Genomic DNA, 44,543 nt, shown 5'->3' with positions numbered 1-44,543 from the left:
GTCGGAGCCGCCGGCCGGCCGCGATCGCCAGGGTGCGCGGCGTCCGCCGGACGTCGGCCCCCCGCCGCCGCTGCCGTCCTCGCCCGGCGTGCGCGGCTTCCGCGACATCACGGCCGATGCCAACGATCTCGGCGGTGCCGCCGCGCAGGCCAGCCGCGCCGCGCGCCGCACCTACGCCAACGTGCCGTCGCCCTCGCCGGAATTCGACCGGCTGGAGCCGAGCCTGGAAAACCGCGCCGGCGAGTCGGAGGCGCCCTATTCCTACGACGAGTCGATCGAGGAGGCCGAGCGCTACACGCCGCAGCCGCCGTCCCCGCGTCCGCGCATCGCCCCCGATCGCGACGTCAAGAAGCGCGCCCGCACCGGCTCCGCCTTTCCGTTCAAGAGCGCGATTGCCGTCGGCATCGTGCTCATCCTGGTCGGCGCCGGCATCCTCTGGGGCAAGCAGCTGCTCCAGATCGTCAACGGCTTCCTCAAGCCGTCCGCAACGCAAGTTGCGGATACGCCGACCCCGGCGCAGCCGCAGAGCAAGCCCAAGATTCCCGATCGCGTCGGCCAGCCCTCGGCGGACCAGCCGGTCGCGCCGGTGGCGCAGAAGGTCGTGCTCTACGACGAGGATCCGTCCGATCCGAAGGGCAAGCAATATGTCGGCTCGGTGGTGTGGCGGCTCGAGCCGATCAAGGCCTCGGGCAACCAGAAGGCCGACGTCGCCGTGCGCGCCGACATCGAGATTCCCGACCGCAAGTTCAAGATGACGATGTCGTTCCGACGCAATACCGATTCCTCGCTGCCGGCGAGCCACACCGCGGAGCTGACCTTCATCCTGCCGCAGGATTTCCCCGGCGGCAGCGTCTCCAACGTGCCGGGCATCCTGATGAAGTCGAACGAGCAGGCCCGCGGCACGCCGCTCGCCGGCCTCGCGGTCAAGGTCACCGACGGCTTCTTCCTGGTCGGCCTCTCCAATGTCGATGCCGACCGCGCCCGCAACGTCCAGCTCCTGAAGGAGCGCTCCTGGTTCGACGTGCCGCTGGTCTACGCCAACCAGCGTCGCGCCATCATCGCCATCGAGAAGGGCGCCCCCGGCGAGCGCGCCTTCAACGACGCCTTCGCGCAGTGGGGCGATTAGGCACTTCTATCATTCCGGGGCGCGCATAGCGCGAACCCGGAATCTCGAGATTCCGGGTTCGGTGCTGCGCACCGCCCCGGAATGACGTCCTGATAGCTACTGCGCCGCCGCTTCCCGCTTCCGCGATGCGGCGGCGGCGTGCTCGCGGTCCATCACGGCGCGGCAGCCGGGGCTGACCTGCGCCTTGTTCCGCACCATGCAGGCGGTGATGCGCGGGATGTCGGGAATTTCGCTTGAGCACAGCCGCATCGCGTCGCCCGAGCACATCTGCTGGGCTTCTTGCGAGAAGGCGAGACTGGGTGATGTCTGGAGAGCGAAGGTGGTGGCGAGAGCGAACAGCGAAGCGATGGTCTGAAGGCGTGTCATGTGGAATGGGTCCCCGAGTTCCCTAGGGCTTGAGCCGCTTGGTTTTGGGGCGCCGCACGTGGCTTGATCTGCCGCATGTCACAGCCTTCACGTCGGGAGCTTCGGTCCCGAGTGTGGTCGCTCGATCTCTTGATGCTCGAATCGAAAGTGCTGCGCCGCCCGAGCGAAGTATGCGCCATTGTCACGCGCCCGCAATGGCCGGCGGAAAGGAATTCGCAATTGTTGCACGACAGTCACGTCGCGGATCGGATCAGCCGATCGGAGACGCTTGTTCCGCATCGCTCGCGCCGAGAGCGGCGGCGTGCTCCTCGACGGCAGTGACGCCCTTGGGCGTCAGCTCGAACAGGTCGCCGTCCTTCATCACGTAGCCGTCGGCGATCAATTGCCCCATCTTGCCCTGCCGGTCGTCGGCGAAGGCAACGGACTGGCTGATGTCCCGCAGGATCGAGAGCTCTTCGTCGTGCAACATGGCTTCACTCTCCGTTCGCGGGGATGGGTCCGTCCTCACATGCCGTGGCTCTGAAACACCTTGCTGCAGGACTTCGACAGCTTGGCCCGGTTGGCTTGCAGGCAGCCTTGCACCGCCATGTCGTTGCCGAGGTCCTTGCGGCAGAAACGCTGAGCGTCTCGCGTGCAGGCCTTTTGCTCCTGCGGCGTGCCCATGTGGCCTTGCGCGAGAGCAGGCACCTCCGACAGGCAGGTCAGGGCTGCCAGCGTAGTCGTCGCCAGGAGAAATTTGCGGGCCATCGGCGCTCCAATCAAACAGAGGTGAATTCAGGTCCAGCATGAACTCATCGCCTTGCCTCTTGTTCCCCTCGGGCTGAGCCCGGCGCCCGCTGTTCAAGGTTCCCGCTACGCTGCTATAACGCCTGCAGAGTGTGAGGTGCTTGATGAAACGCTATCTGGTGTTTGCGCTGGTCGGTCCATTCGTCGGCGGGTTCCTGCTGCTGCTGACGACGACCTACCAGTCCGGCTATTGGACCCAGACCAATCTCGGCGAGGTCGGCAAGCTGTTCGCGGTGTTCTTCAAGACCCTGCAATACAGCTACCTGTTCGGCTTCCTGCCCGCGCTGATGATCGGCGCGGTCGACGACATCCTGTGCCACATCCGCCGGATCGGTCCGCGCTTGCGGATGCTTCTGGTCGGCCTGTTCGCCTTCGCCCTGGCCTCGCTCACCTACAGCTCGCGCGGGCCGGATTCCGGTGCGGTGCAGTTCATCCTGTACGGGCTCGTCGGTTTCGTGCCGGCGGTGATTTCATCCTGGCTCGTGCATCGCTACGTCGATGAGCCGCAAGCCGCGCCGGCGCCGACCTGACGCGCGGCGTTCGAGCGCGGGCAGCAACCTCCGCCGCGCTGGCGCGTTCACTGAAGGCCATGGCCATGCAAGACGACGACATCCTCGCTCCGCGCAAATCCCGTTCCGGGAGCGGCTCGCATGCGCGCTTTTCGCGCGACGAGGCGCGCGGCCCGATCATCGACCAGGACGGTCACGAGATCAGGCCGGAAAGCCTGGAACAGGGATTTCGCGAGTTTCGTTTCGAGTTCGGGCAAGGCAGCCCGTTCGGCAATCTGACGCGCGAGCAGCGGATTGCGCGGCTCGAGGCGATCGCCAAGCTGCTCGACGTCGCCTTCATCCTGCCCGGCACCAACATCCGCTACGGCATCGACGGGCTGATCGGATTGATCCCCGTCGTCGGCGACATCATCACCACCGCGATCTCGCTGTGGCTGGTGCGCGAAGCCCGCGCGCTGGGCGCGCCCTGGCACATCACGGCGCGCATGCTCGGCAATGTCGCGGTCGACGGCGTGGTTGGCCTCGTCCCGTTCGCGGGCGACGCCTTCGACGTCATGTTCCGCGCCAACACGCGCAACGTCCGCCTGCTCCAGCGCTGGCTGGAAAAGCAGCCGCGGATGTAGGACCGTTCCTCTCGGCAATGGATGAAAATGATCGAGGTCGTCATGCCCGGGCTTGTCCCGGGCATCCACGTTCTTGCTGCCGCTCGGCAAGGCGTGGATGGCCGGGACAAGCCCGGCCATGACGTTGTGGAAGCATGAAAGCCCCAAAACACAAAAGGCGCGACGACCTTTCGGCCATCGCGCCTTCTGCGCACATCGAACCTTGTTGCGAAAGCTACGCCGCGTCGGCGTCGGTCTCCGCGGCCGGGGCCGGCTTGGGCCGGCGGGGCAGCGGGAAGGCATCGCTCTCGTACAGCGAGCGGATGCCGTTCTGGTCGAAGCGCGCTTCCTCGACCTGGAGATAGGCGCCGTTCAGCGAGTCCGTCGGCAACTGCTCCATCGCGAACTGCACGGCCTCGGCCGCAGTGCCGAACCGCCGATAGGTGAAGCCCGCGCGCTTCTTCTTGCGGATGGCGGCGGGGAAGAGCTCGGCGGAGGTGTTGAAGTTGAACGGACGCAGTGGACGCATGGTCAAAGACCTCGTGATCTTCTCTGGGGCTTTAAGCGCGTGGGGTTGGGGAGGGCAGGGGCCGCAATCGAGCGGGCCCGCCGCATGTCATTGTCGCCCTCTAATATAGGCCGATTTGACAAAAATGCGACCCCCGCGATGCGAGATGATGAATCCATGCATGGCAGCCCCGCGGAGACGATATTAATCAATATTTCAAGGACTTATATGGCTTAAACTTTGCCAAGAAGTAGTAGCACGATCAGGATCACCAGCACGACCCCGCCGATCCCGATGCCGGAATGACCAAGGCCATAGCCGTAGCCGCCGAACCGGCCGGACAGGCCGCCGACGAGATAGATGATCACCAGGATGATCAGGATGGTCCCAAGCGCCATGGCATCCTCCCTGGCGGCCGCCGAAATGCGGTGATCGGCCGCACCGCCAGAGCAGAAAAGCACATCATGCCGCCGGGTTCCACGGGGGAACCGGGCGACATGCCTGGTTATTTGGGCTGGAGCTTCAGCGCTGCGGAATTGATGCAGTAGCGCAGGCCGGTCGGCCCGGGGCCGTCGGGGAAGACGTGGCCGAGATGGCCGCTGCATTTGGAGCAGAGCACCTCGGTGCGGATCATGCCGTGGCTGGTGTCCCGCTCCTCGTCGATGTGGCTGTCGACCGCGGGCTGGGTGAAGCTCGGCCAGCCGCAGCCGGAATCGAACTTGGCGTCGGACTCGAACAGCACATTGCCGCAGCCGGCGCAGACGTACGTGCCGGCCCGGTGCTCGTGCTCATATTCGCCCGAGAAGGGACGCTCGGTCGCCTTCTCGCGGAGGATGGCATATTGCATCGGCGTCAGCTCGCGCCGCCACTGCTCTTCGCTCTTGATGACCTTGTCGTCGGTCGCTTTGGTCTTGGTGTCGGGCATGGGTCTCCCGTTGCTTTGGTGATCTCAAGCTCAGTTGGTGGCCTTGCCGGCATTCACCAGCGTCGGCTTCTCGATGTAGTTATCCGCGAACAGCTTTTTCAGGTTCTCGACCTTCGGGATGTCGTTATAGACGATGTAGGGCTGGTTCGGATGCAACGTCAGATAGTCCTGGTGATAGGCCTCCGCCGGATAGAACGCCTCCAGCGCGCCGACCTTGGTCACGATCGGCTTGTTGAACACTTTGGCGCCGTTGAGCTGGGCGATATAGGCTTCCGCGACCTTCTTCTGCTCGTCCGAGGTAGTGAAGATAGCGGAGCGATATTGCGGGCCGACGTCGGGACCCTGGCGGTTGAGCTGGGTCGGGTCGTGCACCACCGAGAAGTAGATCTGGAGGATCTTGCCGTAGGAGATCTTCTTCGGGTCGTACTTGATCTCGACCACCTCGGCATGGCCGGAGCGGCCGCTCGACACGGTCTTGTAATCAGCGGTCGCCTTGGTGCCGCCGGCATAGCCGGAGACCGCGTTGACCACGCCGGCCGTGTGCTGGAAGACGCCTTGCACGCCCCAGAAGCAGCCGCCGGCGAGCACGGCGGTCTGGACGCCGCTTGCGGGCGCCGTGTCCAATGTGGGAGCGGGGATCACAACCGCCTCCTCCGCGGCACGGGACGGCATCAAGAAAGCCAGCGTCAGGGCGGTGGTTGCGGCGAGCAGGGTGGCGAGGGCGGTTCGGCGCATGGCAATCCTCTTTCGGCAATCCCTCTTTCGCGAGGGCTGACAGTCTAGGGCGGTCGGGACCGGGCGAACAGCCTGCCCGGCGTTTTCGCATCATCCGAGATACGGGCCGAACCGCGGATTGTTACGGCGGGGCGGACACGAGACCGTGAGGACGCGGTGGGCGCGGCGACCGGCCGGCTTGGCGGGATGCGGAACTCCGCGCTAGATGAACCGGCGCGATCGATGATCGACCAAATGGTGGCTGGAGCTGGCCTGACAACATGCTGCGCGTCGTACTCCTGATCCTTGCCGTCCTCGCCGCCGGCACTTGCATTGCCGCGGCCGATCCCCGAGCCGGCGACGATCTCGCTTTGTGCCGCGACCGCCAGGCCGAGCTGCAGGCCCGCGCCACCGCCTGCGAGAACCTGCTGAGCGCCGATCGTCTCACCGCCAAGGACAAGGCGATCGCCCTGTCCGCGCGCGGCAATATCCAGCTCAACAAGCGCGACTATGTCCACGCGATCGAGACGCTGTCCATGGCCGTCGACCTCGATCCCGACAACGTCGTCGCCCTCAACCTGCGCGGCCTCGCCCATGAGCGCAGCGGACAGGACGATCTCGCGATGGCCGACTACAACCTCGCGCTCCGGAAGCGCCCGGCCTATGGCGTTCCCTACAACAACCGCGGCGTCATCCACGCGCGCCGCGGCGCGCTGCAGAGCGCGATCGACGATTTCAGCCTGTCGATCAAGTACACGCCGAAATTCCTGCTCGCCTGGACCAATCGCGCCCGCGCGCGCACGCTGATGAAGGATTTCGACGGCGCCATCGCCGATTTCGCCGAGGCCGAGAAGCTCGATGCGGCGGCGCCGCAGATCGCCGGCAACCGCTGCGTCACCTACGGCATGATGGGCAAGTTCGATCGCGCCCTGGCCGATTGCAACGGCCTGATCGAGAAGCAGCCGAGGAACGTGTTCGCGATCAACAACCGCGCCGACGTCAACATGATGAAGGGCGATTTCGACGCCGCGCTGAAGGATTACAACACGGCTCTCCAGATCAACCCGAACAATGTCCGCGCCCATTCCGGCCGCGGCCAGATCTACGAGCGCAGGAAGGATCTCGCCCAGGCCCGCGCCGATTATCGCGCCGCGGCCTATTCGCTGACGAGGTTCGACGAGACCGAGGTTGCGCGCGCCCGCGCCATCGCGCAGGAGCGGCTCGCCGCCCTGACGCCGAAGGAGGCGGCCACGACCGGCCGTCGCATCGCGCTGGTGATCGGCAACGGCGCCTACAAGCATGTCCATGTGCTGCCGAATCCGCCCCGCGATTCAAAGCTGATCGCGGGCGTGCTGCGCGGCCTCGGCTTCCAGACCGTGATGGACACCAGGGACCTCACCCGCGATGCGTTCTTCCAGACCCTGGCGGCCTTCGCCGAGGAAGCGGAAACGGCCGATTGGGCCATGGTCTATTACGCCGGCCATGGTTTCGAGATCGGCGGGGTCAACTATCTCGTTCCGGTCGACGCCAGGCTCACCGCCGACAAGGACGCCGAGACCGAGGCCGTCGCGCTCGAGCAGGTGATCGCCGCGGTCGGCGCCGCGCGGAAAGTACGCCTCGTTGTCCTCGATGCCTGCCGCGACAATCCATTCGCGCCGGCCATGCAGCGCACGCTGTCGCTGAAGCTGGTCGAGAAGGGCTTTTCCAACATCGAGCCCGGTGCGGGCTTCATGGTGGTCTACGCCGCCAAGCACGGCGAGACCGCGATGGATGGCGATGGTAGCCCCAACAGCCCGTTCGCCACCGCGCTCGCCCGCGAGATCAAGCAGCCGAAGGTCGAGATCCGAAAATTGTTCGACATCGTCCGCGACGACGTCTGGGCCGCGACCAGGCACGCGCAGCAGCCGTTCACCTACGGCTCGCCGCCGGGGCGGGAGGATTTCTACTTCGTCGCTGGGAAGTAGCCGCGCTCACGCCAGCGAATTGAACCAGTCGAACGCCGTCGACTGTCCGTTCAGAACGGCCGCTTCGCCATAAAGGCTCGACAGGAACGTGCCGCGATGGCTTGCGCCATTGACCGCGACCCCCGCGGCGAAATGCCCGCCGGCGGCGATCGCGGGCCGCACCAGTTTGGGATGCAGGGCCTCATCGGCCAGCCCGTAGTAAAATCTGATCGGGGAATCGTACTGCCAGAACGTTGCAGCATTGCCGCCAAGGCGGCGCAGCAGCGCGCTGTTGGTCTCGTTGGTGAAGCGATCGAAGAAGCCTTCGACCAGGAAATCGCCCGCCGCAGGAATGCTCTTGGCGATCTCGCCCTCGAGGCTGTAGTCTGACCAGTATTTCTCCGCGAACGCCTGATACTGGGGCTTGACCGCCGCCTTGAACAGATCGTTCAGCCCGTAATAGCGCCGGTAGCTGCCGAGCAGGACGATCAGGCACGGCGTGATCCAGGCCGGCGGCATCGGGTAGGAGGTTTCCGAGGCCGGAATATAGGCGGTGGGGTTCGCCCAATAGTGAAAGCTCTCGGCGAGATCATTGAACGGACTCTGCGTGGCGATCGCCCGCACCTTGATGCCGCGGCGCTGCACTTCCTGCTTGAGCCATTGCGTGTTCAGCGCACCTTGCGACCATCCGTTCAGGAATAGCGATGATTGGCGCAGACCCAGTGTCCGCAATTCGTGCAACCCCGCCATCAGGATGTCGAGGCAGCATTGCACCGTCGCGCCCTTCACGGCATAGGCTTCGCTCCGGCCATTGCGATAGGGGCCCTTGCCGACATAATCGGCCGCGACGACCGCATAGCCGTTGCCGGCGAAGCGCTGGACATTGAACAGGGTCTCGATCGAATCGACATTGTCGCGCAGCTCGTAAGTTTCGTCCTTCAGCCGCAGCAGGTTCGAGGGGACCTGGTCGAACGAGAGGATCGTGCCGTGCTGCCATGACAACAGCGGCAAGGCGCCGCGCGCGCCGGCCGGCACCGCAAGCAGGCCGCTGACCTTGACGCGTTCACCGGTCTCCGGGATGCGCGTGAAGGTGACGATGCGCCTCAGCTCCACGTCGTTGCGTGCCGCATATTTTTCGGGGAAGGCGGCTGGCAGGATATTGCCCTCGTTGAAGACGGCATAGAACTTTGCGGCCAGCGCATTGAGCCGTTCCTTGGAGACGCGCAGAGGCTCGCCCGCCGACGCAGCAAGAGTTGTTTCCGGAATTGTGGCCGACAGCGCGAGGCCCGCTGCCGCGCTCGCGGATTTGAGGAGGCTCCGGCGGCTCAGGGTACCACTATCGAGGTCATCAGGCTTCGTCGCGCGCGAGGTCATGCGTTCCACTCCGATGCAGATCGCAAGCTGATACAGCACAAAGCCTAGCGGGCGGTGAACGCACCTCGTTGCGGCCGCTCATGTGTGCGGGTGTGGTCCGGATGAGCGCAGCTACATGCGGCTGTTTTTGTACTGAGTATCGGTCGAGCTACGGCAGCTTCATACCACCACGCTCAGCCGTTTCGCCGCCCGCGTGATGCCGGTATAGAGCCACCGCGCCCGCGAATCCTGAAACGCAAAGCTCTCGTCGAACAGCACGACGTCGTCCCATTGCGAGCCCTGCGACTTGTGCACCGTCAGGACATAACCGTAGTCGAACTCGTCATAGGGCTTGCGCTGCTCCCAGGCGATCTGCTCGACGCCGCCATCGAAGCAATCGGCGCGCACCGAGACCTTGGTCACCTTGTGACCGAAATCCTCGTCCGGCGACAGCCGCATCGAGAGGATGCGCGATTTCGAGCGCGAGGTGTTGCGCGACTTGACGCGCCACAGGCCGCCGTTGAACAGGCCCTTCTTGCGGTTGTTGCGCAGGCACACCAGCTTGTCGCCGGCGACCGGGAATTGGTCCTCGATGTTCTGACGCTGGCGCACCCGCATGTTGTAGGCGCGTCTGGTGTTGTTGCGGCCGACCAGGATCTGGTCGGCCCCCATGACGCGATCGGGGTCGAGCTCCTTGCGCGAGACCACCTCGCTCTCGCCGTAGCGGCCGATGTCGAGCTCGCGTCCCTCGCGCACGTCCATCGACATCCGCACGATCGGATCGTCCTGGGCCTGGCGATGCACCTCGGTCAGCATCGCGTCCGGCTCCGAATTGGTGAAGAAGCCGCCGCCCTGGATCGGCGGCAGCTGCGCGGGATCGCCCAACACCAGCAGCGGACAGTCGAACGACATCAGGTCGCGGCCGAGCTCGGCATCGACCATCGAGCATTCGTCGATCACGATCAGCTTCGCCTTCGACGCCGGCGCATCGTCCCACAGCTCAAAACTCGGCTGCTCCTCGCCGGATTCGCGGGCGCGGTAGATCAGCGAATGGATGGTGGATGCGCCGTCGCAGCCCTTGTTGCGCATGACGAGGGCGGCCTTGCCGGTGAAGGCGGCGAACTTCACCTCGCCGTCGACGCCTTCGGCGATGTGCCGCGCCAGCGTGGTCTTGCCGGTGCCGGCAAAGCCGAACAGGCGGAACACCGGCGGCGTGCCGCCCCGTCCCGGCTTGGCCTTGAGCCAATCGCCGACGGCCTTGAGCGCAGCATCCTGATGCGGGGTGAAAGTGGCCATGTCTGTCTTGAGGGAGCGGCGAAAAGAGGCGATTCGCCATGCCCCAAAACTAACCATTCATCCAGCCTGTTCAAGCGCAGAAGGCCGTTCCTTGCGGCCCATCCTTCGAGACGCCCGCCTTTGGCGGGCCCTCAGGATGAGGGCGGAGTTCGTGGGGCAACTTTCGGCAGGCGATGATGCCGATCAGCCTCATCCTGAGGAGGCTGCGAAGCAGCCGTCTCGAAGGACGAGGCGCTTGCTCAGGCCTTCCCTACTGCCACCCCGGCACGCCGCGCATGTCGGGCAGCTGGTGGGCGATGCCCTTGTGGCAGTCGATGCAGGTCTTTTCCTTGGTGAACAGGAAACGCTGGTGCGCCACCGAGGCCCGCGGCGATTGCTTGGTGATGTCCATGGAATCGGCGCTGTGGCAGTTGCGGCATTCCAGGGAATCATTGGCCTTGAAGCGCGCCCATTCGTGCGCGGCGAGCTCGAGCCGGTGGTCCTGGAACTTCTCTCTCGTGTCGATCGTTCCGAAGATCTTGCCCCAGACTTCCTTGGAGGCCTGCATCTTGCGCGCGATCTTGTCGGTCCAGTTGTGCGGCACGTGGCAGTCCGGACAGGTCGCGCGCACGCCGGAGCGGTTGGAGAAATGGACGGTCGACTTCAGCTCGGCGTAGACGTTGTCCTTCATCTCATGGCAGCCGGTGCAGAACTTCTCGGTGTTGGTGATTTCCAGCGCGGTGTTGAAGCCGCCCCAGAAGATCACGCCGGCGACGAAACCGGCCAGCACCAGGGTGCCGAGCGCGAACACCGAGCTCGGCCGGGTCAGCACCTGCCATAGCTCGAGCAGAAACGCCCAGCTGCGCGCGATGACGCCCCGCTTGGCATTCAGCTCCGCGTTGGGATCGTCGGCCGTCGTCGTCATCTGCGGCCACCCGGGCTTGCGCGCGACAGCAGCGTGTCGATGTCGGTGAAGTCGTTGCTGACCGGCGGATTGGCGGTGTTCTGCGGCACGTGGCATTCGGTGCAGAAGAAGCGGCGCGGCGAGACCGAGGCCAGGAACTGGCCGTCGCGGTCCATGAAGTGCGTGATCGAGACCATCGGTGCCTGCGACTCGGCGGTGCGCGCCCGCGCATGGCAGGACAGGCATTTGTTGCCGTTGAGGTCGACCTGATAGCCGTCGATATTGTGCGGAATGACGGGCGGCTGCTCCGGATAGTTGCGCACCTCCTTCTCGGAGGTGTTGCGGTTCGGCAGCATCGGCGGCGCCGGGCCCTCGTCGTTGAGCGGGGTCGGGCCGCGCAGGCCGGAAGTTACGGTCTGCGCCGTCAGCGAGCTCGTGCCGGCTGCGATCGCGAAGGCGAGCAGGATGATTGCGGATCGCTTCTTCATGACATGTTCACCCGCTCGATGCGCACGGCGCATTTCTTGAAATCGGTCTGCAACGAGATCGGATCGGTGGCGTCGAGCGTCACCTTGTTGATCAGCTTGGATTCGTCGAACCACGGCACGAAGACGAGGCCGCGCGGCGGCCGGTCGCGGCCGCGCGTCTCGACGCGGGCGCGGATGAAGCCGCGGCGGGAGACCACCTTCACCTCATCGCCGCGGCGGAGCTTCATGTCCTGTGCATCGTCCGGATGCATGAAGCAGACCGCTTCGGGAAAGGCCTTGAACAGCTCGGGCACGCGGCGCGTCATGGTGCCGGAATGCCAGTGCTCGAGCACGCGGCCGGTCGAGAGCCAGTAGGGATAGTCGTTGTCGGGCGATTCCGCCGGCGGCTCGTAGGGCAGCGCGAAGATGCGGGCCTTGCCGTCGGCATGGCCGTAGAACTGCACGTTGGTGCCCTGCTTGACATAGGGGTCGCTGCCTTCGCGGAAGCGCCACTTGGTCTCCTGGCCGTTGACGACGGGCCAGCGCAGGCCGCGCTCGCGGTGATAGGTGTCGAACGGCGCGAGGTCGTGGCCGTGGCCGCGGCCGAACTGGGCATATTCCTCGAACAGGCCCTTGTGGACGTAGAAGCCGAACGCCTTGGATTCGTCGTTGGCATAGCCCGGCTCGATATCGGTAACCGGGAATTTGTCGACCTGGCCATTCTTGTAGAGCACGTCGAACAGCGTCTTGCCGCGATATTCCGGCTTCTTGGCGATCAGCTCCGCGGGCCAGACCTCCTCGATTTTGAAGCGCTTGGAGAACTCCATGAGTTGCCAGAGATCCGACTTCGACTCGCCCGGCGCGGGGACGAGCTGGTGCCAGAACTGGGTGCGCCGTTCGGCATTGCCGTAAGCGCCTTCCTTCTCCACCCACATTGCGGTCGGCAGGATCAGGTCCGCCGCCAGCGCGGTCACCGACGGATAGGCGTCCGAGACCACGATGAAATTGTCGGGGTTGCGGAAGCCCGGATAGGTCTCCTCGTTGACGTTGGGACCGGCCTGCAGGTTGTTGTTGACCTGCACCCAATAGGCGTTGATCAGGCCGTCCTTCAGCATCCGACTTTGCAGCACGGCGTGCGCGCCGTTCTTGTCGGGGATGGTGCCCTCGGGCAGCTGCCAGATCTGCTCGGCGTGGTCGCGATGCTTCTTGTTGGTCACGACCATGTCGGCGGGCAGGCGGTGCGAGAAGGTACCGACCTCGCGCGCGGTGCCGCAGGCCGAGGGCTGGCCCGTCAGCGAGAACGGGCTGTTGCCGGGTTCGGAAATCTTCCCGGTCAGGAGGTGGATGTTGTAGACGAGGTTGTTGCACCAGACGCCGCGGGTGTGCTGGTTGAAGCCCATGGTCCAGAACGAGACGACCTTCGTCTTGGGATCGGCGTAGAGCTCGGCGAGCGCCTCGAGACGGTTGAGCGGCACGCCCGACATTTCGGCGGCTTTCTCCAGCGTGTACTCGGACACGAACTTGGCGAACTCGTCATAGCTCATGTCGGTGGCGTCGTTGGGCTTGCCCGCGCCTGTCGCCTTCTTCTGCAGCGGATGCTCGGGCCGCAATCCGTAGCCGATGTCGGTCTGGCCGCGCTTGAACACGGTATGCTTGGCGACGAAGTCCTTGTTGACGCGGCCGGTCTTGATGATGTGGCCCGCGATGGCGTTGAGGATGTAGAGGTCGGTATGCGGCTTGAACACCATGCCGATGTCGGCGAGGTCGAACGAGCGGTGCTCGAAGGTGGAGAGCACGGCGACGCGGACATGCGGTGCGGACAGCCGGCGGTCGGCGATGCGCGTCCACAGGATGGGATGCATCTCCGCCATGTTGGAGCCCCACAGCACGAAGGCATCGGTGGCCTCGATGTCGTCGTAGCAGCCGGCCGGCTCGTCGATGCCGAAGGTGCGCATCATGCCGGCCACGGCCGACGCCATGCAGTGCCGTGCATTGGGGTCGATGTTGTTGGTGCGGAAGCCGGCCTTGAACAGCTTCGATGCCGCATAGCCTTCCCAGATCGTCCACTGGCCGGAGCCGAACATGGCGACGCCGTTCGGGCCGCGCTTCCTGATCGCCTCCTTCCACTTCAGCTCCATGATGTCGAAGGCTTCGGTCCAGCTCACCGGCGTGAACTCGCCGTTCTTGTCGTACTTGCCGCCGGTCTTGCGCAGCATCGGCTGGGTCAGGCGGTCGTGGCCGTACATGATCTTGGAGAGGAAGTAGCCTTTCACGCAGTTGAGGCCGCGATTGACCTCGGCCTTGATGTCGCCGTGGGTAGCGACGACGCGGTTGTCCTTGGTCGCGACCATCACCGAGCAGCCGGTGCCGCAGAAGCGGCAGGCGGCCTTGTCCCATTTCAGTTCGCTCTCCTTCCGCTCGGCGGCGAGGTTGGCGGCGAGCACCGGTACCGGGAGGCCGGCGGCGGCCGCGGCGATCGCGGCGGCCTCGAGCTTGAGCATCTGGCGGCGGTCGAGCTTCGGCGATGTCATGATGGCTCTTCCTGACTCAGGCTGTTTCGATGGCGTGGAACACCAGCGCCGCGGAATAGACGTGTTGCAGCGATTGGATGGCGTTGAGCATGGTGCCGAGGCTGCCGGCATCCGGCGCTTCGGCGACGACGACGAGCTTTCCGCGCGCGTCGCGGGCATGGATCTCGCAGCCGGGAAGCGCTGCGATCTCGGCTTCCAGTTCGGCAAGGCGCTCGGGCCGCGCCTGCACGATGATGCTGGCGATCTCGGCGCCGGGCGGCGGCACGATGCGCTCGGCGGTGAGCACGCGGCCGGTGATCAGGGCGCGGCGGTTGAGCTTGGCACTGCTGAATGCGGCTTGAGCCATGATGCCTGTCTTTCGCTTCGAGCGGATCAATGCGGGGAGGGTGGCGGACCGGGAGGACCGGCGAACATCTGGTAGATCCAGACGCCGAGCCCGTAAGTGCCGACCGTTCCGACCGCGAGCGCCGGCATCACGATCGCGGTCAGGAACAGGAACGCAAAGATCTCCATGCGCTTACGGCGCACGCGCGACGTCGTGTCGTCAGGGGCCGACATGTCCGGTCTCTTGAAATGCTGTGGGGAATCGAGACGGCATCCGGGCCGTCGCCTTGCTGCACTTTAGATACGTTCAACCCGACGGCGCGTTGATTTGGATCAAGTCGGTTGGCTGCTTCCTGCCGCGCCGGAGGATGGATCGTCTCCCATGCGGCGGAATTGCGCGTCCGTAGACAGCGCCGCCTCGCGCATTAAGATGCCGTTAACAACAATAAGCGGGAGAGCGACGCCATGAAGTTCGGCATCTTCTACGAGCTGCAGCTGCCGCGGCCTTGGGCGGCCGGCGACGAGCTCGCCCTCTATCAGAACGCGCTCTCGCAGATGGAGCTCGCCGACAGTCTCGGCTACGACCATGCCTGGGTGGTCGAGCATCACTTCCTCGAGGAATATTCGCACTCGCCCTCGCCGGAATCCTTCCTGGCTGCCGCAAGCCAGCGCACCAGGAACATCCGGCTTGGCCACGGCATCCTCCAGCTCACCACCAACCATCCAGCGCGCGTCGCCGAGCGGGTCGCGGTGCTGGATCTGCTCTCCAACGGCCGCTGTGAGTTCGGCATGGGCGAGAGCGCCTCGATCACCGAGCTGGAGCCGTTCGGCCGCGACATGGAAACCAAGAAGGAGGTGTTCGAGGAGGCGGTCGCGGCGATCTTCCCCATGTTCAAGGACGCAGGCTCAGAGCATCACGGCAAGTATTTCGACATCCCCTTGCGCAATGTCGTGCCGAAGCCGGTGCAGAAGCCGCATCCGCCGCTGTGGATGGCCTGCTCGCAGCTGCCGACCATCGAGCGCGCCGGCCGCCACGGTTTCGGCGCGCTCGGCTTCCAGTTCGTCAGCGCCGACGCCGCCCATGCCTGGGTGCACGCCTATTACAACGCCATCACCAAGCGCCTGCACAAGCTGGCCGACTACGAGATCAATCCGAACATGGCGCTGGTCTCGTTCTTCATGTGCGCCAGGACGGACGAGGAGGCGCGGGCCCGCGCCGACGGCGCCACCTTCTTCCAGTTCGCGCTGCGCTTCTACGGCGCTTCGCAGAGCCGCCAGCGCCCCGCGCCATACACGGTCAACATGTGGGACGAGTACAACAAGTGGAAGCGAGACAATCCGCAAGCCCAGGAAGCGGCGCTGCGCGGCGGCCTGATCGGCTCACCGGAGACGATCCGGAAGAAGCTGAAGCGCTTCCAGTCCTCGCACATCGACCAGGTCATCCTGCTCAACCAGGCCGGCAAGAACAGCCACGAGCATATCTGCGAATCGCTCGAGCTGTTCAGCCGCGAGGTGATGCCGGAGTTCCAGAACGATCCGGCACAGGCCGAATGGAAACAAGGCGTGATGAGCGGCGAGATCGAGCTGGAGGAGATCGACACGGAAGCGTTCACGGACCGCTACGGCAAGCTCGCGATCAATGTCGCCCCGAAGGTGGCGGCAAGCGGATAGTCCCGTCCAGGACTGGATCGGCGTCTCATGCGACTTGCACGGCGCCGGGGTCCAGCAGAATTGCTGCTATCGCTTTGCGGAGTTCGAGGATGCCGTAAGGCTTGCGCAGAAGGACGAACCCCTCGTCGGATGCGGACTGAGCCTGCTCGCTGTAACCCGTCGCAAGAATGATCGGAAGGCTTCTGTTGGTCGAGCCGCGCACTCTGCGCGCGAGCTCCAGTCCATTGATGGGTCCGGGCATGACGATATCGGAGAGAAGGAATCTGTAAGCCTGATCCGAGGTCTCCAGGTGCTTCAGCGCACTCTCCGCGTTCGTCATCAAGTCGACGCTGAAGCCGAGGTCCTCGAGCAGGCCACGGGTGACTTCCGAAACGTCGCGATTGTCCTCCACCAGCAAAACCTTGCCGGTAAACCGTAGCTCGTGCATCACTTCGGTGGGGATTGCCGAAGCGCTGTCGTCCCGTGTCCTTGGCAGATACATCGTTACGCACGTGCCGCGGCCCTGCTCACTCTCGACGGTTGCCGTCCCGCCGGATTGCCGGGCGAATCCATAGACTTGGGAAAGGCCAAGTCCGGTTCCCTTTCCAACCTCCTTCGTCGTGAAGAACGGTTCGAACACGCGATCGAGAATTGCTTGCGGAATGCCGCAACCTGTGTCCTGAACTGAGATTGCGACGTACTCCCCCGACAATTGCGGCGGAGCCTGGAGCGCATCGACATTTCGCGCAGACACGATCAGTTGGCCGCCCCCGGACATGGCGTCGCGCGCATTGACCGCGAGGTTCAAAAGAGCAAGTTCCAGTTCGTTGACGTCGATCTTGACGCGGCCGAGATCGGGAGCGATGTCGGTTCTCACGACGATGTCGCCGCGAAGACTGGCCTGCAGCATTTCCTGGATTTGCGGAAGCCTGAACTTCAGGTCCACGACCACGGCGTCTTGAGGCTGCCGCCGCGAGAAGGACAGCAGCTGCCTCGTCAGCGTGCTGCCCCGATTGACCGCTTCTTCTATCGCGTGCAGCGATCGCGTCAGCCGGCTGTCTGCCGACAAGGTTCGCTTGATCCTCTGCGCGCTGCCTTGAATGACCATGAGCAGGTTATTGAAGTCATGCGCGACTCCCCCTGTCAGTTGCCCCAGGGCCTCCAGCCGTTGCCCCTGCTTCAGCGCGGCTTCCGCGGCTTCGCGGCGCACGACTTCGTCGCGGTAACTCTCGGCACGGCGTAATGCATAGAGGGACAGCGCCAGAAGGCTGAGCGAGATCGGAACGCCGACCGCAAGATGCAGCAGCGTCGTCTGCCAGAACTCCGCGGTGATGGCCGCCTTCTCGATGCCGGCCACCACATAAACCTCGTAGCCGCGGACCTTTTGATAGCCGAGGATGCGCTCCAGCGAATCCAGCGGGGATTTCGTCTCCAGGAAGCCGGCGACCGGGTCTTTTTCCATGGCTCGAGAAAAATCGTTCGGCCCGCGAATGTCCTCGAATCGGCCCTCCGGAAACCGGGCAAGCACAGTACCGTCGGAGCGAACCAGGCCGAATGCGTCCCGTCCCCGGGACAGCTTCCGGTAGAACTCGGAGAAACTGTCAGGAGTGACCGTTATTCCGATCACGCCCTGGAAGCCTGCAGCCGGCTCACCGGTGCGGCGGCCGCTGACGACGAAGAACCGCTGCGTTCCGACCCGCGCGCGCAACACTTCGCTGACGTAGGTATCGTATGAATTCAGCTGAGCGCGAAAATAGCTGCGATCCGAGTTGTTCAAACCTCGCGGAACGGGCAGGATGGTACTCGAGACCAGGGGATGCCCATTCTTGTCGAAGGCCCAAATCGACTCGATCTGCGGGAGGGCTTGCTGGGTGCGCTTGAGCCTGAGGTAGAGGTCGGACTCGGAGGCCCGGATCGCCTCGTCGGACATGCCTCGAAGCACTTCGTTGGTTTCCGAGATCGATCGTTCGACGGTTTGCAGGGACTTTTGAGTTTGCTCGTGAAGCACGTCGAGCGAGCTCTGGATGCGCTCTCGGGCTTGGACATGGACGGAGCGCCAGTTCTGCCAGCTGGAAAGCGCCAAAACCGCCAGAGGCAACACAAGGCTCAGGACGGCAATCAGCCGAAGAGGCCAGAAGAGGCTCTGCTTTGATTGGTCCACGCTTGCCCCGGCACCTTTTGAGGAACATGGAACCCTGCTAACCTCGGGTTGGTTCCCTATCTTCGCGAAGTAGTCGCATGGAGCGGGTCGGTGGGTAAGGTAGGAGTGTCTTGGCTTGCCGGTACGATGGTCGCCTTGCTGGGGGCGGGTGCGCCAAGCATCGCCATGGACGGTACAGGGGCACCTCTGCCGCTGACGGCGAGGGGCCAGCCGGTCGTTGGTTTTCCCGAAGGCGTCCCCGCCACACCTCCCTTGCCGCCGGTCTTCACGCCTGATGAACTGACCAAACTCCGCAACGGGCGCTACCGGGCGGCCATCGCGATGCAAGCACTGGACACGCCCTGGAATTCCCTCCAGGTCCAGGGCATATCCGATACGTTAGCCAAGTACGGCGTCGAGCTTGTTGCAGTGACGGATGCTGCTCAGGATCCGGCGCGGCAGGCGGCCCAGTTGCGGGCATTGGCCGATCAAAGGATTCACATCCTGTTTTCGGTCCCGATTGATCCGGCCACGCAGACGCAGGCTTACAAGCGCATCGGCGAAGCCGGGATCAAGCTCATCTTCATGGATAACGTACCCCACGGGCTGCAACCAGGTAAGGACTACGTCACGGTTGTGGCTTCTGACAATGAGCAGAACGCCGTCTTTGCGACCGAGGAACTCGTCAAGGCGATGGGTGGACGCGGAGACGTCGCTCTCATCACCTACAGCTTCGACTCCTATTACTCGATCGCGGCGCGCCGCCGCGGCTTCGAACGAACGTTGGCCGGATACCCCGATGTCCGCTTGGCAGCTGTCGAGAAGTTCACGCAGCCTGGCGAAGTCTATCAAAAGACGATCGCATTGCTGGCGGCCCATCCGGGCATCAAGGGCATCTTCGCAGTCTGGGCCGATCCTGCAATGCAAGCAATTGCGGCGGCGCAGGCCCTGGGGCGCCAGGACATCGTCGTGACGACGAACGATCTGGGGCCGGACAGTGCGCTCTACCTCGCCCGCGGCCAAATACGGGCCACCGGTGCGCAGATGCCCTATGATCTGGGTGTGGCAGAGGCGAATGCGGCGTTGTACGCTGTCCTGGGCAAGCCCGTCGCTCCTTACATATCCATCGCGGCGCTCGGCGTGAAGCAGAGCAATCTGCTGTCTGCTCTGGAAATGGTGACGAAGCGAACTCCTCCTCCCGAAGTCGTTGCTGCCTGCGGCGATAAATGCGCCGGGGTGACGGCACGGTGAGCGGCACCAAATATCGAGGTCCACCTCGGGGAAGGCGGAGGAGACGATGCGGGCTCATGCGGTCGGTGAAAATCCCCCAATAGGCGATGTCACGGCCGCGGTGCTCGCCATCGGCCGCTCCGATTTTCCAGACGTTCTCATCGACACGTTGCGCCGGCAAGCTGATGTCGGCCATTGCATGGTGTTCGCGCTGAGCCGGGCCGGCGCGGCAAGCTGCCTGCTCGATGCCGGCAACATCCCGATCGGCGGCGATCTCGGCGCCGCCTATGCCGGCCAGTTTCACCAAACCGATCCCAATCGCGATGCGCTGTTCGAAGGCGAGGGTGGTGCGCCGATCCTGCTGCCTCACTTCGCGCCGCGCATGTACGGCGCGCGCTACCGAAAAATCTTCTTCCAGGATTCCGGCATCGTCGACAAATGCGCGACCGCGATCTGGACCGGCGATACCTGCTTCTACGTCAACTTCTATCGGATCGCCGCGCAGGGCCGCTTCAGCCCCGCTCAGCGCGAGCGGCTCGAGGCGATCGCACCGGCCATCGCGGCGAGTGTCGCGCGCCATTTCCAGGAGCAGCCGACGTCCGACCTTGCGACCCTGTTCGCGACGCGCAAGCCGCTCTCCGCGCTCACGGCGCGCGAGCAGGAGGTCTGCCGCCGCATTCTCGCAGGCTTCAGCTCCGAGGCGATCTCGCAAGCGCTCGGCATCAGCCTGCATTCGACCCTGACCTACCGCAAGCGCGCCTATGAGCGGCTCGGCATCTCCTCGCAGAGCGAATTATTTGCGATCGTGCTGCGTCTGCTGACGCACAGTCTGAACTAAGGCGCCGCCAACCCTGAGCGCCTGCTATACGGACAGCCGGGAACGATAGGGCGCCGTGAGCAGCAGCATGAACAGCGCTCGTTCGGCCTGGTACTTTGCGGCCGGCCGGCTGGATTCCCGGCCCCGCATCACCACCGCGCCCTGAAGGGTGCAGACGCTCCAGCTCCATGTCCTGCGCCTTCGCTGCGCCAGGGTCACTTCGAAAATCGGAAATTCCGGTCCCGCCATCGCCGCCGTTTCTCGCCAGACATCCAATTCGGGCGGAGTTGAACCCGGAGGGTCGGCCTGTGTCTTCACCCATTTGGGTGAAGCGGAGCAGTGCCCGGGCAGGGCAACCGCATTTGAAATTGCAGAGGTCGTCATGCCCGGGCTTGTCCCGGGCATCCACGTTCTTTGTGCTGCATGGAAGGCCGTGGATGGCCGGGACAAGCCCGGCCATGACGCCGTGGAGACAGTCGGTGCCGTAGCCCACATCTCGTATGCGAAAGCCCTGCTCGGGGCTCCGGCTGGACCGGTCTGGCCTCAATCCCTCAGCGGCAATTTGGGGATCGCGCCGAAGAGGGCAGCTGCGCTCTTCTGGTTCCGCGTTCCCGTCTTGGCGAGGACGGCCTTGACCTGCGTGCGGATGGTTTCGCGGCTCAGTCCGTGGTGCGCCGCGATGTCGCCGATCGTCTGTCCTTGCGCAATTCCGCGCGCAACGCGCGCCTCGCTCGGGGTGAGATCGAACAGGCCACGAATGAGGGCGAGGCTCGGGGCCTGGGAGGCGGCGACCGGCGTCGCGATGAGGAGGCCAACCGCCCCATCGAAGAGATCGCGGGCTTCGCCCGGCATCGCAACGAGATGAAGCACCACCCGATCGAGATCGCTGCTGCGGCGCGCGGCGAAGGAGCACACGGCCTCCTGCGGCGCATCGAGTTGAGCGAGGCCGGCGCGCAGCAGGGTGTCGGCTGCGCGGTCCTTGATGGCGATCCGGTCTTTGGGCAGCCATTGCAGAACATCCGTCATGGCTTCGATCAAGGCGTTCGCGGCCAGAACCCGCCCCGAGCGCGTGATCGCGAGGGCGGGCAAGCCGACCAGTGACAACGCCTCGGTTGCCGCCCGCATCCGGGTGAGGCGCCAGCGCGTCGCCAGCAGAGCCGCCCGCGCGAGATGGGGGCGAAAGCGGTCGAGAAAATCGAGGTCCTGCCGCGAAAAGGCGGGGCGGCCGGCCAATCTTTCCATGTGGAAGACGATGATCTCGCCGGACGGGCTGCGGACCGCCGTCGCGCAGGCATGCTCGAAGCCCCACTTCTTGTTCCATTCCACCCGATATGGATCGCGCTCCCATTCCTCCGGCGAAAACGCCTCGTGCTCGCCGACGAAGCCGGGATGATCGAGCGCCAGGAGCCGCGGGGTCGTCTCCGTCCGGCTGGGAAGGTCGCCACTCAGGAACGCCGAGAAGGCCTCGCGAATCGACGGCGACGCCACGGCGCCGTTCCAGACACCGGACCATTGATCGGAGTCCGAGGTGATCATGACCATTCCATGCGCGCCCGCGGCATGAGCGATCTTCTCCAGGACATCAGGCCAGAGCTCTGGAACGGTCGCTGCCTCGTGGATGCGGTCCACAATCTGCTCGAAATCGATGCCCGTCATTGTCCCCGACAGACCCATCAGGCTCGCAGAGGCGCGGCGTGCACGCCCTCTGTAGTGCTTCGCTTCGTCCAAGCCATTGATAACAATCCCCTTCAGAGAAACTCAATTGCTACCATTTTCTCGACTGCGCTGGGCGGACGCATCCCGGACGTCGTGGTTCAATATTGTAACTATTTGAAAATTCTCACGTTTATCCTGCCGGCGGCCCGTGCTCTGGCAGGCCCGGCCCGAGGGCCGCCCGTCCCAATCGTTGGGGACAGACGGCGGCTCGCGAAGGCGCTAGCCTCGGCACCTAAGGAAACGACAAGGGAGCCAAGCTTGAGCACCGCGCCGCGCATCGACATCGACCCGGCGGCCTTCTGGGCCGACCCCTATCCGATGCTCGCCAGGATGCGGAAAGAGGCACCGATCGCCTTCGTGCCGCAGCTCGGCTCGACGCTGCTGACGAGCCGCGACGACATCTCGATCTCCGAGAAGCAGATCGACGTGTTCTCCTCGCACCAGCCCGCCGGCCTGATGAACCGGCTGATGGGCCACAACATGATGCGCAAGGATGGCGAGGCGCATCTCGTCGAGCGCCGCGCGATGTTTCCGACGATCTCGCCGAAGACGGTGAAGGGCTACTGGACCGCACAGTTCCAGGCCCATGCGGATCGCATCATCGCTTCGCTCGAACCCGGCCGGATCGATCTCATGCGCGACTTCGCGCTGCCGTTCTCCGGCGAATGCCTGAAGTCGATCACCGGCCTCACCAAGATCGGCTTTCAGGACATGGATGCGTGGTCGCAAGGCATGATCGAGGGCATCGCCAATTATGCCGGCGACCCCGCCGTCGAGGCGCGCTGTCATGCGGCGACCGCGGGTATCGACGCCGCGATCGACGACATGCTGCCGGTCGTGCGCAAGCATCCCGACCAGAGCATTCTGGGCGTGCTCCTCGCCTCGGGCATGGCGATGGAGAGCGTACGCGCCAACGTCAAGCTCGCCATCTCCGGCGGCCAGAACGAGCCACGCAAGGCGATTGCCGGCACGGTCTGGGCCCTGCTGACCCATCCCGACCAGCTCGATTTTATCAGGCGCGGCGAGGTGTCCTGGCTGCAGGCCTTCGAGGAATATGCCCGCTGGATCTCGCCGATCGGCATGTCGCCGCGCCGCATCGCAAAACCCTGGACCATCCGCGATGTCGCGTTCGAGCTCGACGAACGCGTATTCCTGATGTTCGGCTCCGCCAACCGCGACGAGAAGCATTTCGAGCGCGCCGATGAGTTCGACGTGCGGCGCGACACCTCCAAGAGCGTCGCCTTCGGCGCCGGCCCGCATTTCTGCGCCGGCGCCTTCGCCTCGCGCGCCATGATCGCCGACGTCGCTCTGCCGACATTGTTCGCGCGCGCCTCGCGCATCGAGCTCGCCGAGGATGAAGAGGTGCGGATCGGCGGCTGGGCGTTCAGGGGCCTGCAGAACTTGCCGGTGAGGTGGCTGCACTAGGCGCGGTGAGCCCCGATCCGAACGCTGCCATGATGCCATTCTGCCCCCGTTTTGCCCGACGGGTCAAGCAAATTTCGGATAAATCGTAAGTCATTGATCTTGCACGTCTCGGCTACTGTGCATGGGGTTGTTTTCACGTTTTATGTTCCGCCCGGCGAGGGCTCGACCAAATCCGTGCAGCTGTCACATTCTCGTGCAGAAAAATTCCAACCTCATTTGCTGCGCCGCTTGAAAGATTAATCGCGCGCGCAGCCAGCACCGCAGTGCTCGCATCGCTATTTTCCCGGACGTCTCGACAGCGTCGATGACGCGCACCATCATTCCGCAAGCGTGAATGATGACGGCCGCACGCGGCCGGGAGTGTGGAATGCAGCGTCGAGACTTTCTGAAACTGTCGGTTGGAACGGCGGCCGCCGCTGCGTTCGCATCGCCCGTGATCGCGCAAGGCGCGGTGAAGGAAATTCGTATCGGCTACCAGAAGACCGGCGTGCTGGTCATCGCGCGCCAGCAGGCTGCGCTGGAAAAACATTTCACGTCGCAAGGCATCGAGGTGAAATGGATCGAGTTCTCCTCGGGGCCGCCGATGATGGAGGCGATGAATGTCGGCAGCGTCGATTTCGGCGCGGTCGGCGATTCCCCGCCGGTGTTTGCCCAGGCCGCGGGCGCGGCGATCGTTTACGCCGCCGGCCAGCCCATCACCAACGGACAGGGCATCCTCGTCCCGAAGGATTCGCCGATCCGCGACATCAAAGACCTCAAGGGCAAGCGCATCGGCTTCACCAGGGGCTCCAGCGCCCATAACGTCGTGGTGCAGACGCTGGAGAAGGCCGGCCTCACCTATGCCGACATCACGCCGGTCTACCTGACGCCGCCGGACGCCGGCCCCGCCTTCGCCAACGGCAGCATCGAGGCCTGGGCGATCTGGGATCCCTATTTCGCAATCGGCGAGACCAAGCAGAACGGCCGCATCCTGATCAATGCGCGCGAGGTCACCAAGACCAATTCCTTCTTCATCGCCAACCGCGAGTTCGCGAAGAACCACGGCGCCATCCTGCAGCAGATCGTCGAGGTCACAGCTGCCGCCGGCAAATGGGCCGAGCAGCATCGCGACGAGGTCGCCAGATCGCTCGCCGCGATCACCGGCGTTCCCTTGGATATCCAGACCGTCGCCGCCGACCGTGCGAACTTCCTGATCGGTCCCGTCACCGACGAGATCGTCGCGACCCAGCAGGGCGTCGCCGACCGCTTCTACAAGCTCGGCCTGATCCCGAAGCCGATCGTCATTCGCGACATCGTCTGGCGTAACCCGGCAGCCTGACCGTGCCGACCGATCTCCCTATCCACAAAGGTCTGAACATGAAGCGCATCGTTCAACGCGTGATCGCGGCCATCGTGCTGTCGATCGGCATCGTCGCCGCCGCGGTCGGCACGACTTACGGCTAGGGGCACATCGATGAGCCAATCAAACGCCAACATCCTCTGGTTCCTGCCGACGCACGGCGACGGCCGCTATCTCGGCACCGGCATCGGCGGCCGCGAGGTCAACTTCAACTATCTGCGCCAGATCGCGCAGGCCGCCGATCAGCTCGGCTATTTCGGCGTGCTGTTGCCGACCGGACGATCCTGCGAGGATTCCTGGATCGTCGCCTCCAGCGTCGCGCCGTTCACGGAGCGGCTGCGCTATCTCGTCGCCGTTCGTCCAGGCCTGCAATCGCCGAGCGTGGCCGCCCGCATGACCGCGACGCTGGATCGCATCAGCAATGGCCGGCTCCTGGTCAACGTCGTCACCGGCGGGGATCCCGTCGAGAACAAGGGCGACGGCATCTTCCTCGGCCACGACGAGCGCTACGAGGTCACACGTGAGTTCCTGAACGTCTATAGCGACCTGCTTGCCGGCAAGACGGTGAATGTCGAGGGCAAGCACATCCGTAGCGAGGGCGGCAAGCTGTTGTTTCCGCCGGTGCAGTCGCCGCGGCCCCCGCTCTATTTCGGCGGTTCCTCCGATGCCGGCATCGACGTCGCCGTCGACACCGTCGACAAATATCTCACCTGGGGCGAGCCGCCGGCGCTCGTTGCCGAAAAGATCGCCAAGGTGAGGGAGGTCGCCGCGGCCCGTGGCCGAAAACTCTCCTTCGGCATCCGCCTTCACGTCATCGTCCGCGAGACCAACGAAGAAGCCTGGCAGGCCGCGAACGAGCTGATCAGGCATGTCAGCGATGACACCATCGCGCTGGCGCAGAAGAACTTCGCTCGCATGGATTCCGTCGGCCAGCAGCGCATGGCACGGCTCCACGGCGGCAACCGCGACAAGCTCGAGATCGCGCCGAACCTGTGGGCCGGTGTCGGCCTGGTGCGCGGCGGCGCCGGCACGGCGCTGGTCGGCGATGCCCAGACGGTGGCGGCCCGCATCAAGGAGTATCAGGATCTCGGCATCGATACCTTCATCATGTCGGGCTACCCGCACCTTGAGGAAGCCTTTCGCTTCGCCGAGCTGGTCTTCCCGCTGCTCGCGCTGGAGCAGCCGATCAATGTGACGAAGCTGCATTTCAACGGTGGACCGTTCGGCGAGACGGTCGGCAGCGATTTCCGTCCGCAGCACCGGGTGTCGCAGTCATGAGCCTGATCGACAGCATTTCGCCTCCGCGCAGCATCCGCCTGCCGCGGGCCGACGGCCTGATCCAGTGGATCGTGCCGCTCGCCATCATTGCGGTCTGGCAGGTCGCGAGCGTCACCGGCTTCGTGCCGACGCGGGTGCTGCCGGCCCCCAGCGACGTCGTGCTCGCCGGCTGGAAGCTGCTGGTCTCCGGCGAGCTCGTCCGCAACATCTGGGTGTCGTTCTGGCGCGCATCGATCGGCTTTCTGATCGGCGGCAGCATCGGGTTCGCCTTCGGCCTCGCCAACGGCCTGTCGCAGCTTTCGGCCAGGCTCACCGACACCACGCTGCAGATGGTGCGCAATGTGCCGCATCTGGCGCTGATCCCGCTGGTCATCCTCTGGTTCGGCATCGACGAGAGCGCAAAGCTGTTCCTGGTGGCGCTCGGGGTGTTCTTCCCGATCTACCTCAACACGCTGCACGGCATCCGCACCGTCGATCCGCAGCTGATCGAGATGGGCCGCATCTACGGCATGACCGACGGCGAACTGTTCCGCCGCGTCATCTTCCCGGGCGCGCTGCCCTCGATCTTCGTCGGCATCCGCTTTGCGCTCGGCATCATGTGGCTGACGCTGATCGTCGCCGAGACCATCGCGGCCTCTTCCGGTCTCGGCTACATGGCGATGCAGGCGCGCGAGTTCATGCTGATCGACGTCGTCGTGCTCTCGATCCTGATCTACGCCCTGCTCGGCAAGCTTGCCGACAGCGCCTCCCGCGTGCTGGAGCGTCTGACGCTGTCCTGGCACCCCGCCTTCCAGAAACGTTGAGAAGAACATGCAGACAGCTCTCCGTACGGCTCTTCCCGAAACCGAGCTCGCCAGCAACGCCAATTTCGCGCCTCACGCTCGGGTTGCGCGCGAGGAACGCCTGGTGCAGACAAGTGGCCTGCCGCTGACTATCCGGGGCCTGCGCAAATCCTTCGGCGACAATGAGGTGCTGCGCGGCATCGATCTCCACATCCCTGCCGGCCAGTTCGTCGCGATCGTCGGCAAGAGCGGCTGCGGCAAGAGCACGCTGCTGCGCCTGATCGCCGGCCTCGACAACATCGATGCCGGCAGCATCAGCTTCGGCCAGGACATTCAGCCCGAGGACATCCGCGTGATGTTCCAGGAGCCGCGGCTGCTGCCCTGGGCCCGCGTGCTCGCCAATGTCGAGGTCGGCCTCGGCCGCGACCGTGCTTCCAGCGATGCGCATGCCCGCGCCGAAAAGGCGCTGATCGAGGTCGGCCTCGCCGACAAGCGCGACCAATGGCCCTCGGTGCTCTCAGGGGGCCAGAAGCAGCGCGTCGCGCTCGGCCGTGCGCTGGTCTCGCGGCCGCGCGTGCTCGCCTTCGACGAGCCGCTCGGCGCGCTGGACGCGCTGACCCGCATCTCGATGCAGCGTCTCTTGGAGCGGGTCTGGCGCGACCAGGGCTTTACCGCGATCCTCGTGACCCACGACGTTGCCGAGGCGGTCGCGCTGGCCGACCGCGTGCTCGTCATTGAGGAGGGCCGCATCGCCCATGACGTTACGGTTAACGCGGCCCGGCCGCGCCAGCGCGGCTCGGCCGAGCTGGCCGGGCTCGAAGGCTCGATCCTGAGCCACCTGTTGTCGGCGGACGATCGTACCTAAATACAGGGAACCCCGCTTGCGGGGAGCAACGCCATGAATGTAGTGCCCCGCGATCTCATGACCGAAATTCCCGTCTCGTCCGCCGACTTCCGCGGCGCCATGCGCCATCTCACCGGCGGCGTCAGCGTCATCACCGCCGGGCGGGGCAAGGACATCACCGGCATGACGGTGACCTCGGTGGCCTCGCTGTCGGTCGAGCCGCCGACGCTGCTGGTCAGCATCAACCGCGACGCCTCCTCGTTTCCGCTGATCCGCCGCATTGGCGCTTTCGGGGTGAACATCCTCAATGCCGACCAGCTCGAGGTCGCCGAACGCTTTGCCGGAAAGGGCGGCTTGAAGGGTGCGGATCGCTTTGCAGGCAGCCAGTGGGTGACGGCAGTCTCGGGGGTCCCGTTGCTGGTCGGCGCGCTCTCGGCCTTCGATTGCGAAGTCGAGGAGATCGTCGAGCGCCACTCGCATGGCATCGTCATCGGCCGTGTCAGGGATATCAGGAGCTCCACCCGCAATGCCGCGCTGGCCTATTGGCACGGCCAGTACGTGGCGGTCGATCAGGACGAAGACGCGGCCCGGCTCGCCGATGTCAGCCTTCCCGCGCGCGGCCGGCGCGGCATTTGACCGCCGCCGGCGAGCCTCGCGCAAGGCTGGTCTTTTCCGCCTCATCGCTCTAGAAGCGCTCCTCGGCTGTCCCGCCGGACGGATGGAGCGGAACGATGAAGCGCTTGGCAACCTTTATCTTCTATGCCGTCGGGGCGCTCGCGATCGCCTATCTCGCGCTCTACGCCTACGCGATGTTCTCTGGCTCTCCGATCGTGCCGGGCGATCCCATCCACATCTTCCGCAAGCCGGATGCGCCGAGTTATTCGTAGAACTTGGTCGGTCTCGTAGGGTGGGCAAAAGGCGCCCTTGCGCTGCGCCCACCATCTCTCCAAGGCAGCAACGGAACGGTGGCACGCTTCGCTTTGCCCACCCTACGGCACCTCCGTTCACCCCCTTAAGATCGCCAGTGCCAGCGCCTGCGCGCGCGGAACGATGCTGTCGATCTCGAGATATTCCTCCGGCGTGTGCGCGAGCCCGCCGACCGGGCCGAGGCCGCAGATGGTCGGCGTGCCCATTGCGGCGGTGAAGCCGGAATCGGCGCAGCCGCCGGAGAATTCGCCCTGCAGCGTGGTGAGGCCCACCTGCCTTGCGGCCGCCTGATAGCCTTCGAACAGCGCCTTGGACTCCGCGCTCTGCACCACCGGCACGAACTCGCCCTTGATCGTCAGCGTCGCACTGGTGCCGGGCACGTAAGGCGTCGCGACGATGTTTTCGATCGCGCCCATGATCCGCGCGCGATCGGCCGGATCGACATAGCGCAGGTCGATCTGCCCTTCCGCGTAAGGCGCCGTCGTGTTGACGGACTGCCCGCCCGAGACGAGGCCGACATTGAGCGTGATGCCCTTGTCGAGGTCGGTGAGCGCGTGGATCTGCACGATCTTGTGCGCGAGCTCGCCGATGGCGCTGACGCCGGCGGCGAAGTTGGCGCCGGAATGCGCGGCCTTGCCGGTGATGGCCATGTGCATGAAGATGCCGCCCTTGCGCCCCGTGACGACGTTGCCCGTGGGCCGGCCCGGCTCGGAATTGAACACCGCGCGTGCCGCGCGTCCCTCGCGCTCGATCACCGGGCGCGAGGAGGGCGAGCCGATCTCCTCGTCGGAGGTGATCAGCACCTTGATCGGATGCGGTGAGCCGCCGAACTTGTGGAAGGCGGTGGCCACGAACACGTTCATGACGAGGCCCGATTTCATGTCGGAGACACCGGGTCCATAGGCGCGGCCATCGCGGATCGTGAACGGCCGCCGCGCGGCCTCTCCCTTGCCGAACACGGTGTCGCGATGCCCCATCAACAGCACCGGCTTCTCGTTGCTGCCGGGCTTTGCCACCTCGGCATGGATCGCGTCGCCGAACGTGCCGTGGCTTTCGCGCCGGAACGGAATGCCGTGCTCGGCAAAATGCCGCTCGAACCGCGCACCGACCGCATCGACGCCTTCCTTGTCGTAGGAGCCGGAATCGATGTTCACGACGTCGCGGAGCAGGTCGATCATCGCCTGCTTCTGCGACGCCAGCCAATCCGTGATTTGAGCTTCAGACATGTGGTCCCTCGCGTGGTTCTCGGGCGGGGTTATAGGGCCTGACGGAGGCGCGACCTAGTCACGTGGCGCGCTTCCGTTATGCGAGGAGCGCTCTCTCCGCCGTCATTGCGAGCGCAGCGAAGCAATCCAGTCTGTCACCGCGGAGGGATTGTGGATTGCTTCGCTGCGCTCGCAATGACGAGGGGCCTGCCTCAAGCGAAAATGCCCGGGCACCAGCCCGGGCGTTCGCATCTTTCGATCTTCGAAGGAGCCGCCTACGCCCCCATCATCGGCATCCGCGGATATTCCCCGGGCGTGCCCGCCGGCGGGATCGGGATGCCGCCGTCAGCATATTCGTTGAGCTTGTTGCGCAGCGTGCGGATCGAGATGCCGAGGATGTTGGCGGCGTGGGTGCGGTTGCCGAGGCAGTGCTTCAGCGTCTCCAGGATGAGGTCGCGTTCGACGTCGGCCACGGTGCGCCCCACCAGTGCGCGCGTCACCTGCTCGGCGGCCATGGTGGCATGCGCCACGGCCGGTGCGGTCTTGGCGAGGTCGAGACGGTCGCCATCCGGCGTGATGATGGCGTCGGGCCCGATCTCGTCGCCCTGGGCCATCAGCACCGCGCGGTGCATGGTGTTTTCGAGCTCGCGGACGTTGCCCTGCCAGCGGTTGGCGGAGAGCACGCGGCGCGCCTCGGCCGAGAGCGGTCGCAGCGGCACGCCGTTGGCGTCGGCATATTTCTTCACGAAGTGCTGGGCGAGCTCGAGGATGTCGGCGGGACGCTCGCGCAGCGGCGGGATCTTCAAATTCACGACGTTGAGGCGGAACAGCAAGTCCTCTCGGAACGTGCCCTCTCGCACGGCCTCGGCGAGATTGCGGTTCGAGGTCGCGATGATGCGGATGTCGACCGGAACCGGCTTGGTGCCGCCGACGCGGTCGATCACGCGCTCCTGGATGGCGCGCAGCAGTTTGGATTGCAGGCGGACGTCCATCTCGGAGATTTCGTCGAGCAGCAGCGTGCCGCCGGTCGCCTCCTCGAACTTGCCGATGCGACGGGCGACCGCGCCGGTGAAGGCGCCCTTCTCGTGCCCGAACAGTTCGGATTCCAGCAGGTGCTCGGGGATGGCGGCGCAGTTGATCGAGATGAACGGACGCTTGGCGCGCGTCGAGCGGGTGTGAACGTAGCGGGCCAGCACTTCCTTGCCCGTGCCGGATTCGCCGGTGATCATCACCGAGGCGTCCGAGCCGGCGATCTGCTGGGCGAGCTTGATCACCTTTGCCATGGCGTCGTCACGGTAGACCAGCTCGCGGGAATCGTTGGCGACGGCCGCCAGCACCGCGGCGATCAGCTCCGGATCTGGTGGCAGCGGGATGTATTCCTTGGCCCCCGCATGGATCGCGGCGACCGCGGCGCGGGCGTCGTTGGTGATGCCGCAGGCGACGATCGGGGCGTGGATGTGCTCGGCTTCCAGCCGCAGCACGAGGTCGCGGATGTCGAGCGCGACGTCGACCAGCAGGAGGTCGGCGCCCTTGCCCCCGCGCAGCACGCGCATCGCCTGCTCGTGATCCTCGGCATGGGTCACGGTGGCGCCGTTCTCCATCGCGATCTTGGTGGCGGTGGTGAGCTGGCCCTTCAATGTGCCAACGATGAGAAGCCGCATGTCAGTCTCCTGTCCGTCTGCTCGCGCCGTCGCGCGTCATGTCCTTGCGTGTCAGCCGCGTTCGGCCTTGATGATTTCCGTCATGGTCACGCCGAGCTTGTCCTCCACCAGGACGACCTCGCCCCGGGCGACCAGCTTGTTGTTGACGTAGATGTCGATGGCCTCGCCGACGCGCCGGTCGAGCTCGAGCACGGTGCCTGGCCCGAGCTTCAGGAGCTCGCCGACGTCCATCTTGGAGCGGCCGAGCACGGCCGAGACCTGCACCGGTACGTCGAACACCGCCTCGAGGTCGGCGGCGGCACGGGCCGCATATTCGTCCTCGTTGTAGCCGACGTCGGTGCCGGTGGGCGGCATCGGGCCGTTGAGATCGGGCAGCGGGACCTGTCCGTCGGTGTCGCTCATGGTTTAGCTCCCCCTGCGGGACGCGATATAGCGTCCGACCATTTCGTCGATCTTGGCCGCAATGGCGCCGCGCTCCAGCACGACGCCGCCATCGGCCCACTCGATCCGGCAGTCGCCGGTGGCAATTTCCGGCTCGGCCAGGATCACCAGCCGACCCTCGAAGCCGCTCTGCTTGGCGAGCCGCTCGATCTTCTCCCGCGCGCTGTCGTAGAGCGCATCGTTGATGCGGACGACGAGATGCGGCGTCGCGACCAGATGCGAGAAGCAGTCCTTGACCAGCGCGATGACCTCGCCAAGCGGCTCGGCGGCGACGAGGTCGGCGCACAGCTTGCGCGCCACCGCGACCGCGACCTCGACCGCCTCGGTCTCCATCTTGGTCTCGATGCTGCCGATGCCGGCCGCGACGCCGCGGATGGCGATGTTGATCTCTTCCATCGCGAGCGCGACGCGGCGGTCGCTCTCGGCCTTGGCCTCGCGCTGGCCGGCGGCAAAGCCGTCCTGATAGGCGCGCGCCTCGGCTTCCGCGACCTTCTGCGCGATCTCGGCCGCGGTCGCGGCTTTCTCGCGCGTCGAGCGCTCGGGCGCCGCGAAGTCGGTATCGAACAGAAATTTCGCCGGAGCGGCCATCAGTACACCAGCTCGTCGTCGGCGCGGTTCTTGGTCAGCATGATCTCGCCCTTGGCGGCGAGGTCCTTGGCGAGATTGACCAGCAGCGCCTGGGCCTCGTCGACGTCGCGCAGGCGCACGGGGCCCATCGCTGCCATGTCGTCCTGGAGCATCTTGGCCGCGCGCGAGGACATGTTGCCGAAGAAGAAGTTGCGCACGTCCTCGTTGGCGCTCTTGAGCGCGACGCCGAGCTTGTCCTTGTCGACGTTGCGCATCAAGGTCTGGGCGGAGCCGGAATCGAGCTTCACCAGGTCGTCGAAGGTGAACATCAGCGCCTTGATGCGCTCGGCGGATTCGCGGTTGTCCTCTTCCAGCGAGGTGATGAACCGGGTTTCGGTCTGGCGGTCGAAATTGTTGAAGATTTCCGCCATTACCTCGTGGGCGTCGCGGCGGCGGGTCTGCGACAGGTTGGACATGAACTCGGTGCGCAGCGTCTTCTCCACGCTCTCGATCACCTCCTTTTGCACAGCCTCCATCTTCAGCATGCGGTTGATGACGTCGAGCGCGAGCTCCTCGGGCAGGATGGCGAGCACCCGGGCGGCATGCTCCGACTTCAGCTTCGACAGCACCACGGCGATGGTCTGCGGATATTCGTTCTTGAGGTAGTTGGCGAGGACCTCTTCCTGCACGTTGGAGAGCTTCTCCCACATGTTGCGGCCGGCGGGACCGCGGATCTCGTCCATGATGCCGTTGACGCGTTCCGGCGGCAGATATTGCTGGAGCAGCCGCTCGGTGGCGTCGAAATTGCCCATCAGCGCGCCCGAGGCCGACATGCGCGAGACGAATTCGAGCAGCATGTCCTCGACGGTGTCGACCTCGACTGTGCCGAGCGTCGACATCTCCAGCGAGAGCTGGCGCACCTCGTCGTCGTCGAGCAGGCCCCAGATCTTGCCGCCATATTGCTCGCCGAGGGCCAGCATCAGGATCGCGGCACGCTTCGGCCCGGGCAGCTGCTCGAGGCCTTTGCCGTCGGCGGCGCGGCTGCCGGCGCGCTGACCGAGCGTGGAGATCACGCTGGTGATGTCGTTGGAGTTGGCGTTTTGCAAGGAGGCGGCCATGTCAGATCACTTCTTGATGCACTTGGCTTCGGTTATTTCGCCGGCTCGGTCAGCCACTGGCGGATGATTGCGACGGTTTCGTTGGGGTTGCGTTCGGCGAGCTCGCCGACGCGGTGAACGGACTGGGCGTGGACCTGGCCCTGAATGGTGGCGACGTCGATGGCGCTGGCGGCGCCGCTCGGCAGCAGCGGCTGACTGGCGGGCGCCGGCTCTTCCGAGGCGGCGGGGCCCGACAGCACGCCGGAGATGGCGGCGGCGACCTCGTCGGAGGCGAGGATGCGCTTGACCAGCGGGCGGATCACCAGGAACAGCACGACGAGGCCGAGCAGCATCATCACGCCGAGCTCGACGAAGTACATGACGTCGTCCTTGGTGAACTGCAGCATGCCGAGGAAGCCGCCGGGCTCGCCGATCGGGGCGGTGGAGGGGGCGTCGGCGAAGCGCAGGTTGACGACCTCGACCTGGTCGCCGCGCTTCTGGTCGAAGCCGATCGCCGAGCGCACCAGCGTGGCGATGCGGTCGAGCTGCTCCTTGGTGCGGTCCTGGTAGGCGAGCTCGCCCTTGTCGTTCTTGCTGTAGATGCCGTCGACCAGCACCGCGACCGAGATGCGGTTGACCCGGCCGGCCTCGGTCACCTCGGTCTTGGTGGTGCGGGAGATCTCGTAATTGTTGGTCTCCTCGGTCTTCTTGCTCTGGTCCTTGGCGGCAGTGCCGTTGTTCTGCTGGTTGCCGGGCAGCTCGTTGTTGACGGTGACCTGGCCGTTGTTGTCGGCGGTCATGCTCTGCTCTTCGCGGGTCTGGCTCGAGCGCAGCACGCGGCCCTCGGGGTCGAACTTGTCCGAGGTCTGAGTGACCTTGTTGAAGTCGAAATCGGCGGAGAGCTGCACGCGGGCGCGGCCCGAGCCGACCACGGAGGAGACGATGTCCTCGACCTGCTTGCGCATGCGCTTTTCGAAGGCGATGCGGCGTTCCTCGCCGACCGCCTGCTCCGGATCGGTCTGGGCTCCGTCGGCGAGCAGCTGACCGGCCTCGTCGACGATCGAGACCCGCTGCGGCTTCAGGCCGTTGACGGCGGAGGCGACGAGGTGGCGGATGGCGCGGATCTGCTGCGCTTCCAGCGAGCCGCGGACGCGCACCACGATCGAGGCCGACGGCTCCGGCGCCTCGCGGGCGAACAGCGGCCGCTCCGGCAGCACCAGATGGACGCGGGCGGCCTGGATGCGGTCGATGGCCCGGATGGTGCGGGCGAGCTCGCCCTCGAGCGCGCGCAGGTGATTGATGTTCTGGACGAAGGAGGTGGTGCCGAGCGCGTCCGACTTGTCGAACACCTCGTAGCCGACGCCGCCCCCCTTGGGCAGGCCGCCCTCGGCGAGCTTCATCCGCAGCCGCGTGACCTTGTCCTTGGGCACCATGATGATGGAGCCCTCGTTGCGAATCTCGAACTGGATGCCCTGGCGTTCCAGATCCTTGATGATGCTGGAGGAATCTTCGACGGACAGGTCCGTGAACAGCGTCGTCATCTGCGGCGTGGTGACGCGCATGATGACGAAGGCAAAGAAGCCGATGAGCGCGGCGGTGACCGCGATCATCGCCCCGAACCGGGCGGCACCGATACTCTTCAGAAAGTCCGCAAGCCCTTGCAAGCAACCGCCCCACAGCTTCGGCCACCGGAAGGCCGACTGGGCAATTATTGCCTAGGTGATGGTTTCGATATGGTTAACGAAGGTTAAGAGGTCGGACAAAAGTGCATCATGAAAAAAAATCGGCCTCGCAGGGCGAGGCCGATTTTCGTCAAAAGCCGCAGATTTCCGGATCGCCTACTGGCGATATTGCTGGATGCGGGTGGTGCGAAGACCCGCCAGACCGTGCTGGTCGATGGAAAACTGCCAGGAGAGGAATTCGTCGACCGTCAGGGTATAACGGCTGCAGGCCTCCTCGAGGGAGAGAAGTCCGCCACGGACAGCGGCGACGACTTCGGCCTTGCGGCGGATGACCCAGCGTTTGGTGCCGGGTGCAGGCAGATCCGCGATCGTCAACGGACTGCCGTCCGGCCCGATGACGTATTTTACCCTCGGGCGATGGGGTTCTGTCATGGCGTACTCACAAACTCTCAACCACTGAACTCACGCCGTAACCGTAGCCCCCGCGGCTTAAAAATCCGCTAAGCCTAAGGGTTCAATACAATTCTGGTTGAATCTTGCGGGAACGCGGCCGGTTCGGCGGGCGGCAGACGCAATCTCGGCCGGCTGAGCGGGGCAGAAAGTAAATATTTCACTAACGAGCGGGGCCTGCGGTGGTGTCGCAAAGACCCTGATAGTCATCCGGGGCGTGCGCAGCGCGAGCCCGGGATCCATAACCCCAGGGCGTGGTTTGTCGAAGACTCGGGGTTAAAACCTCATTCCAAACCGCTCCTTTGGTTATGGATCCCCGCCTTCGCGGGGATGACACTGAATCTGTTGCTGGCGGTGTCCGCTATCAATTGCTGCCCGTCGCAATGATGCTCTTGACCTGGCTCAGCGTGTAGCTGGCGCCGTCGATGGTGAGCAGCGGCGGCGACTGGGTCAGATCGACCGACGACACTACGCCCTGCACCTGCGCGGCGATGCCGACATTGTTGTTCGCGACGTCCTTGCCCGTGGCCGAGATCGTGTACTTGCCGTCGGGCCATTGCGTGCCGTCATTGCCCATGCCGTTCCAGGTGAAGGGGATGTCGGTGCCGGCGGCGGCGGTGTATTTGCCGGTGAACACGGTCTGGCCGCTCGAATTGGCGATCGAGATCTCGACCGTGGAGTCGGTCGGCACGTTGAGATGCCAGGTCGCCGACGAGCTCTTCATCGTCGCGGTCGAGCCGTCGACCAGCGCGGTCTTGCCGACGAAGCCCAGCGCTTGGGTCGCCTGCGTGGTCTGCTGCAGGGTGACGAGCTGGGCCAGCGATTCGTTGGTCTTGAGCTGCTGCTCGACGCCGGCGAACTGCACCAATTGCTGGGTGAACTGGTTGGTGTCGAGCGGATCGAGCGGGTTCTGGTTCTGCAGCTGTGTCGTCAGCAGGGTCAGGAAGGTCTGGAAATTGCCGGCGAGCGTCGACCCCGTGGTCGAGCTCATCGACGAATTCGACGAGGATTTCGGCAGGTCGGTCGTGCCGGAGACGACCGGGGACGAAGTTGCGGCATTCGTGGTGGTCATTGCCAGATACTCCTCACACTCTGATGTCGACGCCGCTGCTCGATCCGAGCATGCGGCCATAGCCGCGCCCGATGGGCGCCGCGGCAACGCTGTCGTCCTCGCTGACGATCAGGCGGCGGGCATTGCCGCCATTGTCGTTGTTCTGGCCTGAGTGCTGGCCCGATGAATTCTGGTCGCGCAGGCTGAAGGACAGACCGTTGCTGCCGGTCTTGAAGCCGGCATCGTCGAGCGCGCGCTGCAATTGCGGCGCGTCCTGGCGCAGCATCTGCAGCGTCTCCGGCTTCTCCACGGTGAGATGCGAGGTGACGTTGCCGGCGCGGTCGATATTGATGCGGACGTCGATCTTGCCGAGCTCGGCCGGATCGAGGCTGATGTCGAACCGCGACTTGCCGGAGCGAATGGCGGCTGCGATCTCGATCGGGATGCCGCTGATCGGCACCGCGGCATGGTGGGTCGCCGCGGTCGCGGTGAGTGTCGCGGTCGATGCTGTCGCGGCCGAGGTCGTATTGGTCAGCGGCGCCTGCACGGCGGAGGCGGCCTGGGCGCTGGCTTCGGTCGGAGCGATCGTGGCTTGCGGGGCGGCATGCGCCGGCGCGGCCGACGCGCCCTGGGCCGGATCGGCGGCGCGGTCGGCGGGGCCCACCTTGGCGTCGGTCGCGAGATTATCGGCCTGCGGCTTGACGCCTTGCGCATGGGCGGCATCGGCGGCCGGAGCCTGCGCCGCGGCGAGGTTCGCCTTGCCGGTGTCCTGGCCGATATTGGAGATGTCGGTCTGGGGCTGCGCCGTGGCGGCATCCTTGAACCCGGTCTTGGGCGTGCCCTGGCTGACCGCGGCGATCAGTCCGCCACTGGCTTTTCCATCGGTTGAGGTGGTCTCGGTCGTGCCGGCGGCGGCCTCGCCAAGCGTCGTCGTGGTGTCGGCATCGACCTCGGCGCCTGCGGCTTTGGCGCTCGCCGTGGCGGTATCGGTCTTGGTGCCGGCGATCTGGGCCGCGATGGAGGCGCTGGCGGCAAGACCTGCCGCGGCGATTGCGAGCGGGGCGGCGGCGGCATCGCCAGGCTGGTTCGCAGCTGCATTCGCTTCGACCGGAACGACCGGCGCGGCAACGATGATGCCGGAATCGGGCAGGGTGGTCTGCGTCGTCGCGGCCGGCGCGGCAACAGCCGCCTCGACGGCGGCGGTGAGGACCTCGGTGCCATCGATCGTGTCGGTCGCGGTCTCGTCGGATTTCTCCGCCGATGTGGTGTCGGCCGTCTCGGACTTGTCCTTGACCTTGCCGGCGTCCATGGCCGGATCGCCGGGCGCTTCGTTGTCTTGCTCCGCCGGCGCAGACGGGTCGGTCTCGTCGCTCGCCTTGCTCTGCGAAGTCTGCTCCGTCGATGGGGTCTCGCGCGACGGCCGCTCGGCCGCCTGGGAGGACGAGGTCTGCTCGCTCCGGCGCGGCGGGCTGTCCTGCGTGGCGTTGCTGCTGGCCTGCGTGTTGCTGTCGACCAGCGAGCCGAAATCATCGCTCGCGGGCGCGTCCTTCGGGGCTTGCGACCGGGCAGGCTTCTGCTGCGCGCTCTGGATTTGCACGCTTGCCACGACATCTGACATCCGACCGACCACAGGCAACCCCTTGCAAGCAACTTCGCATCAAGAGGGAGCAAGGAGCGGGCCAGCGTCCCAAGGCAGTGATTTATGCAATCTAATCAACGCCTTGATGATATGGGCCCATCGCCGGCCAGCCGGCCCGGACCCCGCCATTTCTGCCGCCCCGGCAAGAATTGCCCTAAGCGGGGGGCCCGCGTGATTGCTTCACCGGAATGCCGCCTATATTAAAGAGGTCACTCTCAGCCGCTTTCGACCAGGGCAGTCGTGCTCTTCGGGAACCAAGGTTCCGGGGGATCGCCGCCGTCCCCGGAGGAAGCACAGCAATCGCCGATCGCGCGTCGCCGCCGTCACAACGCTTTAGGCCCATGCTCAACAGTCTGGATCTCGAAGGCCGTCCCGAGGACACCAGGGTCGTCGTCGCCATGTCGGGCGGCGTCGATTCCTCGACGACGGCTGCGCTCTTGAAGGCTGAGGGCTACGACGTCGTCGGCATCACGCTGCAGCTCTACGATCATGGCGCCGCCACCCACCGCAAGGGCGCCTGCTGCGCCGGCCAGGACATCCACGACGCCCGTGACGTCGCCGCCAAGCTCGGCATTCCCCATTACGTGCTCGATTACGAGGACCGCTTTCGCGAGTCCGTGATCGACAATTTCGCGGACTCCTACGCGCTCGGCGAGACGCCGGTGCCCTGCATCGAGTGCAACCGCAGCGTCAAATTCCGCGACCTCCTCAAGACCGCGCGCGAGCTCGGCGCGAAGGCGCTCGCCACCGGCCATTACGTCGCCTCGCGCCGCCGGAGCGACGGCTCGCGCGCGCTGGTCTGCGCGGCCGACGCCGACCGCGACCAGAGCTACTTCCTGTTTGCGACGACGCAGGAACAGCTCGATTTCCTGCGCTTTCCGCTCGGCGACATGACCAAGCCCGAGACGCGGGAGCTCGCGCGCCGCTTTGGGCTCGCGGTCGCCGACAAGCACGACAGCCAGGACATCTGCTTCGTGCCGACCGGCCGCTACACCGACATCATCACGCGGTTGCGCCCCAATGCGATGGACCCCGGCGACATCGTCGATCTCGAGGGCCGCGTGCTCGGCCGGCACAACGGCATCGCCAATTTCACCGTCGGCCAGCGCCGCGGCCTCGGCATCGCAGCCCATGCGCCGCTGTTCGTGGTGCGGCTGGACGCCGCGACCCGCCGCGTCGTGGTCGGCCCGCGCGATGCGCTGAAGATGCACCGCATCGCACTTCGCGACGTCAACTGGATCGGCGACGGCGACATCGACCGCGCCATCGGAAGCGGCCTTGAAATGTTCGTGCGCGTGCGCTCGACCCGCAGCCCGCAAGCAGCCTGGCTGCGCGGTAGCAACGGCCGTTACGAGGTCGAGCTCGTCGCCGGCGAAGAGGGCGTCTCGCCCGGACAGGCCTGCGTGTTCTACGACGCACCCAGCGGCCAGGCCCGCGTGCTCGGCGGCGGCTTCATCCAGAGTGCCGCGGCCAAGGTCGGCACGGGCACATCGCGCCCGCTCGCGGAAGCCGTGCGCGGCTGATCATGAGATTGGATCGCACTCTCGCGACACCGGACAAGCGCGGGAGAGGCGCCAGACCGCGCGCGGGGCAGAATCCATTTTCACCAACACGCATCACACGCTAGAAGAGCGCAAGGGCAGGGGGCATGGCAGCAGACATCTCGCGGGCCGGGGTCGAGAAGGCCTATGGCCGCTGGGCGCCGGTCTACGATCTCGTGTTCGGCAAGGTGTTCGACGCCGGCCGGCAATCGACCATCGCGGAGGCCGACCGCATCGGCGGCCGCGTGCTCGACGTCGGCGTCGGCACCGGTCTTTCGCTGTCGGAGTACAAGCGCACCACCAAGATCTGCGGCGTCGACATCTCCGAGCCGATGCTGCGCAAGGCGCAACAGCGCGTGCGTTCGCTTCGTCTGTCCAATGTCGAAGTGCTCTCGGTGATGGATGCGAAGAACCTCGCCTTCCCCGACGATTTCTTCGACGCGGTGGTGGCGCAATATGTCATCACCGCCGTGCCCGATCCCGAAGGCACGCTCGACGAGTTCATGCGCGTGCTCCGGCCGGGCGGCGAGCTGATCCTGGTCAACCACATCGGTGCCGAGAGCGGCCCTCGCAAGCTGTTCGAGCTCGCTTTCGCGCCGATCGCCCGCCGCCTCGGCTGGCGCCCGGAATTCCCCTGGGCCCGCCTCGAGGGCTGGGCCAAAAGGCACGGCGGCGTCGCGCTCACCGAGCGCCGCCCCATGCCGCCGATGGGCCATTTCTCGCTGATACGTTACCGCAAATCGTGATGGCGAAGGTGGGGAACAGGGGGCCTCGCGCGCGCGTTTGCCTCCCATGCGCACGACAAACCTCATTCTCGCGGGCCTCCTGATCGCCGCCTCCGCCCCGGCGATCGCGCAGGCCCCGCCCGCCCCGGCGACGCCGCCGCAAGCGACCGCGCCGCCATCCCCGCAACGCGCCGCCGGCTGTGCCCCATCCGATCGGCTGGCCACCAATCCCGACGGCACCACCACCGGCCAGTCCCGGGAACCGCTCGGCGACAAGCTCGCCAAGACGGACGGCGTGCTCTGCCCGCCCTCGGGCGTCGACCCCGATATGCACGCCCCCGCGCCCAGCACCGGCGCCAACACCCCGGTGATCCCGCCCCCCGGCACCCCCGGCGGCGACCCCAACGTGCGGCCGAAATAGCGCGTTCCGCGTCCCCAGCTTCCGTCATGCCCGGGCTCGTCCCGGGCATCCACGTTCTTGGACGAGCGAAGAAGGGCGTGGATGGCCGGGCCTTCGCCTCGCCGAAGCGGCTTCGGCCGCGCAGGCGGGACAAGCCCGGCCATGACGAACTCATTGAAAAGAGGCCGCATTCGCAAGGCGGCTCATCCCGCCCTGGCCTCGGCAAGGGCGGAAAAAGGCGGGCCACTTTGCTTGACTTACCCCCGCCCCCTTCCTTATATGCCGCGCGTTCGCGAGATCGGCCTCAGTTGCCGCCGCGATCCCTGTGGCGGGGTAGCTCAGCTGGTTAGAGCACGGGAATCATAATCCTGGGGTCGGGGGTTCGAGTCCCTCCCCCGCTACCACCTTTCCCCACACTCCTTTGACTTTATTTGGATAGGCCTTTTCGCCGAGCAGGGAGTTCAGCCGGCCTGCTATCTCGACGGCTAAACCACCTGGGCGTCCCGGTTGGCGGAGCACGGTGACCGTCTCGACCAAGTCTCTAATGGCTTCCGCGGCCTCTCCGTCGCCCGCACTGACACCTTTACCCACTGCTTCTTCAAGCCGACCGAGTTGCTCCTCATATCGTTTTAGGATGGCCGGATGCAGCGCAATTTCGTTCGGGGCGGGTGGTTCGCTTTGCAACTCCTCAGATATCCGCTTTCGTTCGGCATCTAAGGCAGTCGATCGCGGCCCGAGAACAGACGGATTGCCATGTCCCTTCGCGATCGCATCGACCAGTCGTTCGATTTCTCGAGTCAACTGCCCTAGCTGCTGCTCGAGGCGGTGTCGCTTTGCCTGTGATGTAGCTAGGAGGCGCTTCCGCTCCTCCAGATACGTTCGTACGTATTCCGAAAACACCTTCGGTGCACGCAGTTCGGCCCTGAGCCCGCTGAGGACTGCACTCTCGACCGCATCTAGATAAAAGGTCTTTGCATCAGAACATGTGCCGCTCTCTTTCGACGCGGAGCAGCGAATACGAGTGCGCCCTGACTTATCGCGTCCATTGGTTGCCATACCCGAACCGCATGAGCCGCACCGGAGCAGTCCGGATAGCATCCGACGAGGCCGACGTTGGTGGCTGGGGTGGATGTGACCGCGCTCTTCCTTGCGTTGCTGAGCAGCCGTGAATAGCTCTGGATTGACAATTGCAAGATGCGGCACTTCAGCCATCTGCCAGTCACTCTTCGGATTAGGTCGCGACAGGCGTTTTCCCGAGTCGGGGTCCTTCACCATCCTGACCTTGTTCCAGACAAGGCGCCCCACATAAAGTTCGTTTAGTAGAATGCCGGCGCCCCTCTCATGATTGCCATTGATTGTTGACGCATTCCAACCTCGTCCCCGCGGAGGAGATACCCCCTCGTTGTTGAGATCATGCGCGATTTCCCGAGGCGTACGGCCGTCCACGTATTCCTGAAAAATGCGCCGGATCACTTGTGCCTCGGCCTCGACAACCACTCGTTCACCACCTCTTCCAGGGACCGCTGCGTATCCGTACGTCAGGCCGCCACCAGCCAAACCTTGCTTAACCCGCCCCGCTTGGCCGCGACGCACCTTGTGCGCATTGTCCTCGCGATAAAGTTGTCCGACCAAGCCGCGAAGGCCCACCAGCACAGTGTTAACGACGCCCTCGTGGACCGCCCGGATCTCGATCCCGAGAAATGACAGCCGTTTATGAATGCCAGCCAGATCTTCCATGTCGCGAGAGAGGCGATCGAGCGCTTCGACGATCACTACGTCAAAGGATCTTTCCCGCGCCTGGTCCAACATCTGTAGCAGGCCTTCGCGGCCCATGACAGACCCGCCCGAACGAGCCCGATCTTCATGGGTACTGATAACAATTAATCCTTCACGCTCGGCATAGCTTTGACAAAGTGAAAGCTGATCCTCAATCGATCGCTCGTTCTGAAGATCGGTTGAGAATCGAGCATAGATCGTCGCTCTTTTCCTCGTTTCGATCGATGAGCTGTCTTTCATGATCCTCCCTCGCGGCCACACGGGCAAGTACTCGCGCGAGACGTAAGATCGCCTTGTCTGGATTCGTCGGCAAGGAAAATTTGCAATCGGCCTCCCCCACGATCGAACCTCTAGGTTATCGCGCAGCTCAACGAGGTGCACGCACCTGCGCTGGCGCCAGTCGACAAGACGACGTGGGGCGAACTGATCATCTCGAGCATCCTTGCTCGGATCATGACCAAGTGTAACGCCCTCCATGAGCTCGTCGTGCAATCGGATGCCCAGGCGAAGAAAAAGATACGAGCGAACGGCGTTGCATGGAACTGATACTGCTAGGAACCGCACAACCTCTCCATTTAGCCAAGACCGAAGTGGAAATCCCGGGCTTCGCCACAGGGCTCTATTTCCGCCGTCGAATTCGCCACCAGTTCCGCCGATTGGAGTACTTAGCTAGACCGTGGGCGAGGAGGCGGTGGATGGTTCAACCGTCCTTAGGCAGGTCTACCTCGCGAGGGGAAATGGCCTTCGCCGTTCTCGCAACGTTCAGACATACTGCTATGGCTCGACCTATGGCCTGGATATTGCGTCTTTGTCTCCAGGTGCGCTCCAATGATGCTGAAGTCGGGAATCGGATCCGTGGCTAGGGTGAACAAGCCAGAAGCTCATTGCCCCCTCGCGATAAGCGGCTTCAGGATTGGGTGCGGGGGCAGGGGTGGTCGGCACAACGCGTCAGTTTCTCCCTCGCAAGCCAGCTCAGCCGACCAAATCTGGCAGGTGCCTTGCGGGACGTCTCGGCGATAAAACGCAGGGCGCCCCGGGCAGCCGCCCAAGGGTGCGAGGTGGCAGCGTTGCAGTACCGCGGCGCTGGCGAGCGAAGTTAGTGGCGCACGTGATAGGGACAGCGCTTTCCGAGGGCCTCTTTGACGAGCGCCGAGTCACATCGTCATTTAACTCCGCTGGCAGCGCGGAGTTGGCGGTTTCAGAGCTTTGAACAGCGCGGAGAGCCGGCCCGCGCTGCCTCCCCTTTAACTCTAAACCTTCTGGGCTCGGAATACCTCAACACACCAATGGGTGAGCCATGCCCGATCCTGACCGTCGATTGCTGTGAGCCAGAACCTTGCGATGTTCTCGCGATCTGCTGCATAAGCCGGCGGACACGTTCCCTGGCAAGCGTCAGCATGAGTCGAGGCGGCTGCCCCATGTCGAGCGCCGCTGAGATCGCATTTGTCACCAATGGACGGTTTCTCTAATCTGGATCAGAGACGTCGATTGGCGCCTTCTCTGCAGAGAAGGCCGAATTATCCTGGTGCCGCGAAACGCCGCCGATTGCGGTTCGGCAGGCGACGGATCTTTACCGCGCGTACGAGACATCGCAGTTTTTGGCGAGAGCGAAGAGGCAAGCGCGTAAATCAAATGCCTATCTGATCATTGCGCAGCTACAGGGTCCTTTTCGATCGTCTTCGCCGAACAGATCATGGCACGCCGCTCAACGACGGCGGCAGCACTTCTCTTCCGCACGTATTTGCGCAGCCGATCCCGCACATTCGCACTCTTCGATGTTGCGAGTTGTTCCGCCGAGTCTCGGCGAAGCAAAATGGTGGCACGCCG

General features: G+C 64.9%; 45 protein-coding genes and 1 tRNA gene. 19 read left to right on the top strand and 27 right to left on the bottom strand.

The genetic code is table 11. The features are described from left to right. Positions 1–1,126: hypothetical protein (locus AC24YW_RS33225; protein ID WP_487486634.1), on the top strand; the 1,126-nt coding region annotated here is incomplete at its 5' end. Between the two features lie 96 nt (positions 1,127–1,222). Here AC24YW_RS33225 and AC24YW_RS33220 read toward each other — a convergent pair. The 3 genes from AC24YW_RS33220 to AC24YW_RS33210 form a co-directional block, all read right to left on the bottom strand. After that, complete coding sequence (locus tag AC24YW_RS33220) at positions 1,223–1,492, bottom strand: hypothetical protein (protein WP_487486633.1); 270 nt, start codon at positions 1,490–1,492, stop codon at positions 1,223–1,225. Between the two features lie 250 nt (positions 1,493–1,742). Further along, positions 1,743–1,961, bottom strand: a complete 219-nt coding sequence (locus AC24YW_RS33215; RefSeq protein WP_197963910.1) for a PIN domain-containing protein — start codon at positions 1,959–1,961, stop codon at positions 1,743–1,745. A gap of 35 nt (positions 1,962–1,996) precedes the next feature. Then, positions 1,997–2,239: a hypothetical protein gene (locus tag AC24YW_RS33210; protein WP_487486632.1), complete on the bottom strand. Its 243-nt coding sequence runs from the start codon at positions 2,237–2,239 to the stop codon at positions 1,997–1,999. 143 nt (positions 2,240–2,382) lie between these two features. Here AC24YW_RS33210 and AC24YW_RS33205 point away from each other — a divergent pair, with 143 nt between their 5' ends. Together AC24YW_RS33205 and AC24YW_RS33200 are read left to right on the top strand one after the other, a co-directional pair. Continuing rightward, complete coding sequence (locus AC24YW_RS33205) at positions 2,383–2,808, top strand: DUF5413 family protein (RefSeq protein WP_487486631.1); 426 nt, start codon at positions 2,383–2,385, stop codon at positions 2,806–2,808. Between the two features lie 59 nt (positions 2,809–2,867). After that, positions 2,868–3,410 (top strand): DUF4112 domain-containing protein, encoded by a 543-nt coding sequence (locus AC24YW_RS33200; protein WP_157288095.1) that lies wholly within the window; start codon positions 2,868–2,870, stop codon positions 3,408–3,410. Between the two features lie 214 nt (positions 3,411–3,624). Here AC24YW_RS33200 and AC24YW_RS33195 read toward each other — a convergent pair whose 3' ends face one another. The 4 genes from AC24YW_RS33195 to msrA all read right to left on the bottom strand — a co-directional run bounded on the left by AC24YW_RS33195 (position 3,625) and on the right by msrA (position 5,557). Beyond that, positions 3,625–3,918: a hypothetical protein gene (locus tag AC24YW_RS33195; RefSeq protein WP_024337713.1), complete on the bottom strand. Its 294-nt coding sequence runs from the start codon at positions 3,916–3,918 to the stop codon at positions 3,625–3,627. Positions 3,919–4,130: 212 nt separating this feature from the next. Further along, positions 4,131–4,295, bottom strand: a complete 165-nt coding sequence (locus AC24YW_RS33190; protein WP_197948253.1) for a DUF3309 family protein — start codon at positions 4,293–4,295, stop codon at positions 4,131–4,133. A gap of 107 nt (positions 4,296–4,402) precedes the next feature. Next, positions 4,403–4,822, bottom strand: coding sequence for a peptide-methionine (R)-S-oxide reductase MsrB (gene msrB, locus AC24YW_RS33185; RefSeq protein WP_487486630.1), 420 nt, complete (start codon positions 4,820–4,822; stop codon positions 4,403–4,405). A gap of 30 nt (positions 4,823–4,852) precedes the next feature. Then, positions 4,853–5,557 (bottom strand): peptide-methionine (S)-S-oxide reductase MsrA, encoded by a 705-nt coding sequence (gene msrA / locus AC24YW_RS33180; RefSeq protein ID WP_487486629.1) that lies wholly within the window; start codon positions 5,555–5,557, stop codon positions 4,853–4,855. 260 nt (positions 5,558–5,817) lie between these two features. Between msrA and AC24YW_RS33175 the strand changes: the two genes are divergently transcribed. After that, the gene (locus tag AC24YW_RS33175) at positions 5,818–7,500 is read left to right on the top strand and encodes a caspase family protein (protein ID WP_487486628.1); all 1,683 of its coding nucleotides are present in this window, start codon (positions 5,818–5,820) and stop codon (positions 7,498–7,500) included. Positions 7,501–7,506: 6 nt separating this feature from the next. On the opposite strand, the gene AC24YW_RS33170 is transcribed toward AC24YW_RS33175, so the two are convergent. The 7 genes from AC24YW_RS33170 to napE form a co-directional block, all read right to left on the bottom strand. Beyond that, positions 7,507–8,853, bottom strand: a complete 1,347-nt coding sequence (locus AC24YW_RS33170; protein WP_487486627.1) for an alpha/beta hydrolase family protein — start codon at positions 8,851–8,853, stop codon at positions 7,507–7,509. Between the two features lie 159 nt (positions 8,854–9,012). Continuing rightward, positions 9,013–10,128 carry an ATP-dependent DNA helicase gene (locus AC24YW_RS33165; RefSeq protein WP_487486626.1) on the bottom strand — a complete coding sequence of 372 codons (1,116 nt, stop codon included), beginning with the start codon at positions 10,126–10,128 and terminating at the stop codon, positions 9,013–9,015. A gap of 250 nt (positions 10,129–10,378) precedes the next feature. Further along, positions 10,379–11,032 (bottom strand): NapC/NirT family cytochrome c, encoded by a 654-nt coding sequence (locus AC24YW_RS33160; RefSeq protein WP_487486625.1) that lies wholly within the window; start codon positions 11,030–11,032, stop codon positions 10,379–10,381. Next, positions 11,029–11,532, bottom strand: coding sequence for a nitrate reductase cytochrome c-type subunit (locus AC24YW_RS33155; protein ID WP_487486624.1), 504 nt, complete (start codon positions 11,530–11,532; stop codon positions 11,029–11,031). The genes AC24YW_RS33160 and AC24YW_RS33155 overlap by 4 nt, the downstream gene beginning before the upstream one ends. Then, entirely contained in the window at positions 11,496–14,009 is a 2,514-nt protein-coding gene (napA, locus tag AC24YW_RS33150) for a nitrate reductase catalytic subunit NapA (protein WP_487486623.1), read from the bottom strand. Before napA ends, AC24YW_RS33155 begins: the two co-directional genes overlap by 37 nt. A 16-nt stretch (positions 14,010–14,025) precedes the next feature. After that, the gene (locus AC24YW_RS33145; protein WP_487486622.1) at positions 14,026–14,355 is read right to left on the bottom strand and encodes a chaperone NapD; all 330 of its coding nucleotides are present in this window, start codon (positions 14,353–14,355) and stop codon (positions 14,026–14,028) included. 26 nt (positions 14,356–14,381) lie between these two features. Further along, a complete protein-coding gene (gene napE / locus AC24YW_RS33140) occupies positions 14,382–14,567 on the bottom strand; it encodes a periplasmic nitrate reductase, NapE protein (RefSeq protein ID WP_487486621.1) in 186 nt (61 codons plus the stop codon). A gap of 231 nt (positions 14,568–14,798) precedes the next feature. Here napE and AC24YW_RS33135 point away from each other — a divergent pair, with 231 nt between their 5' ends. Continuing rightward, entirely contained in the window at positions 14,799–16,004 is a 1,206-nt protein-coding gene (locus tag AC24YW_RS33135) for an LLM class flavin-dependent oxidoreductase (RefSeq protein WP_487486620.1), read from the top strand. Between the two features lie 25 nt (positions 16,005–16,029). Here the strand turns inward: AC24YW_RS33135 and AC24YW_RS33130 are convergent, their stop codons facing one another. After that, on the bottom strand, positions 16,030–18,144 hold the full coding sequence (locus tag AC24YW_RS33130) for an ATP-binding protein (protein WP_487486619.1): 2,115 nt from the start codon (positions 18,142–18,144) through the stop codon (positions 16,030–16,032). Positions 18,145–18,270: 126 nt separating this feature from the next. On the opposite strand from AC24YW_RS33130, the gene AC24YW_RS33125 reads away from it, so the two are divergent. Together AC24YW_RS33125 and AC24YW_RS33120 are read left to right on the top strand one after the other, a co-directional pair. Continuing rightward, on the top strand, positions 18,271–19,374 hold the full coding sequence (locus tag AC24YW_RS33125) for a substrate-binding domain-containing protein (RefSeq protein WP_487486618.1): 1,104 nt from the start codon (positions 18,271–18,273) through the stop codon (positions 19,372–19,374). A gap of 46 nt (positions 19,375–19,420) precedes the next feature. After that, a complete protein-coding gene (locus AC24YW_RS33120; RefSeq protein WP_487486617.1) occupies positions 19,421–20,191 on the top strand; it encodes a LuxR C-terminal-related transcriptional regulator in 771 nt (256 codons plus the stop codon). A 24-nt stretch (positions 20,192–20,215) separates the two neighbouring features. Here AC24YW_RS33120 and AC24YW_RS33115 read toward each other — a convergent pair whose 3' ends face one another. Further along, positions 20,216–20,554: a hypothetical protein gene (locus AC24YW_RS33115; protein WP_487486616.1), complete on the bottom strand. Its 339-nt coding sequence runs from the start codon at positions 20,552–20,554 to the stop codon at positions 20,216–20,218. 159 nt (positions 20,555–20,713) lie between these two features. Then, positions 20,714–21,826: a helix-turn-helix transcriptional regulator gene (locus tag AC24YW_RS33110; RefSeq protein ID WP_487486615.1), complete on the bottom strand. Its 1,113-nt coding sequence runs from the start codon at positions 21,824–21,826 to the stop codon at positions 20,714–20,716. A 318-nt stretch (positions 21,827–22,144) separates the two neighbouring features. Between AC24YW_RS33110 and AC24YW_RS33105 the strand changes: the two genes are divergently transcribed. The 8 genes from AC24YW_RS33105 to AC24YW_RS33070 all read left to right on the top strand — a co-directional run bounded on the left by AC24YW_RS33105 (position 22,145) and on the right by AC24YW_RS33070 (position 28,441). Beyond that, positions 22,145–23,311 carry a cytochrome P450 gene (locus AC24YW_RS33105; protein ID WP_487486614.1) on the top strand — a complete coding sequence of 389 codons (1,167 nt, stop codon included), beginning with the start codon at positions 22,145–22,147 and terminating at the stop codon, positions 23,309–23,311. Between the two features lie 367 nt (positions 23,312–23,678). Beyond that, on the top strand, positions 23,679–24,629 hold the full coding sequence (locus tag AC24YW_RS33100) for a sulfonate ABC transporter substrate-binding protein (RefSeq protein ID WP_487486613.1): 951 nt from the start codon (positions 23,679–23,681) through the stop codon (positions 24,627–24,629). Positions 24,630–24,631: 2 nt separating this feature from the next. Next, the gene (locus tag AC24YW_RS33095) at positions 24,632–24,754 is read left to right on the top strand and encodes a hypothetical protein (RefSeq protein ID WP_487486612.1); all 123 of its coding nucleotides are present in this window, start codon (positions 24,632–24,634) and stop codon (positions 24,752–24,754) included. Positions 24,755–24,764: 10 nt separating this feature from the next. Then, positions 24,765–25,928: an FMNH2-dependent alkanesulfonate monooxygenase gene (gene ssuD / locus AC24YW_RS33090; RefSeq protein WP_487486611.1), complete on the top strand. Its 1,164-nt coding sequence runs from the start codon at positions 24,765–24,767 to the stop codon at positions 25,926–25,928. After that, positions 25,925–26,731, top strand: a complete 807-nt coding sequence (gene ssuC, locus AC24YW_RS33085) for an aliphatic sulfonate ABC transporter permease SsuC (RefSeq protein ID WP_487486610.1) — start codon at positions 25,925–25,927, stop codon at positions 26,729–26,731. The genes ssuD and ssuC overlap by 4 nt, the downstream gene beginning before the upstream one ends. A 7-nt stretch (positions 26,732–26,738) precedes the next feature. Then, positions 26,739–27,575: an ATP-binding cassette domain-containing protein gene (locus tag AC24YW_RS33080; RefSeq protein ID WP_487486609.1), complete on the top strand. Its 837-nt coding sequence runs from the start codon at positions 26,739–26,741 to the stop codon at positions 27,573–27,575. A 33-nt stretch (positions 27,576–27,608) separates the two neighbouring features. Further along, a complete protein-coding gene (locus AC24YW_RS33075; RefSeq protein ID WP_487486608.1) occupies positions 27,609–28,190 on the top strand; it encodes a flavin reductase family protein in 582 nt (193 codons plus the stop codon). Positions 28,191–28,285: 95 nt separating this feature from the next. Next, positions 28,286–28,441 (top strand): hypothetical protein, encoded by a 156-nt coding sequence (locus AC24YW_RS33070; RefSeq protein ID WP_487486607.1) that lies wholly within the window; start codon positions 28,286–28,288, stop codon positions 28,439–28,441. Between the two features lie 117 nt (positions 28,442–28,558). On the opposite strand, the gene AC24YW_RS33065 is transcribed toward AC24YW_RS33070, so the two are convergent. From AC24YW_RS33065 to AC24YW_RS33025, 9 genes are all read right to left on the bottom strand, one after another. Then, a complete protein-coding gene (locus tag AC24YW_RS33065; RefSeq protein ID WP_487486606.1) occupies positions 28,559–29,707 on the bottom strand; it encodes a M20 family metallopeptidase in 1,149 nt (382 codons plus the stop codon). A 254-nt stretch (positions 29,708–29,961) separates the two neighbouring features. Beyond that, complete coding sequence (gene flbD / locus AC24YW_RS33060; protein ID WP_487486605.1) at positions 29,962–31,347, bottom strand: sigma-54-dependent transcriptional regulator FlbD; 1,386 nt, start codon at positions 31,345–31,347, stop codon at positions 29,962–29,964. Positions 31,348–31,398: 51 nt separating this feature from the next. Then, complete coding sequence (gene fliN, locus AC24YW_RS33055) at positions 31,399–31,749, bottom strand: flagellar motor switch protein FliN (protein ID WP_057027996.1); 351 nt, start codon at positions 31,747–31,749, stop codon at positions 31,399–31,401. A 3-nt stretch (positions 31,750–31,752) separates the two neighbouring features. Then, positions 31,753–32,376, bottom strand: coding sequence for a FliH/SctL family protein (locus tag AC24YW_RS33050; protein WP_487486604.1), 624 nt, complete (start codon positions 32,374–32,376; stop codon positions 31,753–31,755). Next, positions 32,376–33,473: a flagellar motor switch protein FliG gene (gene fliG / locus AC24YW_RS33045; protein ID WP_487486603.1), complete on the bottom strand. Its 1,098-nt coding sequence runs from the start codon at positions 33,471–33,473 to the stop codon at positions 32,376–32,378. The genes AC24YW_RS33050 and fliG overlap by 1 nt, the downstream gene beginning before the upstream one ends. A 32-nt stretch (positions 33,474–33,505) precedes the next feature. Next, on the bottom strand, positions 33,506–35,116 hold the full coding sequence (gene fliF / locus AC24YW_RS33040) for a flagellar basal-body MS-ring/collar protein FliF (protein ID WP_487486602.1): 1,611 nt from the start codon (positions 35,114–35,116) through the stop codon (positions 33,506–33,508). Between the two features lie 174 nt (positions 35,117–35,290). Next, positions 35,291–35,566, bottom strand: a complete 276-nt coding sequence (sciP, locus tag AC24YW_RS33035; protein ID WP_002714638.1) for a CtrA inhibitor SciP — start codon at positions 35,564–35,566, stop codon at positions 35,291–35,293. 382 nt (positions 35,567–35,948) lie between these two features. Then, a complete protein-coding gene (locus AC24YW_RS33030) occupies positions 35,949–36,656 on the bottom strand; it encodes a flagellar hook assembly protein FlgD (protein ID WP_487486601.1) in 708 nt (235 codons plus the stop codon). Between the two features lie 13 nt (positions 36,657–36,669). Next, positions 36,670–38,265, bottom strand: a complete 1,596-nt coding sequence (locus tag AC24YW_RS33025) for a flagellar hook-length control protein FliK (RefSeq protein ID WP_487486600.1) — start codon at positions 38,263–38,265, stop codon at positions 36,670–36,672. A gap of 350 nt (positions 38,266–38,615) precedes the next feature. On the opposite strand from AC24YW_RS33025, the gene mnmA reads away from it, so the two are divergent. The 4 genes from mnmA (at position 38,616) to AC24YW_RS33005 (ending at position 41,344) form a co-directional block, all read left to right on the top strand. Next, the gene (gene mnmA, locus AC24YW_RS33020; RefSeq protein WP_487486599.1) at positions 38,616–39,797 is read left to right on the top strand and encodes a tRNA 2-thiouridine(34) synthase MnmA; all 1,182 of its coding nucleotides are present in this window, start codon (positions 38,616–38,618) and stop codon (positions 39,795–39,797) included. Between the two features lie 125 nt (positions 39,798–39,922). Continuing rightward, positions 39,923–40,561, top strand: coding sequence for a class I SAM-dependent methyltransferase (locus AC24YW_RS33015; RefSeq protein WP_487486598.1), 639 nt, complete (start codon positions 39,923–39,925; stop codon positions 40,559–40,561). A 46-nt stretch (positions 40,562–40,607) separates the two neighbouring features. Beyond that, positions 40,608–40,961, top strand: a complete 354-nt coding sequence (locus AC24YW_RS33010; protein WP_487486597.1) for a hypothetical protein — start codon at positions 40,608–40,610, stop codon at positions 40,959–40,961. Between the two features lie 306 nt (positions 40,962–41,267). After that, positions 41,268–41,344: transfer RNA gene (locus AC24YW_RS33005), tRNA-Met, on the top strand. On the opposite strand, the gene AC24YW_RS33000 is transcribed toward AC24YW_RS33005, so the two are convergent. After that, positions 41,301–42,956 (bottom strand): recombinase family protein, encoded by a 1,656-nt coding sequence (locus tag AC24YW_RS33000; RefSeq protein ID WP_487486644.1) that lies wholly within the window; start codon positions 42,954–42,956, stop codon positions 41,301–41,303. The two genes, AC24YW_RS33005 and AC24YW_RS33000, sit on opposite strands and share 44 nt — an antisense overlap. Between the last annotated feature and the right edge of the window lie 1,587 nt (positions 42,957–44,543).

The organism is Bradyrhizobium sp. USDA3516 (genome assembly GCF_057651995.1).
This window is presented reverse-complemented; position numbering and strand designations above follow the sequence as displayed.

Coding starts and splice junctions, on each gene's coding strand:
- AC24YW_RS33220 (WP_487486633.1), bottom strand. CDS start 1,492: ATGACACGCCTTCAGACCATCGCTTCGCTGTTCGCTCTCGCCACCACC.
- AC24YW_RS33215 (WP_197963910.1), bottom strand. CDS start 1,961: ATGTTGCACGACGAAGAGCTCTCGATCCTGCGGGACATCAGCCAGTCC.
- AC24YW_RS33210 (WP_487486632.1), bottom strand. CDS start 2,239: ATGGCCCGCAAATTTCTCCTGGCGACGACTACGCTGGCAGCCCTGACC.
- AC24YW_RS33205 (WP_487486631.1), top strand. CDS start 2,383: ATGAAACGCTATCTGGTGTTTGCGCTGGTCGGTCCATTCGTCGGCGGG.
- AC24YW_RS33200 (WP_157288095.1), top strand. CDS start 2,868: ATGGCCATGCAAGACGACGACATCCTCGCTCCGCGCAAATCCCGTTCC.
- AC24YW_RS33195 (WP_024337713.1), bottom strand. CDS start 3,918: ATGCGTCCACTGCGTCCGTTCAACTTCAACACCTCCGCCGAGCTCTTC.
- AC24YW_RS33190 (WP_197948253.1), bottom strand. CDS start 4,295: ATGGCGCTTGGGACCATCCTGATCATCCTGGTGATCATCTATCTCGTC.
- msrB (WP_487486630.1), bottom strand. CDS start 4,822: ATGCCCGACACCAAGACCAAAGCGACCGACGACAAGGTCATCAAGAGC.
- msrA (WP_487486629.1), bottom strand. CDS start 5,557: ATGCGCCGAACCGCCCTCGCCACCCTGCTCGCCGCAACCACCGCCCTG.
- AC24YW_RS33175 (WP_487486628.1), top strand. CDS start 5,818: ATGCTGCGCGTCGTACTCCTGATCCTTGCCGTCCTCGCCGCCGGCACT.
- AC24YW_RS33170 (WP_487486627.1), bottom strand. CDS start 8,853: ATGACCTCGCGCGCGACGAAGCCTGATGACCTCGATAGTGGTACCCTG.
- AC24YW_RS33165 (WP_487486626.1), bottom strand. CDS start 10,128: ATGGCCACTTTCACCCCGCATCAGGATGCTGCGCTCAAGGCCGTCGGC.
- AC24YW_RS33160 (WP_487486625.1), bottom strand. CDS start 11,032: ATGACGACGACGGCCGACGATCCCAACGCGGAGCTGAATGCCAAGCGG.
- AC24YW_RS33155 (WP_487486624.1), bottom strand. CDS start 11,532: ATGCGCCGTGCGCATCGAGCGGGTGAACATGTCATGAAGAAGCGATCC.
- napA (WP_487486623.1), bottom strand. CDS start 14,009: ATGACATCGCCGAAGCTCGACCGCCGCCAGATGCTCAAGCTCGAGGCC.
- AC24YW_RS33145 (WP_487486622.1), bottom strand. CDS start 14,355: ATGGCTCAAGCCGCATTCAGCAGTGCCAAGCTCAACCGCCGCGCCCTG.
- napE (WP_487486621.1), bottom strand. CDS start 14,567: ATGTCGGCCCCTGACGACACGACGTCGCGCGTGCGCCGTAAGCGCATG.
- AC24YW_RS33135 (WP_487486620.1), top strand. CDS start 14,799: ATGAAGTTCGGCATCTTCTACGAGCTGCAGCTGCCGCGGCCTTGGGCG.
- AC24YW_RS33125 (WP_487486618.1), top strand. CDS start 18,271: ATGGTCGCCTTGCTGGGGGCGGGTGCGCCAAGCATCGCCATGGACGGT.
- AC24YW_RS33120 (WP_487486617.1), top strand. CDS start 19,421: ATGCGGGCTCATGCGGTCGGTGAAAATCCCCCAATAGGCGATGTCACG.
- AC24YW_RS33115 (WP_487486616.1), bottom strand. CDS start 20,554: ATGACGACCTCTGCAATTTCAAATGCGGTTGCCCTGCCCGGGCACTGC.
- AC24YW_RS33110 (WP_487486615.1), bottom strand. CDS start 21,826: ATGACGGGCATCGATTTCGAGCAGATTGTGGACCGCATCCACGAGGCA.
- AC24YW_RS33100 (WP_487486613.1), top strand. CDS start 23,679: ATGCAGCGTCGAGACTTTCTGAAACTGTCGGTTGGAACGGCGGCCGCC.
- ssuD (WP_487486611.1), top strand. CDS start 24,765: ATGAGCCAATCAAACGCCAACATCCTCTGGTTCCTGCCGACGCACGGC.
- ssuC (WP_487486610.1), top strand. CDS start 25,925: ATGAGCCTGATCGACAGCATTTCGCCTCCGCGCAGCATCCGCCTGCCG.
- AC24YW_RS33080 (WP_487486609.1), top strand. CDS start 26,739: ATGCAGACAGCTCTCCGTACGGCTCTTCCCGAAACCGAGCTCGCCAGC.
- AC24YW_RS33075 (WP_487486608.1), top strand. CDS start 27,609: ATGAATGTAGTGCCCCGCGATCTCATGACCGAAATTCCCGTCTCGTCC.
- AC24YW_RS33070 (WP_487486607.1), top strand. CDS start 28,286: ATGAAGCGCTTGGCAACCTTTATCTTCTATGCCGTCGGGGCGCTCGCG.
- AC24YW_RS33065 (WP_487486606.1), bottom strand. CDS start 29,707: ATGTCTGAAGCTCAAATCACGGATTGGCTGGCGTCGCAGAAGCAGGCG.
- flbD (WP_487486605.1), bottom strand. CDS start 31,347: ATGCGGCTTCTCATCGTTGGCACATTGAAGGGCCAGCTCACCACCGCC.
- fliN (WP_057027996.1), bottom strand. CDS start 31,749: ATGAGCGACACCGACGGACAGGTCCCGCTGCCCGATCTCAACGGCCCG.
- AC24YW_RS33050 (WP_487486604.1), bottom strand. CDS start 32,376: ATGGCCGCTCCGGCGAAATTTCTGTTCGATACCGACTTCGCGGCGCCC.
- fliG (WP_487486603.1), bottom strand. CDS start 33,473: ATGGCCGCCTCCTTGCAAAACGCCAACTCCAACGACATCACCAGCGTG.
- sciP (WP_002714638.1), bottom strand. CDS start 35,566: ATGACAGAACCCCATCGCCCGAGGGTAAAATACGTCATCGGGCCGGAC.
- AC24YW_RS33030 (WP_487486601.1), bottom strand. CDS start 36,656: ATGACCACCACGAATGCCGCAACTTCGTCCCCGGTCGTCTCCGGCACG.
- mnmA (WP_487486599.1), top strand. CDS start 38,616: ATGCTCAACAGTCTGGATCTCGAAGGCCGTCCCGAGGACACCAGGGTC.
- AC24YW_RS33015 (WP_487486598.1), top strand. CDS start 39,923: ATGGCAGCAGACATCTCGCGGGCCGGGGTCGAGAAGGCCTATGGCCGC.
- AC24YW_RS33010 (WP_487486597.1), top strand. CDS start 40,608: ATGCGCACGACAAACCTCATTCTCGCGGGCCTCCTGATCGCCGCCTCC.
- AC24YW_RS33000 (WP_487486644.1), bottom strand. CDS start 42,956: ATGAAAGACAGCTCATCGATCGAAACGAGGAAAAGAGCGACGATCTAT.